The 57,671-nt window shown below is 57.8% G+C and carries 50 protein-coding genes (1 of these 50 running past the window's edge); 26 read left to right on the top strand and 24 right to left on the bottom strand.

What is annotated here, in order from left to right:
* Nucleotides 1-76: the start of a response regulator transcription factor gene (locus tag PQR63_RS05165; protein WP_408166773.1), read on the bottom strand. The gene continues 533 nt to the left of window position 1, outside the view; the window shows 76 of its 609 coding nt (coding positions 1-76); the start codon lies at nt 74-76; its stop codon lies off the left edge, out of view.
* Between the two features lie 76 nt (nt 77-152).
* Nucleotides 153-1,523: a cache domain-containing protein gene (locus tag PQR63_RS05160; RefSeq protein ID WP_408166224.1), complete on the bottom strand. Its 1,371-nt coding sequence runs from the start codon at nt 1,521-1,523 to the stop codon at nt 153-155.
* 377 nt (nt 1,524-1,900) lie between these two features.
* On the opposite strand from PQR63_RS05160, the gene PQR63_RS05155 reads away from it, so the two are divergent.
* On the top strand, nt 1,901-2,080 hold the full coding sequence (locus tag PQR63_RS05155) for a DUF3311 domain-containing protein (RefSeq protein WP_408166771.1): 180 nt from the start codon (nt 1,901-1,903) through the stop codon (nt 2,078-2,080).
* Nucleotides 2,080-3,582 (top strand): monocarboxylate uptake permease MctP, encoded by a 1,503-nt coding sequence (mctP, locus tag PQR63_RS05150; protein WP_408166222.1) that lies wholly within the window; start codon nt 2,080-2,082, stop codon nt 3,580-3,582. Before PQR63_RS05155 ends, mctP begins: the two co-directional genes overlap by 1 nt.
* Nucleotides 3,583-3,732: 150 nt before the next feature.
* On the opposite strand, the gene PQR63_RS05145 is transcribed toward mctP, so the two are convergent.
* Complete coding sequence (locus PQR63_RS05145; protein WP_408166220.1) at nt 3,733-4,407, bottom strand: TetR/AcrR family transcriptional regulator; 675 nt, start codon at nt 4,405-4,407, stop codon at nt 3,733-3,735.
* A gap of 84 nt (nt 4,408-4,491) precedes the next feature.
* Between PQR63_RS05145 and PQR63_RS05140 the strand changes: the two genes are divergently transcribed.
* The 4 genes from PQR63_RS05140 to PQR63_RS05125 all read left to right on the top strand — a co-directional run bounded on the left by PQR63_RS05140 (nt 4,492) and on the right by PQR63_RS05125 (nt 7,841).
* Entirely contained in the window at nt 4,492-5,622 is a 1,131-nt protein-coding gene (locus PQR63_RS05140) for an FAD-dependent oxidoreductase (RefSeq protein WP_408166218.1), read from the top strand.
* A 138-nt stretch (nt 5,623-5,760) separates the two neighbouring features.
* Nucleotides 5,761-5,928: a hypothetical protein gene (locus PQR63_RS05135; RefSeq protein ID WP_408166216.1), complete on the top strand. Its 168-nt coding sequence runs from the start codon at nt 5,761-5,763 to the stop codon at nt 5,926-5,928.
* A gap of 294 nt (nt 5,929-6,222) precedes the next feature.
* Nucleotides 6,223-7,113 (top strand): EamA family transporter RarD, encoded by an 891-nt coding sequence (gene rarD / locus PQR63_RS05130; RefSeq protein WP_408166214.1) that lies wholly within the window; start codon nt 6,223-6,225, stop codon nt 7,111-7,113.
* Nucleotides 7,114-7,283: 170 nt separating this feature from the next.
* Nucleotides 7,284-7,841 (top strand): type 1 glutamine amidotransferase domain-containing protein, encoded by a 558-nt coding sequence (locus tag PQR63_RS05125; protein WP_408166212.1) that lies wholly within the window; start codon nt 7,284-7,286, stop codon nt 7,839-7,841.
* Between the two features lie 86 nt (nt 7,842-7,927).
* Here PQR63_RS05125 and PQR63_RS05120 read toward each other — a convergent pair whose 3' ends face one another.
* The gene (locus tag PQR63_RS05120; protein ID WP_408166210.1) at nt 7,928-8,932 is read right to left on the bottom strand and encodes a class 1 fructose-bisphosphatase; all 1,005 of its coding nucleotides are present in this window, start codon (nt 8,930-8,932) and stop codon (nt 7,928-7,930) included.
* A 48-nt stretch (nt 8,933-8,980) separates the two neighbouring features.
* A complete protein-coding gene (pepN, locus tag PQR63_RS05115) occupies nt 8,981-11,677 on the bottom strand; it encodes an aminopeptidase N (protein WP_408166208.1) in 2,697 nt (898 codons plus the stop codon).
* A gap of 177 nt (nt 11,678-11,854) precedes the next feature.
* On the opposite strand from pepN, the gene PQR63_RS05110 reads away from it, so the two are divergent.
* The gene (locus PQR63_RS05110; protein WP_408166206.1) at nt 11,855-12,544 is read left to right on the top strand and encodes a DUF4136 domain-containing protein; all 690 of its coding nucleotides are present in this window, start codon (nt 11,855-11,857) and stop codon (nt 12,542-12,544) included.
* Nucleotides 12,545-12,650: 106 nt separating this feature from the next.
* Here the strand turns inward: PQR63_RS05110 and PQR63_RS05105 are convergent, their stop codons facing one another.
* The 5 genes from PQR63_RS05105 to PQR63_RS05085 are packed head-to-tail and all read right to left on the bottom strand — an operon-like array spanning nt 12,651 to nt 18,876.
* Nucleotides 12,651-12,812: a hypothetical protein gene (locus tag PQR63_RS05105; protein WP_408166792.1), complete on the bottom strand. Its 162-nt coding sequence runs from the start codon at nt 12,810-12,812 to the stop codon at nt 12,651-12,653.
* Between the two features lie 11 nt (nt 12,813-12,823).
* A complete protein-coding gene (locus tag PQR63_RS05100; protein ID WP_408166205.1) occupies nt 12,824-13,801 on the bottom strand; it encodes a quinone oxidoreductase family protein in 978 nt (325 codons plus the stop codon).
* A 35-nt stretch (nt 13,802-13,836) separates the two neighbouring features.
* Nucleotides 13,837-14,754 carry a DMT family transporter gene (locus PQR63_RS05095; RefSeq protein ID WP_408166203.1) on the bottom strand — a complete coding sequence of 306 codons (918 nt, stop codon included), beginning with the start codon at nt 14,752-14,754 and terminating at the stop codon, nt 13,837-13,839.
* Between the two features lie 55 nt (nt 14,755-14,809).
* Nucleotides 14,810-17,344, bottom strand: a complete 2,535-nt coding sequence (locus PQR63_RS05090; protein ID WP_408166202.1) for a DEAD/DEAH box helicase — start codon at nt 17,342-17,344, stop codon at nt 14,810-14,812.
* A gap of 11 nt (nt 17,345-17,355) precedes the next feature.
* Nucleotides 17,356-18,876: a helicase HerA-like C-terminal domain-containing protein gene (locus PQR63_RS05085; RefSeq protein WP_408166200.1), complete on the bottom strand. Its 1,521-nt coding sequence runs from the start codon at nt 18,874-18,876 to the stop codon at nt 17,356-17,358.
* Between the two features lie 191 nt (nt 18,877-19,067).
* Between PQR63_RS05085 and PQR63_RS05080 the strand changes: the two genes are divergently transcribed.
* The 10 genes from PQR63_RS05080 to mug all read left to right on the top strand — a co-directional run bounded on the left by PQR63_RS05080 (nt 19,068) and on the right by mug (nt 28,034).
* A complete protein-coding gene (locus tag PQR63_RS05080; RefSeq protein ID WP_094565080.1) occupies nt 19,068-19,793 on the top strand; it encodes a YebC/PmpR family DNA-binding transcriptional regulator in 726 nt (241 codons plus the stop codon).
* Between the two features lie 44 nt (nt 19,794-19,837).
* Nucleotides 19,838-21,106, top strand: a complete 1,269-nt coding sequence (purD, locus tag PQR63_RS05075) for a phosphoribosylamine--glycine ligase (protein ID WP_408166198.1) — start codon at nt 19,838-19,840, stop codon at nt 21,104-21,106.
* A 227-nt stretch (nt 21,107-21,333) separates the two neighbouring features.
* Nucleotides 21,334-22,203 carry a mechanosensitive ion channel family protein gene (locus PQR63_RS05070; protein WP_408166196.1) on the top strand — a complete coding sequence of 290 codons (870 nt, stop codon included), beginning with the start codon at nt 21,334-21,336 and terminating at the stop codon, nt 22,201-22,203.
* 202 nt (nt 22,204-22,405) lie between these two features.
* Entirely contained in the window at nt 22,406-23,317 is a 912-nt protein-coding gene (gene hemF, locus PQR63_RS05065) for an oxygen-dependent coproporphyrinogen oxidase (RefSeq protein WP_408166195.1), read from the top strand.
* Entirely contained in the window at nt 23,308-23,991 is a 684-nt protein-coding gene (locus PQR63_RS05060; RefSeq protein WP_408166194.1) for a nicotinate-nucleotide adenylyltransferase, read from the top strand. Before hemF ends, PQR63_RS05060 begins: the two co-directional genes overlap by 10 nt.
* Nucleotides 23,991-24,728 carry a ribosome silencing factor gene (rsfS, locus tag PQR63_RS05055; protein WP_408166192.1) on the top strand — a complete coding sequence of 246 codons (738 nt, stop codon included), beginning with the start codon at nt 23,991-23,993 and terminating at the stop codon, nt 24,726-24,728. Before PQR63_RS05060 ends, rsfS begins: the two co-directional genes overlap by 1 nt.
* A gap of 17 nt (nt 24,729-24,745) precedes the next feature.
* Nucleotides 24,746-25,216: a 23S rRNA (pseudouridine(1915)-N(3))-methyltransferase RlmH gene (rlmH, locus tag PQR63_RS05050; RefSeq protein WP_408166190.1), complete on the top strand. Its 471-nt coding sequence runs from the start codon at nt 24,746-24,748 to the stop codon at nt 25,214-25,216.
* A 107-nt stretch (nt 25,217-25,323) separates the two neighbouring features.
* Entirely contained in the window at nt 25,324-25,941 is a 618-nt protein-coding gene (locus PQR63_RS05045) for a Maf family protein (protein WP_408166189.1), read from the top strand.
* Nucleotides 25,942-25,996: 55 nt separating this feature from the next.
* Complete coding sequence (gene rng / locus PQR63_RS05040) at nt 25,997-27,478, top strand: ribonuclease G (protein ID WP_408166187.1); 1,482 nt, start codon at nt 25,997-25,999, stop codon at nt 27,476-27,478.
* A 19-nt stretch (nt 27,479-27,497) separates the two neighbouring features.
* Nucleotides 27,498-28,034, top strand: a complete 537-nt coding sequence (mug, locus tag PQR63_RS05035) for a G/U mismatch-specific DNA glycosylase (RefSeq protein ID WP_408166186.1) — start codon at nt 27,498-27,500, stop codon at nt 28,032-28,034.
* On the opposite strand, the gene PQR63_RS05030 is transcribed toward mug, so the two are convergent.
* The 8 genes from PQR63_RS05030 to PQR63_RS04995 all read right to left on the bottom strand — a co-directional run bounded on the left by PQR63_RS05030 (nt 28,027) and on the right by PQR63_RS04995 (nt 37,123).
* The gene (locus PQR63_RS05030; RefSeq protein ID WP_408166184.1) at nt 28,027-28,947 is read right to left on the bottom strand and encodes a bestrophin family protein; all 921 of its coding nucleotides are present in this window, start codon (nt 28,945-28,947) and stop codon (nt 28,027-28,029) included. The two genes, mug and PQR63_RS05030, sit on opposite strands and share 8 nt — an antisense overlap.
* Before the next feature lie 129 nt (nt 28,948-29,076).
* Nucleotides 29,077-30,285: a M20 aminoacylase family protein gene (locus PQR63_RS05025; protein ID WP_408166182.1), complete on the bottom strand. Its 1,209-nt coding sequence runs from the start codon at nt 30,283-30,285 to the stop codon at nt 29,077-29,079.
* A 94-nt stretch (nt 30,286-30,379) separates the two neighbouring features.
* Nucleotides 30,380-31,879 carry a sodium:solute symporter family protein gene (locus PQR63_RS05020; RefSeq protein WP_408166180.1) on the bottom strand — a complete coding sequence of 500 codons (1,500 nt, stop codon included), beginning with the start codon at nt 31,877-31,879 and terminating at the stop codon, nt 30,380-30,382.
* Nucleotide 31,880: 1 nt separating this feature from the next.
* On the bottom strand, nt 31,881-32,099 hold the full coding sequence (locus PQR63_RS05015; RefSeq protein ID WP_408166178.1) for a DUF3311 domain-containing protein: 219 nt from the start codon (nt 32,097-32,099) through the stop codon (nt 31,881-31,883).
* Nucleotides 32,100-32,365: 266 nt separating this feature from the next.
* Nucleotides 32,366-33,796 carry an NAD-dependent succinate-semialdehyde dehydrogenase gene (locus tag PQR63_RS05010; RefSeq protein ID WP_408166177.1) on the bottom strand — a complete coding sequence of 477 codons (1,431 nt, stop codon included), beginning with the start codon at nt 33,794-33,796 and terminating at the stop codon, nt 32,366-32,368.
* Nucleotides 33,797-33,832: 36 nt separating this feature from the next.
* Complete coding sequence (locus PQR63_RS05005) at nt 33,833-35,086, bottom strand: MFS transporter (protein WP_408166175.1); 1,254 nt, start codon at nt 35,084-35,086, stop codon at nt 33,833-33,835.
* Between the two features lie 23 nt (nt 35,087-35,109).
* On the bottom strand, nt 35,110-35,604 hold the full coding sequence (locus PQR63_RS05000; RefSeq protein WP_094565094.1) for a flavin reductase: 495 nt from the start codon (nt 35,602-35,604) through the stop codon (nt 35,110-35,112).
* A gap of 151 nt (nt 35,605-35,755) precedes the next feature.
* On the bottom strand, nt 35,756-37,123 hold the full coding sequence (locus PQR63_RS04995) for an LLM class flavin-dependent oxidoreductase (protein WP_408166173.1): 1,368 nt from the start codon (nt 37,121-37,123) through the stop codon (nt 35,756-35,758).
* A 299-nt stretch (nt 37,124-37,422) separates the two neighbouring features.
* Between PQR63_RS04995 and PQR63_RS04990 the strand changes: the two genes are divergently transcribed.
* From PQR63_RS04990 to PQR63_RS04970, 5 genes are all read left to right on the top strand, one after another.
* A complete protein-coding gene (locus tag PQR63_RS04990; RefSeq protein WP_408166171.1) occupies nt 37,423-38,001 on the top strand; it encodes a helix-turn-helix domain-containing protein in 579 nt (192 codons plus the stop codon).
* Between the two features lie 342 nt (nt 38,002-38,343).
* Nucleotides 38,344-40,062 (top strand): lipid A export permease/ATP-binding protein MsbA, encoded by a 1,719-nt coding sequence (gene msbA / locus PQR63_RS04985; protein ID WP_408166169.1) that lies wholly within the window; start codon nt 38,344-38,346, stop codon nt 40,060-40,062.
* A 32-nt stretch (nt 40,063-40,094) separates the two neighbouring features.
* The gene (locus tag PQR63_RS04980; RefSeq protein WP_408166167.1) at nt 40,095-41,207 is read left to right on the top strand and encodes a glycosyltransferase family 9 protein; all 1,113 of its coding nucleotides are present in this window, start codon (nt 40,095-40,097) and stop codon (nt 41,205-41,207) included.
* Nucleotides 41,208-41,242: 35 nt separating this feature from the next.
* The gene (locus PQR63_RS04975; protein ID WP_408166769.1) at nt 41,243-42,226 is read left to right on the top strand and encodes a glycosyltransferase family 8 protein; all 984 of its coding nucleotides are present in this window, start codon (nt 41,243-41,245) and stop codon (nt 42,224-42,226) included.
* A 45-nt stretch (nt 42,227-42,271) separates the two neighbouring features.
* Nucleotides 42,272-43,312, top strand: coding sequence for a glycosyltransferase family 9 protein (locus PQR63_RS04970; protein WP_408166166.1), 1,041 nt, complete (start codon nt 42,272-42,274; stop codon nt 43,310-43,312).
* A 23-nt stretch (nt 43,313-43,335) separates the two neighbouring features.
* Here PQR63_RS04970 and PQR63_RS04965 read toward each other — a convergent pair whose 3' ends face one another.
* Genes PQR63_RS04965 through dnaE form a run of 3 tightly spaced genes read right to left on the bottom strand, consistent with a single transcriptional unit; the run spans nt 43,336 to nt 49,236 of the window.
* On the bottom strand, nt 43,336-44,481 hold the full coding sequence (locus PQR63_RS04965) for a glycosyltransferase family 9 protein (RefSeq protein ID WP_408166164.1): 1,146 nt from the start codon (nt 44,479-44,481) through the stop codon (nt 43,336-43,338).
* A gap of 12 nt (nt 44,482-44,493) precedes the next feature.
* Complete coding sequence (locus tag PQR63_RS04960) at nt 44,494-45,759, bottom strand: O-antigen ligase family protein (RefSeq protein ID WP_408166162.1); 1,266 nt, start codon at nt 45,757-45,759, stop codon at nt 44,494-44,496.
* Between the two features lie 15 nt (nt 45,760-45,774).
* Nucleotides 45,775-49,236: a DNA polymerase III subunit alpha gene (gene dnaE / locus PQR63_RS04955; protein ID WP_408166160.1), complete on the bottom strand. Its 3,462-nt coding sequence runs from the start codon at nt 49,234-49,236 to the stop codon at nt 45,775-45,777.
* A gap of 206 nt (nt 49,237-49,442) precedes the next feature.
* Between dnaE and PQR63_RS04950 the strand changes: the two genes are divergently transcribed.
* Nucleotides 49,443-50,351 carry a sulfurtransferase gene (locus PQR63_RS04950; RefSeq protein WP_408166158.1) on the top strand — a complete coding sequence of 303 codons (909 nt, stop codon included), beginning with the start codon at nt 49,443-49,445 and terminating at the stop codon, nt 50,349-50,351.
* An 88-nt stretch (nt 50,352-50,439) separates the two neighbouring features.
* On the opposite strand, the gene PQR63_RS04945 is transcribed toward PQR63_RS04950, so the two are convergent.
* Entirely contained in the window at nt 50,440-51,015 is a 576-nt protein-coding gene (locus tag PQR63_RS04945; protein WP_094565102.1) for a flavodoxin family protein, read from the bottom strand.
* 235 nt (nt 51,016-51,250) lie between these two features.
* Here PQR63_RS04945 and PQR63_RS04940 point away from each other — a divergent pair, with 235 nt between their 5' ends.
* Nucleotides 51,251-52,177: a LysR family transcriptional regulator gene (locus PQR63_RS04940; protein ID WP_408166156.1), complete on the top strand. Its 927-nt coding sequence runs from the start codon at nt 51,251-51,253 to the stop codon at nt 52,175-52,177.
* Nucleotides 52,174-53,073, top strand: coding sequence for a tRNA glutamyl-Q(34) synthetase GluQRS (gene gluQRS, locus PQR63_RS04935; protein WP_408166154.1), 900 nt, complete (start codon nt 52,174-52,176; stop codon nt 53,071-53,073). The genes PQR63_RS04940 and gluQRS overlap by 4 nt, the downstream gene beginning before the upstream one ends.
* 8 nt (nt 53,074-53,081) lie before the next feature.
* Here the strand turns inward: gluQRS and PQR63_RS04930 are convergent, their stop codons facing one another.
* Entirely contained in the window at nt 53,082-54,596 is a 1,515-nt protein-coding gene (locus PQR63_RS04930) for a DEAD/DEAH box helicase (RefSeq protein WP_408166153.1), read from the bottom strand.
* A gap of 335 nt (nt 54,597-54,931) precedes the next feature.
* Nucleotides 54,932-55,615, bottom strand: a complete 684-nt coding sequence (locus PQR63_RS04925) for a fumarylacetoacetate hydrolase family protein (protein WP_408166152.1) — start codon at nt 55,613-55,615, stop codon at nt 54,932-54,934.
* Nucleotides 55,616-55,802: 187 nt separating this feature from the next.
* On the opposite strand from PQR63_RS04925, the gene PQR63_RS04920 reads away from it, so the two are divergent.
* Nucleotides 55,803-57,638 carry a tetratricopeptide repeat protein gene (locus tag PQR63_RS04920; protein WP_408166150.1) on the top strand — a complete coding sequence of 612 codons (1,836 nt, stop codon included), beginning with the start codon at nt 55,803-55,805 and terminating at the stop codon, nt 57,636-57,638.
* Nucleotides 57,639-57,671 lie beyond the last annotated feature (33 nt).

Below are 57,671 nucleotides of genomic sequence, written 5' to 3'. Positions count from 1 at the left end.
CCACCCGTACCCCCGGCATACTCTCCAGCCGGGCACGCACGCCATCCCTGATCATCGGATGATCGTCCACGATCATGACATTCGTTGTTACTGTTGTTGTTACAGCTGTTGTTGTTACAGCTGTTGTTGTTACAGCTGTTGTTACTGTTCCCTCAGGCATGAAATGCCTCCTTTTTCAGCAGAGGAACTTGCGCTACGACCACTGTCCCTTCCGAACTTGAAGATACGGAGAAGCTGCCGCCCACCGCTTCCAGGCGTTCTGCCATATTACGCAAGCCTATGCCCCGTTTGGGATGCTTGGCAATCTGGCCCGTATCGAAGCCGATGCCGTTATCGCGAATGGTCAGGAGAAACAAGCCTGCCTCTTCGGCCAGTTCCAGCGACACAGAGCTTGCCTTCGCATGGCGCCAGACATTGTTCAAGGCCTCTTGGGCAACCCGGAACATCACAGTATTGACGACATCAGGCGAGGCATTGCTCGTCCCGCTGAAGGAGAAGTCAATACGAAGCTCGCCATTTGCATTCCACTCGTCACACAAAAACTGCAATGCGCTGGTCAAGCCCATATCATCCAGAAGAGCAGGCCTCAAGCCGTGAGAGATATGCCTGATCTCGCCGAGCAAACGATTCATTTGCTCTACGGTGTGTTCAAAGGCGCCGCTGGCCGATGCGATTTGCTGGGGAGACTCCAGCTTGATGATCGCCGCTTCAGTCTGCAGCTTGATGGAAACCAGATGCTGACTGATGCCATCGTGCAGATCGCGGGCGACACGCGCCCGCTCTTCCTCTTGCGATAAAACGACTCTCTGAGCCAACTCTCTGAGTTTGGCATCGGCAACACGCTGTTCACTAAGGTTGAACATCAGGCCGAAACCGGCCACCGCCGCGACGCTGAGGAGTGCGATGACCGCGATCAATCGCATCGTGTCGAGATTGTGCCCGGATATCTGCCGGTCAATGTTGGCAAGCGCCGCGTCCACATCGTCGAGATAGATCCCTGTGCCGATGATCCATCCCCACTTGGGCAGTGCAATCACGTACGCAAGTTTCGGTGCGACCGTACTGCTGGACGGCTTGCGCCAAAGATAGCGCTCATAGCCACCGCCTCCACGAGCGCGAACAATGAGACGCTGGATGGTTTTGGTGCCATCGACGTTTTCCCAGTCCCATAAATTTTTGCCCAGCAGCTCAGGCTGACGCGGATGAACCAGCGTATTGCCGGAAAAATCGTAGGCAAAGAAATAGCCGTCGTCGCCGTAATCAAGTCTCGCCAGGATGTTGAGCGCTTCCTGTTTGGAATTTTCCACATCACCACGCTCGTAGAGATGCGCAATCGAATGAACGGCGAGATCGACGTAATGATGCAATTCCGCGTCCTTGCTGCTCCGATAGGCTTCCTGAATCGACTGGCGCTGCTGTTCGCCGAGCCTGATGGTCTGATGCCAAACGACAATCGCAATGACCCCAAAAGAGATCAGCAACGGTGTGACTGCAAAGAAAATGATCTTGTGTCTTAGTTTCATCCTGGCAATGTCTCCTCGAGCTGGAAAGGCCCCGCGCACTATCCGGCGTTGAGTTATCCCGCAATTCTATGTCGGATTGCGCGCAGCCATCTACGTGTTCCTACGTAGCTTCACTAAGTATTCTCCCGCTTGTTCCAAGCCGCATAGTTGCGAATACTACGGCACATAAAAATATTAAGAATTGATATAAAAGTTTCTTTATATCGGAGACATCCTCACCACGACGACTCCGGACGCAATGCCTATAGACGTCTCGCATGTGCGCCTGCAGTTGCCCTTCTTTTGTTGTGGATGCCTCCGAAACGGTCATTTTTCATAACAAAAGAGGAGATCTGATGTCTACCGACATGTCATCCAGAACAGCGGGGCCAAGCTATCTGCGCGCGTTGCTGTTACTACCTTTCATCGCCTTGCTGTGGGTTCCGTTTTACAACGACGAACTGCCCGCGCTGTTCGGCTTTCCGTTTTTCTACTGGTATCAGTTGGGCTGGGTTCCACTCACCGCACTGATTATCTGGATCGTCTATAAAGACGGTCTCAAGAAGGGAGTCGAATAATGAACTCTTCTTCCATCAACTGGACAGCCCTCGGCGTCTTCATCTTCTTCTTTGCGCTGGTCACCGTGATGGGCTTCTGGGCCTCGCGCTGGCAAAGCGGCGGTTCGTCCAACAAGGGCGCACATCTCGACGAATGGGGTCTGGGCGGCCGTAACTTCGGCACCTGGATTACCTGGTTCCTGGTCGGCGGCGATTTCTATACGGCCTATACCGTCATCGCCGTGCCGGCGCTGGTGTATGCAGTCGGTGCTTATGGCTTCTTCGCGCTGCCGTACACGATTCTGGTCTATCCGATCGTGTTCCTGATCATGCCCAAGCTGTGGCACGCTGCGCACAAGGCCGGTCACGTCACCGCTGCGGACGTGGTGTTCGGCCGCTACAAGTCGCGTAAGCTGGAACTGGCCATTGCCCTGACCGGCGTGGTGGCGACCATGCCTTATATCGCGCTGCAACTGATCGGGATGGAAGTCGTGATCAAGGCGCTTGGTGTGACCGGTGAATTGCCGCTCTTGGCAGCTTTCGTGATTCTGGCGCTGTACACCTATTCGGCCGGCCTGCGCGCGCCTGCGCTGATCGCCTTCGTCAAGGATCTGATGATTTACATCGTGGTGCTGGTGGCGGTGGTGCTGGTGCCGATGAAGCTGGGCGGCTATGGCATTGTGTTCAACTCGGCGCGCGAGGCGTTTGCAGCAAAGGGTGGCATGACCGGCCTGACGCTCAAGCCTGCTCAGTTCCTGCCGTTTGCGACACTGGCACTGGGTTCGGCGATGGCGGCCTTCATGTATCCGCACACCCTGACCGGTATCTTTGCGGCCAAGAGTGCGGACACGATCCGCAAGAACGCTGTGTTCCTGCCTGCGTACACGGTGCTGCTGGGTCTGATCGCGCTGCTGGGTTATATGGCTTATGCGGCGGGCGTCAAGGTTGAGGCTAACAATGACATCGTTCCTGCGCTGTTCAATGCGATGTTCCCGAGCTGGTTCAGTGGTTTTGCGTTCGCGGCGATTGCCATCGGCGCCCTGGTGCCGGCGGCGGTGATGTCGATTGGTGCTGCTAACCTGTTCACGCGCAACTTCTGGAAGCCGTACGTGAATCCGAACGTGTCGCCCGAGGGCGAAGCCAAGGTGGCCAAGATGGTGTCGCTGGTGGTCAAGTTCGGCGCGCTGGTGTTCATCCTGTTCTTGCCGACCAAGTTTGCGCTTGATCTGCAGTTGCTGGGCGGCGTGTGGATTCTGCAAACCTTCCCGGCGCTGGTGTTCGGTCTGTTTATCGGCTGGTTTGGCGCGAACGCACTGCTGACCGGTTGGGCAGTCGGTATCATCGGCGGCAGCTGGCTGGCGTATGCAGACGGCATCAAGCCGGTGCATACCTTCCATATCGGCGCTGATTCGTACTCCATGTACACCGGTCTGATTGCTCTGGCGATCAATATCGTTGTGGCAGTTGTGGTGCAGTTGGTGTTTGGCAAGGGCGGTGCGAAAGCGCCGGCATTGAAGCACTGAGTGACGCACTAAAGAAGCACTAAAGAAAGCAGGTCGGGTTCCATATCAATGAGATGGAACCCGATTGTTTGACAAAGCAAAAAGAAAAGTCGTGCTCGGAATGCATAACATCAAACCCGAGACGATGCGAAATTAAGCGTTTTGCTCAGATCACACGACCGATTCGATACCCGCCAAAATCAAATCAATGCCGGCCAGGAAGTCAGCACGATCGTCGTGAACACTCATTTGCGTCGCGATGCTTCGAGTGAATGGATAGCGATCCGGGTCGAGCTGCAACCAGGCGTCTGCCACCGTACTCAGAAATTCGGCTCTTTCTGCCTCTCGCGCCCGCGCCACTTGCGCATTGGCGGCGTTCTGCCCGCCGACTCCGAGAATGTAGTTCAACAGCACTGAAACGGTAACCCAATGCTTGTCAGGGTCTACGCCAAGAGCATGCACTTGTTGCCCGACACGTTCCAGCACGCTCACCATGGTCGACTTTCCCGCAGCCCAAGCCAACGCGGAGCCGATCCACGGGTGCGCATCCATCGCATCGAACATCGTCAGCGCTACAGCACGAATCGCCGCTTTCGGCGACATGTCCTTCGCTTGTAAATCCACACCAGGCCCAATGACCGCACTACAGGCGGCTTCAAGCAGATCGCTCTTGTTGGCAACGTGGCCGTAGATAGCTCCGGGGCCGGTAGCCAGGCGTTCGGAAAGATTGCGGAAGGTCAGACCTGATTCGCCGCCGCTGTCGAGTAATTCGATTGCGGCTGCGATGATCTGCTCTCGCGACAGGGATTCATCACGTCGTGGACGACGCTGCATTTTTTTTACCATGCGCTATCTTGACATAAATGGAATGGCATTCCAATATATTGGAACATCATTCCAAACTTACCGATTACTTCCCAAAAAGTCCATATGAATACGCCAATCGCCATCATCGGGGCCGGACTCGGAGGCCTCACATTAGCCCGTGTCCTGCATCTTCACGGCATTCCCTCAATCGTCTATGAAGCGGAGCAGTCAGCAGCATCGCGCGCTCAGGGCGGGATGCTCGACATCCATGATTACAACGGACAACTGGCGCTGCAAGACGCCGGCCTGCTCACCCAGTTCCAAGAACTCATTCTGGAGGGACGGCAAGCGATGCGGATTTTAAGTCCCGATGGCAGCCTTCTGTTCGAGAATCCGGATGACGGCAGTGGAGGCCGTCCCGAGGTACAACGCGGAGAGCTTCGGCAGATGTTGCTCGATTCCTTGCCCGCCGGGACAGTCCAGTGGGATCACAAAGTTGCCGGTGTACGGTCGCTGGGAGACGGCCGCCATGAAGTCAGCTTTACCAATGGCAGAACGGTCACCACGCATTTGTTGATCGGCGCCGATGGGGCATGGTCAAAGGTGCGTCCGCTGCTGTCCGCAGTTATGCCTCAATACACCGGGATGTCGTACGTGGAGACATATCTGTTCGATGCGGCCGTTCGCCACCCGGCCAGCGCCGTTGCAGTCGGCACGGGGCAAATGGGCGCCCCCGTTCAAGGTAAGGCGATCATGGCGCACCGTGAGCGTCATGAGACCTTGCACACTTATGCGATGCTTGCCAGGCCGCTGGATTGGTTTGCCGATATCGACTTCGCCGACCAAGCGAAAGCAAGCGCGCGTATTGCACAGGAGTTCAATGGCTGGGCGCCTGAACTGACTGCGCTGATCACCGACAGCGACACAATTCCGCTATTGCGTCCGCTTCACGCACTTCCCCATGAGCACCGCTGGCAACGGGTGCCGGGGGTAAGCCTGATCGGCGACGCCGCCCACCTCAGCATCCCTAACGGTGAGGGAGCCAATCTGGCGCTATACGACGGCGCCGAACTTGCCAAAGCCATCGCCTCACATGCCGATGATTTGGAAGCTGGACTTCATCAATTTGAGCAAGCCATGTTTGAGCGAAGCGCCAAGGTCGCGGCGGATGGTGAAAAATTCTATGAACTGCTTGCAGGCAAAGATCCTGCAAGTGGCATGATCAACATGTTCCAAGATGCAGAAACGTCATGATACTGCCCTGAAAGCCAGGGGCAGTCACAGGATGTAGCCATTGGCAAATGTGAGCTATGGGCTAGCTAGACGAGCAAGTATTCGTGCATACTCGCTCATGTGTGGTAAAAAGTCTAAACCCTTCAGCAGGAGTAGCCCATGCATCAGCGATACGAAGAAAGTACCGCCAATCTGAAAGAATTGATGACAATTGCCCCTATCAGTCAGCAGGCCTATACCGCCCATGTGCGAGCAAAGGTAGATGCCCGGCGGCAGATGGAAGATGCGAGAGAAGAAGCCAAACAACGGAGCGAAGAAGTGCTCTAGCAGCGTTGATCTCAACAAAGGCACTTCTATCGCTCAGATCAGCGTCCATTAACGGCCGGCTGCTGCCTTCAAATCCAAAGAATTAAATACATAGCCCGCTCAAGCGGGCGTTTGTCATACACAGACCAACCGAACTCTCTCCGTGCGAATACTATTTTCGCGAAATTTTCATTTCGCACAGATCATTTCCCCTGCTTTCTCAACATATCCCCCAGCGCCCGCACCTGACTAAGCTACAATCGCGCTCGCACCATGTTGGTGCCGTTACGTAACTCCCCTTACCTCACTTTCTGCATGAACCATCCTGAAACGGCGCGTGGCATCGCCCTGTCGGTCATCGCGTCGACGCTGTTCGCCCTGCTCTCTGCTTATACCAGTTGGCTGACGCCGCTCAATGGCCTCGACATCTTTGCCTGGCGCATCGTGTGGACGCTGCCGCTGGCGTTCGTGCTGATCAGCTGGCGCAAGCATGGAGCGCAGTTGCGTGCTGCCGTTCTTGCGTTGCTGCGCACACCGTTGCAGGCACTGTTGTTTGTGGCGATGACGGCGATGCTGGGTGTGCAGTTATGGCTGTTCTTATGGGCGCCGTTGAATGGGCGGGCGCTGGATGTATCGCTCGGCTATTTTTTGCTGCCGTTGGCGATGGTGCTGATCGGACGGTTTTATTACGGTGAGCGTCTGGATGGTTGGCAGCGCATTGCGGTGGCCTGTGCGATTGCAGGCGTGTTGCATGAGCTGTGGATGACGCGAGCTTTTTCGTGGCCGACGGTGCTGGTGGCGCTGGGGTATCCACCGTACTTCATGCTGCGACGCCGTCTGAAGCTGGATTCGATGGTGATCTTCACGATGGAGATCGCGCTGCTGACGCCGGTAGCTTTGTACACGCTGGCGATCAGCCCGAATCTGTCTGCGGTGTGGCAACGGCCTGATATGTATCTGCTGCTATTGCCTGGGCTGGGGCTTCTGAGTACCGCGGCACTGGATTGTTTCTTACGTGCGAGCCGCTTGCTGCCGATGGGCTTGTTCGGGATTCTCGGTTACGTGGAACCGGTGTTGCTGGTGGTGGTAGCGATCATCCTGCTGGATGAGACGCTGACATCGGCGCAGTTGTGGACATATATCCCGATCTGGATGTCGGTAGGCTTTACGGCGATTCATAGCGTGCGGCTGATGCAGCGGCGCTAAACGCAGTGCCCGTCGTCGATATTCTGACGCCGCCTTCAGCACTACGCTGATAGGCGGCGTTTTTGTTTGAGCGCAGGATGACTGTTCTGCCGGCGCGGCGGCATTCTTCCATGCGCGCGCCGACCACCGCTCACCGGAAGCTCGCGCTTCCATCCTATGGAGAAATCATCATGGCCAATTCATCATCTTCGTCCACGCATTCTGCACGCGTCGCTATCCTCGCCACCGACGGCTTTGAACAAGCCGAACTGCTGGAACCAAAAAAGGCGCTGGAAGCAGCCGGCCTGCAGGTCGACGTCATCTCTGCCAAAAGCGGCACGCTGCAAGGTTTCAAACACGTCGACAAGGGCGAGCAGGTAAAGGTCGACAAGACCTTTGCACAAGCGCATCAGGAAGATTACGCCGCAGTTGTGCTGCCGGGCGGCGTCGTCAATGGCGATGCCATGCGGCTGCTGCCAGAGGCCGTGAAGTTCGTCCAGCAAGCCAACGACGCGCACAAGCCGATCGCAGCAATCTGCCATGGCGGTTGGTTGCTGATTTCTGCCGGACTGGCGAAAAACCGTACGGTAACCAGTTGGCCGAGTTTGCAGGATGATTTTAAAAACGCCGGCGGCAAGTGGGTCGATCGCGAAGTGGTGCAGGACGACAACTTCATCACCTCGCGCAAGCCGGATGATATTCCAGCGTTCAACAAGACCTTGCTGGCGGCGTTGAAGAAAGCGGCGTAACGCTTTATCTGCCTCGGCATGAAAAAAGGGACTTGCATCGCAAGTCCCTTTGTCATTTCAACAGCCGGTTGACGGCCGCTTACTTCTTACTCTTTGTGATAACCGGTCACGCGCTCAACTTCATTCTTCGAGCCGAGGAAAACCGCAACGCGTTGATGCAGCTTCTCAGGCTGGATATCGAGGATACGTTGATCGCCATTGGTGGCAGCGCCGCCGGCTTGCTCGACGATAAAGGCCATCGGATTGGCTTCGTACATCAGGCGCAGCTTGCCTGGCTTGTCCGGTTCACGCGCGTCGGCCGGGTACATGAAGACACCGCCGCGGTTGAGGATGCGGTGCACGTCGGCGACCATCGAGGCGATCCAGCGCATGTTGAAGTCCTTGCCGCGCGGACCGGTGGAACCGGCCAGCATTTCGTCGACATAACGTTTGACCGGCGGATACCAGTGACGCTCGTTGGAGGCGTTGATCGCGAATTCCTTGGTGTCTGCCGGAATCTGCATGTCGCGCTGTGTCAGCACCCAGGCGCCCATTTCGCGGTCCAGCGTGAAGCAGTGGACGCCGTCGCCGGTGGTCAGCACCAGCACGGTTTGCGGGCCATACACCGCGTAACCGGCGGCGACTTGCTTGGTGCCGGGTTGCAGGAAGTCTTGTTCCGACGGCGTGGTCATGCCGTCCGGCGCCTTTAGCACGGAAAAGATGGTCCCGATGGAGACGTTGACGTCGATGTTGCTGGAGCCGTCCAGCGGGTCGAACATCAGCAGGTATTCGCCCTTGGGATAACGATTGGGAATCGGATGGATGGTTTCCATTTCTTCCGATGCCATGCCGGCCAGATGGCCGCCCCACTCGTTGGCTTCGAGCAGGATTTCATTGGAGATGACGTCCAGCTTCTTCTGCACTTCGCCCTGTACGTTTTCGCTGCCGGCGCTGCCCAGCACTTCGCCCAGCGCGCCCTTGCCGACGGCATGGCTGATGCTCTTGCAGGCGCGACCGACGACTTCGATCAGCAGGCGCAGTTCGGATGGGATCTTGTTGTGCAGGCGTTGCTGCTCAATCAAATGTTGGGTCAGGCTGATGCGTTTGGTCATGATGCTCTCTCTTAAAAATCAAATCTGTGGTGCGTCCGCTGCGCGGCGTTAATTAGACAGCGACTTGGTGATGACTTCGGCGACGTCGCGCGACAGGTTTGGCGTATCTGCCACCTGACGCAACGCGGCGCGCATTTTTTCCTGCAAAGTCGTCGAATACTTGCGCCAGCGGTCCATGCTGCGCGCCAGACGGGCGGCAACTTGCGGGTTACTGCCATTGAGCGCGATGACTTGCTCGGCCCAGAAGGTGTAACCGCTGCCGTCGAGCGCATGGAACGCCGATGGATTGCCGTTGCAGAAACTGAAAATCAGGCTGCGTGCACGGTTAGGATTCTTCAGCGTGAAAGCCGGATGCTGCGCCAGCGCACGGACGGTTTCGACATCGGCGGTGCGCGCAGTGGCTTGCAGCGTGAACCACTTGTCGATGACCAGCGCTTCTTGCTCGAACTCGGTGTAGAAGGCTTCCAGGGCCTTGCCCTTGCCTTCCGCGCGACTGTTGGTCAGCGCAGCCAGGGCGGCCAGCCGGTCGGTCATGTTGTTGGCGTTGTCGCATTGCTGTTGCGCCAGCGTGTGCGCTTGCTCGTCGTCGAGTTCGGCCAGATAGGACAACACCACATTCTTCAGTGCGCGCTTGCCGGAAGCTGTTGCGTCGGGACTGTAGGCACCCTTGTTTTGGTTGGCCTCGTATGCCGCCAACAGATCAGCGCTCAAATCTTTTGCCAGCGTGCGGCGCAGGAACTGGCGCGCAGCGTGGATGGCTTGCGGATCGATGACTTCCATCTGTTCGGCGATCATGGTTTCCGACGGCAGGGTCAGCACCAATTCACGGAAGGCGGGGTCAAGAGACGTGTCGTTGAGCGTCGTGCGCAGCGCGTTGGTCAAGGCATCGTCCTGCTGCAAGTTGCCGAGTACGGATTCGACCGAGACCACATGACCGGACTGGCGCGCAGCCTGCACGGCGATAGTCAGGTTGAGCAGGCGGCGTGTGGCGAGGCGCTGACCGGCTTCCCAGCGATTGAATGCGTCGCTGTCATGCGCCATCAGGAAGGCCAGCTCGGCGTCGCTATATTCATACTCCAGCACTACCGGCGCGGAGAAGCCGCGCAGGATGGACGGCACCGGTTTTTCGGCAACGTCGGTGAACTTGAACGTCTGTTTAGCTTGCGTCAGTTCCAGCACGCGCGTGGTCTGCGGGGACTTCGCTGTCTTTTCACCAGACAGGCTCAGTGCCATGTCCTTGCCTTTGCTGTCGAGCAGGCCGACGGCAACGGGAATGTGGAATGGCAGCTTTTTCTTTTGTCCCGGTGTGGACGGGCAGGATTGCTCCAGCGTGAGTTCAAGCGTCTTGGCCTTGGCGTCGTAACGTACGGAGGCGGCAACACGCGGCGTACCGGATTGGCTATACCAGCGTTCGAATTGCTTGAGGTCGCGCTTGTTGGCGTCGGCCATCGCTGCACGAAAATCATCGCAGGTTACCGCCTGACCGTCATGGCGCTTGAAGTACAGGTCCATGCCCTTGCGGAAGCCATCGCGACCGAGCAAGGTCTGGTACATGCGGACGACTTCGGCGCCTTTTTCATAGACGGTGACGGTGTAGAAATTATTGATCTCGACAAAGGAGTCCGGACGCACCGGATGCGCCATCGGGCCTGCATCCTCCGGGAATTGCGCCTGACGCAGCACGCGCACGTCATCGATGCGTTTGACCGCGCGACCGCTGTCGCTGCCGATCATGTCGGCGGAAAATTCCTGGTCACGGAAAACGGTCAGGCCTTCCTTCAGGGACAGCTGGAACCAGTCGCGGCAGGTGACGCGATTACCGGTCCAGTTGTGGAAATATTCATGACCGACCACGGCTTCGATGTTGGCGTAGTCGACATCGGTGGCGATGCGTGGATTGGCCAGCACGAACTTGGTATTGAAGATGTTGAGGCCCTTATTTTCCATCGCGCCCATGTTGAAGTCGCCGACGGCGACGATCATGAAGCGGTCAAGATCTAGTTCCAGGCCAAAGCGCTCTTCATCCCAGCGGATGCTGTTCTTGAGCGAATCCATGGCGTGCTGGGTCTTGTCGAGGTTGCCGTCTTCCACCCACACTTGCAGCAGCACTTCGCGGCCGGATTGCAGCTTGTATTTTTCTTCCTGGCAGACCAGCTTGCCGGCCACCAGTGCGAACAGGTAGGACGGCTTCTTGAACGGGTCTTCCCATTTGGCGTAATGACGGCCGTCGGGCAGATTGCCTTCTTCAATCAGGTTGCCGTTGGACAGCAGCACCGGGTACTTCTTCTTGTCGGCGCGCAGCATAACGGTGTACTTGCCCATGACGTCAGGACGATCAGGGAAGTAGGTGATCTTGCGAAAACCTTCGGCTTCGCACTGCGTGAAAAAATTGCCGTTGGACACGTACAAACCCATCAGCGAGGTATTGCGCTGTGGATTGGTAGTAGTTTCGATGTCCAGCGTCACTTTCGCCGGTGCGCCGGGAATGCGCAGGATGCCGCCTTGCACGCGGTAGTCGCGCGCAGTCAGAGTCTTGCCGTTGAGGCGAAGCTGAACCAGGTCCAGTTCTTCGCCGTAGAGTTCGATATCCTTGCCGGCTGCGGCAGGGTTGCGCTGCATGGTGATGCGGGTCGCAACGCGGGTCAGTTCAGGCTCAAGGTCAAAACCCATTTCGACAGTGTCGACAAAATAGGTCGGAGCAGCGTAATCTTTGCGGTAAATCGTCGGAGGCGTTTCTGTGCGCATGGAGGATATCCCGTGAAATGGATGCAATAGTGCAATAGGAACAAAACACGATTTTACCAATCAACCGTATGGATAGGCAGAAAAGGGACGAGAATAGTGAGTAGCAGCTCGTAACCGAATCATTCACCGACGCCGCTTCGATCACTTACCATCTGCCAGAACCACCGGAGACTCACCATGAAACGCTTGCTTGGCGTCCTTTTCCTCGCCGGCAGCGCCCTGCTTACAGGATGCGCCACCACCATCACCAGCGACGTCACCGCTTTCCACGCCTGGCCTGCGGATTTGAAGGACAAATCCTTCGTCTTTGCGCCGGCCAAGGAACAGGAAGGCAGTCTTGAATACCGCAATTATGAACAATTGATCCGCGCCGAATTGCTGCGTCTGGGCTTTACCGATGCATCGGCACCCAACACTGCGACGCTGAAGGTGTCTTTTGCCTATGGCATGCAGTCCGGCACGGTCGTCGTGACGCAACCGATGTATGACCCGTTCTGGTACGGTCCAGGCTATCCGGGCTGGCGGGGACGCGGGTTCGGCCCCTGGGGACCGGGACCGTTCTACGATCCGTTCTGGGGACCGCCAATGCAGACCACGGCTTTCCCGGTATTCCAGCGGCGCTTGCATGTGACCATTGCCCGCGCAGCGGGCGATCAGAAGTTGTATGAGGTGACGGTCGACAGCGAGGGACGCGAGGCGACCTTGCCGATGGCGATGCCGTATATGGTGCGCAGCGCGTTTTCGGAATTCCCCGGCCCAAGCGGCGTGTCGCGCCATGTCAGACTGAAGCTGGATAAAATTGTGCCGGCTGCTGCTGTCCCTGCAAATCCAGCCACCCCAGCCAGACCTGCTACTCCTGCGCAGTGACAGCCACCTGAGATTTACCGAACGAAATTGACGTCGCAAACAAAAATCCCGGTCTTGCCACTTGAGCAAGACCGGGATTTTTTACGTCCGACGCCTGATAAAGCGATCAGGAATACATCGCTTCGCTGCCGAAAGTGATCGCCACAATCACCAGTACCGCCAGGATCAGCACGATCAGCAAACGCCCAAACTTGGGCGAACCGTCGGTTCCTGACGGTTGCTCGTCGGGATGATTCATCGGACTCTTGCCGGGATCGGAGATAGTCAAGATCGATCTCCTCAAGGAATCAGGATAGTGGAGCCGGTCGTCTTGCGGCCTTCCAGATCGGCATGCGCCTGAGCGACGTCTTTCAGGGCATAACGTTGATTGATGTCGATGCTGAGCTTCTTGCTTTGCACCATGGCGAACAGGTCACCGGCAGTGGCATCCAGCGCGTCGCGCGTGGCGGTGTAGGCGCCCAGCGAAGGACGAGTCAGATACAAGGAACCGCGCGAAGCCAGTTCGCTCATGCCGAACGGCGGCACCGGACCGGACGCATTGCCGAAACTGACCATCATGCCGCGCGGCGACAAGCAATCGAGCGAGCCGGTAAAAGTGTCCTTGCCGATCGAGTCATAGACCACCGGCACACCTTTGCCGCCGGTGATTTCCTTGACGCGTTCGACAAAATTCTCGGTCTTGTAATTGATCACGTGTGCGCAACCAGCCGCTTTGGCCAGTGCCGCTTTTTCTTCGGTGCTGACGGTACCGATCATGTTCACGCCCAGCGCCTTGGCCCATTGACTGGCGATCAAGCCGATCCCGCCGGCAGCGGCGTGGAACAGGATAGTGTCGCCACTCTTGAGCGGAGTGGTCTGGCGCAGCAGGTATTGCACCGTCATGCCTTGCAACATCATCGCAGCAGCAGTGTCGAAGCTGATCGAATCGGGCAGCTTGACCAGCACGTCCGCCGAGATCAGGCGCTCTTCAGCATAAGCGCCGTTACCGCCGCGACCGGCATACGCCACGCGATCGCCGACCGCAAAGCCAGTCACGCCCGCGCCGACGGCTTCGATGGTGCCTGCGCCTTCCTGACCGAGACCACCTGGCAGCGGCTGCGGATACAGGCCGGTACGGAAATAGACGTCGATGAAATTCAGGCCGACGGCGGCGTGACGGAGTCGCACTTCGCCGGGACCGGGATCACCGACTTCCACGTCAACGTATTCCATGACTTCCGGCCCGCCGGTCTTGAATATTCTGATTGCTTTTGTCATTTCGGTCTCCTGAATTGCGATTGAAGAAAACTTGCTTAAGTCTTTTTGCGGGACAACAAATAAATTCCAGACAATACCAGCGCGGTACCCACCAGTTGGATCGCCGTGATCGGTTCATCCAGCAGCATGGCGCCAAGGAACAATGTCGACACCGGCCCGACCAGCCCGGCCTGCGCAGCGCTCGGGGCACCGATACGCGCCACCGCGATCATGGTCAAAAATACCGGCAACACGGTGCAAAACACGGCGTTGAATGCTGATAATTGATACACCTCGACCGGCTGCACCAGAGCGGATGCCGGACGCAAGATGAAGAACTGCGCGATACACGCCACCGACGACACGCACATGGCATAGGCCACCAGACGCATCGCACCGACACGGCGCACCAGCTCGCCGGAGAAGATCAGATAGAGCGCATACGAAATCGCCGCACCCAGCACCAGCAGGCTGCCCAGCACCACATTGCTACCGCCGGTATTGATGTCATGTTGCAGCACCAGCGCCGTACCGAGGTAGGACACCAGCAACGCGGCCCACTCCACCAGACCGACCTTGCGCTTGTAAAACGTAAAAGAGATCAGCAGCACGAACGATGGCGTAAGGAACAGGATCAGCCGCTCAAGACCGGCCGAAATGTATTGCAGCCCGAGAAAATCGAGGAAGCTCGACAAGTAGTAGCCGATCAGGCCGAGGAAGACGATCTTGGCGTAATCGCGCCCGGCCAGCGGCGGCGAATGACGCGCCTGCCAGACCGCCACGACGGCAAACATCGGGAAAGAAAACATCATGCGCAAGCTGATCACCATGACCGCATCGACGTGATAGCGGTACATCAGCTTGGCGACAATGGCCTTGGCGGAAAAGAAAATGGCGCCGACGACGGCGAGCAGCAAACCGCCCAGATAAGCCTGGCGTTTGGAAATAGCGGGGGAAAGTGTGGCGGAAGACATCGCATGATTGTAAACGCTCCCGGCCCGGAGCGCCGAAGTGCCGTCGCCTCCGGGTTCAGTTGGCCCGGATGATTGCGCTCAGCGGCGCCATCAGTGCGTTGAGTTCAGCGGCGTCGAATTTGGGGGCAAGCTCCGCATCACTGCCGAGCACGCCTTCAGCCAGTAGCGACTTGCGCTCTTGCAGCTCCATGATGCGTTCCTCGATACTGCCTTCGATGATCAGCTTGTAGACCAGCACGGTCTGATCCTGGCCGATGCGGTGGGCGCGGGCAATGGCTTGTTCTTCCACGGCGGGATTCCACCACGGATCGACTAGGATGACCGTATCGGCGGCGGTCAGATTCAGGCCGATGCCGCCGGCCTTGAGGCTGATCAGAAGGATGGGCACGCTCTTGCTCTGGAACCGCGCCACCACCTCGCCGCGCTGCGCCGGCGGTGTTTTGCCGGTCAGCGACAGCCAGTCGAGCTGCAAGGCATTGAGTTCGGTTTCGATCAGCTCCAGCATCTCAGTGAACTGCGAAAACACCAGCACGCGCCGGCCTTCCGCCACCAGCGACGGCAACATGTCGCGCAGCATTTCTATCTTGGCGCGTTCGATATTCTTGGGAGCGTTCTTTCTGGCTGCTTCGCCTTTGAGCAACAGCGGATCACAACATACCTGACGCAACTTGAGCAAGGCATCCATGATCGTCACATGCGAGCCGGTGAAGCCTTTGCGTTCCAACGCGCGGCGTACCTGCTTGTCCGCGGCCACGCGCACGCTTTCATAGAGATCGCGTTGCCCGCCTTCCAGCCGCAGCAGTTTGACCGCAACGGTTTTGGCGGGTAATTCGGCAGCCACGTTTTCCTTGCGGCGACGCAGGATGAAGGGGCGCACGCGTTGCGCCAGCAATTGTGCGCGCAGGGTTTCACCGTTTTCTTCGATGGGCTTGCGCCACAATCGCGCGAACGTGGTGGCGTCGCCGAGAAATCCCGGCATGAGGAAATTGAATTGCGTCCACAACTCGCCAAGATGGTTTTCCATCGGCGTGCCGGTCATGCAGATGCGATGCCGCGCTTGCAGGCGACGCACCGCGCTGGCGGCGCGGGCAGAAGCATTTTTGACGGTCTGGGCTTCGTCGAGGATCAGCAGATGAAATGGCTGCCGCGCCAGCATGTCGAGATCGCGCCACACCAGCGGATAGGTGGTCAGCACGATGTCGTAGTCGGCCATGCGCACGAAATCGTCCTCGCGCTCCGGCCCCTGCAAAGCCAGCACGCGCAAGGCCGGTGCCATGCGCTTGGCTTCGGCCTGCCAGTTGAATACCAGCGAGGTCGGCAACACCACCAGCGCAGGACAGTCGAGCCGGCCGGCATGATGTTCGATGAGGATGTGCGCCAGCATCTGCGCCGTCTTGCCCAGCCCCATGTCGTCCGCCAGGATGCCGGCCAGATTGTGCTCGCGCAGATATTGCAGCCACGCGACGCCATGCAACTGATACGGACGCAGCGTGACGCCAAGTCCTTCCGGCGCAATGACCGGAGGCGGTTCACCGGCGGCACGCAGACGCTGCGCCAGCGCGCGCAGGCCGATGTCGTTTTCCATGGTCAGCACACCGCTGCGTGCGGCGGCGCTGTCGCCCAGACGCAGGCACATGTCTTCGAGACGGCCGGCGTCCCATGCAGAAATACGCAGCGCGCCTTCCTTGCGGCGCGGATCGGTCAGCAGATCGAGCATGGCCGAGACGATCACCTTGAGCGGCGCTGCAAGCGCATCGACGCGCTTGCCACCCGGCGCGCGCAGCGAGATGACGGAGATATCGTCGATGGCGGCGATCTTTTGCACGTCGGTCCAACGCGCGTCGCGGCGCAACAGGTCGGCCAGCATCGGCGCGAGGTCAAAGGACTGGCCTTCGATTTCGATACCCATCGTCAGCAGCCACCAAGCAGCGCGGCCGGGACCAACCTCACCGAAATCGCCGATGACTTTTTGAAGTCCTTGCTGCAGCCGGCTGGCGACTTCCTTGCCAAGCACGGCGCCGGACTCGGGACTGACGATCAGCCGCCAGGCATCAACCGGCACGCTTTCATGCGCGAAGCCGGGACGCACGACGATGGTCCAACCCTGCTCCTGCAATTGCGGCACCTGATCGGCCCAGAAATCGCCGAAGTTGTTTTCCAACAGCAGCGACCACAAGGGATCCTGCAGAGTCACAATGTCCTCCGAGCGCCACTGCAAGGCGTCGGGCGGCAGCGGCAGCATGCCGGCAGCCTGAATCGCTTCGAGCGCATCGGCTTCGGCATGCAGGTTGCGCCGCATGACGACCTGCCGCCCTTTCGCATCGAACAAGCTTTGCGTGGCGGCGGCGCTCTGATCCATGAGACTGGTCTGCGCGGGAGTCTCCCAGCGCAGACTGTCGCCCGCAGAGTATGTCCAGTCGATTTGCGCAACCGTGACATTGCCGCCGCGCGGCCCGAACAGTCCCCCCGGACGCAGGCCGAACACGCCGTCGCCGCGCGTGAGCGTATGCAGCGTCAGGCGCGGGCGAAAGCGCCCCAATACTTCAGAGGCGTTCAGCGAAGGTGAGGAATGCTCCTCGGGAACTGCCATGGACTGACTGATCAACGCTTCTTGAGCAGGGATCCGAGCACACCGCGAATGATTTCACGGCCGACCTGCGAGCCGATGCTGCGCGCTGCGGATTTGACCATGGCTTCCACCGGCGATTCGCGACGATTTTTGCCACCAGCGCTGTTGCCGAAGAATCCACCGGCAGCGTCTTTCAGCAAATCACCCAACCCACCGCCGGACGATTCCGGTTCAGCCGGCACGGTCGTGTTGGCGGGCGCATTGCCCGCTTGCAGCGCGGCGCGGCCTTTGAGTTTTTCGTAGGCGGATTCGCGATCGACGACTTTTTCGTAGACGCCGGCCACCACGGAAGAGGCGATGAAGGCCTTGCGTTCGTCATCGGTGATCGGGCCGATCTGCGAGCCCGGCATCATGACGTAGGCGCGTTCGACGATATTCGGGCGGCCTTTCTCATCAAGGAAAGACACCAGCGCCTCGCCGACGCCGAGTTCGGTGATGGCCGTCGCGGTATTGAGTTGCGGATTGACGCGAAAGGTTTCCGCCGCCGCTTGCACGGCCTTCTGGTCGCGCGGCGTGTAGGCGCGCAAGGCATGCTGCACGCGATTGCCCAACTGGCCCAGCACGGTGTCGGGAATATCCAGCGGATTTTGCGTGACGAAGAACACGCCGACGCCCTTGGAGCGGATCAGGCGCACCACCTGTTCGATCTTTTGCAGCAGCGGCTTGGGCGCTTCGTCGAACAGCAGGTGCGCCTCATCGAAGAAGAACACCAGCTTGGGCTTGTCGAGGTCGCCGACTTCCGGCAGATGCTCGAACAGCTCGGACAGCATCCACAGCAGGAAGGTTGAATACAGGCGCGGCGCGTTGAGCAGCTTGTCGGCGGCGAGAATGTTGATCACGCCCTTGCCGTTGGTATCGGTCTGCATCCAGTCTTCGATGTTGAGCATGGGCTCGCCGAAGAATTTGTCGCCGCCCTGCTCCTCGATGCCGATCAGGCCGCGCTGGATGGCGCCGATGCTGGCGGCGGAGATGTTGCCGTATTCCGTCTTGAAGGTGGCGGCATTGTCGCCGACGTGTTGCAGCATGGCGCGCAGGTCTTTGGTGTCGAGCAGCAACAAACCGTTGTCGTCGGCGATCTTGAACACGAGTTGCAGCACGCCTTCCTGCGTATCGTTCAGATTCAGCATGCGCGACAACATCAGCGGCCCCATGTCGGACACCGTGGCGCGCACCGGATGGCCCTTTTCACCGAACACATCCCAGAACGTCACCGGCAGCGCTTCCCAGGCCGGTTCGCTCATGCCGAGCGAGCTCAGGCGCTCCTTGCCTTTGGCTGTCAGCACGCCGGCTTTGGACAAACCCGACAGATCGCCTTTGACGTCGGCCATGAACACCGGCACGCCGATGTCGGACAGGGCCTGCGCCACCACTTGCAGGGTCACGGTCTTGCCGGTGCCGGTGGCGCCGGTGATGCAGCCGTGGCGATTGACCAGATTCGGCAGCAATGCCAGTTCCTGGGTCTGATTACGGGCGACGAGAAGTGGATTGATCATGATAGGAATGTAATAAGAACGCCAATAAAGAGGATGGCCGGAGGTCGGCTTTGGGGTCGGACGATATGGTAAAATTCCCGGTCGATTATAACTAGAACGCCTTTCGTCAATCTCCGATATCTACTGAAAATTCAGCGGACTTCGCGACGATCCGGTTGGAGTGCGTTTCATCAAGGCAGGAAAGATTCATCATGGCTGGACACAGCAAATGGGCCAATATTCAGCATCGCAAGGGCCGTCAGGACGAAAAGCGCGGCAAGATCTGGACGCGCCTGATCAAGGAAATCACCGTTGCAGCCCGCATGGGCGGCGGCGAACCGGACGCTAACCCGCGTCTGCGCCTGGCGGTCGACAAGGCTGCCGACGCCAACATGCCTAAGGACAACGTCACCCGCGCCATCCAGCGCGGCACCGGCACCCTGGACGGCGTCAACTACGAAGAAGTCCGCTACGAAGGCTACGGCATCAACGGCGCGGCCATCATCGTCGACTGTATGACCGATAACCGTATCCGCACCGTGGCGGAAGTCCGCCACGCATTTTCCAAGTTCGGCGGCAACATGGGCACCGAAGGTTCGGTGTCGTTCATGTTCAAGCACTGCGGCCAGTTGATGTATGCACCGGGCGTGAGCGAAGACGCCGTCATGGAAGCCGCGCTCGAAGCTGGCGCCGATGACGTCATCACCGACGAAGAAGGCGGCATCGAAGTGTTGACGCCACCGCACGACTTCGCCGTCGTCAAGGCTGCGATGGAAAAGGCCGGCTTCAAAGCCGAGATGGCCGAAATCATCATGAAGCCCGCGACCGAAACCGTCTTCACCGGCGACGACGCCGTCAAGATGCAAAAACTGCTGGATGCTTTGGAAAACCTCGACGACGTGCAAGAGATTTACAGCAACGCCGTTATTGAAGACTAAGCCGAAGATCAACCCCGCCCAACCATTCTTACCTAGTCCCTATCATGAAAATTCTCGTTGTTGGCTCCGGTGGTCGTGAACACGCACTGGCATGGAAAATTGCTCAATCGCCGCGTATCCAAACCGTCTACGTCGCGCCGGGCAATGGCGGCACGGCACTCGATGAGCGTCTGCAAAACGTTGCGATCACCGATCTCAACGAACTCGCCGATTTCGTCGAAAAAGAACACGTCGCGCTGACAGTCGTCGGCCCGGAAGTCCCCTTGGCTGCCGGTATCGTCAACCTGTTCCGCGCCCGTGGCCTGAAGATTTTCGGCCCCACCAAGGAAGCTGCACAACTGGAAAGCTCGAAGGATTTCTCCAAGTCCTTCATGAAGCGCCACGCGATTCCGACGGCGGAATATCAGACCTTCTCCGACGTCAAGGCAGCACATGACTACGTCGACCAAAAGGGTGCGCCTATCGTCATCAAGGCTGACGGCCTGGCCGCCGGCAAGGGCGTGGTGGTTGCACTGACGCTGGAAGAAGCGCACGGCGCGGTCGACATGATGCTGTCGGACAACAAACTCGGCGATGCTGGTGCACGCGTGGTGATCGAAGAATTTTTGGCCGGCGAAGAAGCCAGCTTCATCGTCATGGTCGACGGCAAGAACATCCTGCCGCTGGCCACCAGCCAGGATCACAAGCGCCTGCAGGACAATGATCAGGGTCCGAACACCGGCGGCATGGGCGCTTATTCCCCTGCTCCGATCGTGACACCGGCGTTGCACGCCCGTGTGATGCGCGAAATTATCGTGCCGACCGTACAAGGCATGGCCAAGGACGGCATCCCGTTCTCCGGTTTCCTGTACGCCGGCCTGATGATCGACGACAAGGGCAATCCGAAGACACTGGAATTCAACTGCCGTATGGGTGATCCGGAAACGCAGCCGATCATGGCGCGTCTGAAGACCGATCTGCTGGCCGTGATGGAACACGCCGTGGCCGGCTCGCTGGACACCATCGAGCTGGAATGGGATCGCCGCACTGCGCTGGGCGTGGTGATGGCCGCTGCCGGTTATCCGGATGCGCCACGCAAGGGCGACCTGATCACCGATATTCCGGCGGAAATCGACGATTGCGTCACTTTCCACGCTGGCACCACGCTGACCGGCGACAAACTGACCACATCGGGCGGCCGTGTGCTGTGCGTCGTGGGTCTGGGCGACAGTGTCAAAGTCGCACAGAAACAGGCTTATGCAGCGGCGGATCTGATCCACTTCGAAGGTGCGCAACTGCGCCGCGATATCGGCTGGCGCGCGATCAAACGCTGATCAGCACGACATGTAAAAATAGCCCATATCGACAAAAAACCTCGCAAAACCGAATGTTTTGCGAGGTTTTTTCTTTATATCTGCCCTCTTTGCATAAAATCGCAGGAAATCTGCAACAAAAATCGCCCGCAATGAACTAACTGCGTTGAATGCGATGTCGTGCCTGGAAAATCACAAGGAATAACGACGTCTGCGCCCAAAAACAAGATAGTAAGAAAGGAACATGCATGCAACAACACCTGCTCAATCTCGATACCCTCATCAATCTCTACCTGGTACCGTTCGGCCTCAAAGTTCTCGCCGCGCTGGCGATCTGGATCATCGGCGGCATGCTGATCGCCACCTTCGCCAAGGTCGTGCGTCGCGTACTGACGGCGCGCCAGTTTGAAGCGACACTGATCAATTACGCCGTTTCAGCCATCCATGTGATCTTGCGCGTGCTGCTGGTGATGGGCATTCTGGAAGTCTGCGGCATCCCGACCACCTCGTTTGCCGCCATGATCGGCGCGGTCGGCGTGGCGCTGGGCGTGGCCTGGTCCGGCCTGCTGTCAAACTTTGCGGCCGGCATCTTTCTGGTGGTGCTGCGCCCGTTCAAGGTCGGCGACTACATCACCGCTGCGGCGCAAACCGGCACCGTGACGGATATCGGCCTGGTGACAACCACCATGCTGACCGACAACAACCTGCGCGTGATCATCGGCAATAACAAACTGTTCTCGGACATCATCACCAACTACAACGTCCAGCCGACCCGCCGCGTCGATCTGCGTTGCCAGATTGCCTACGGCGTTGACCCCGCTGATGCCATTGCGCGCCTGACCGAAAAGGTCTCGCGCATCCCCAATGTGCTGACCACGCCGGCCATCGCGGTCGTGATTCAGGAATTCAACGCCTTGGGAACCTTGCTGGCAGTACGCCTGTTTGCAGCAACACCAAACTTTGGCCAGGTCTACAACGACACTAACCAGGCCATCGCCCAGACCTGCGCCGAGGCAGGCTGGCCGGCGCCTGCCACCTATCAGGTGAGCGTCGCCAATACCTCGAGTGCCGCCAGTTCCGATAATGCTGCCGCAGACAAGGCTGCGCCTCAGGCCTGATCCGGCCGGCGTGCACCTGATGTGCGCGCTTTTCGCGACAATCCGCTCATAATTCCCTTCCAAAGCCTGCTCCGGAGCCGTCAAAACGGCTCCGGGCTATCCGCTGAAGCCCCTGTCAGGGTACAATCGCGGGGGTAATTTTTATTGCGTGCACCAAAGAGCGCCCTTGCGGCTGCCCCACGCCCCCTACCGACGACACCTCGTGACATCATCATCCGCTAACGCTTCTACCGTTAAAGCCTATCTGCAAGACCTCCAGCACCGCATCGTTGCGGCGTTGGAAAGTGTTGACGGCAAGCCTTTCCTGACCGACTCCTGGCAACGCCCTGAAGGCGGCGGCGGGACATCGCGCATCGTCGAAGAAGGCAATGTCCTGGAGCGCGGCGGCGTGGGTTTTTCGCACGTGATGGGCAAGAACCTGCCCCCCTCGGCTGCCGCCAACCGTCCGGAAATCGCGGGCCGCGAATGGGAAGCCATGGGCGTATCGCTGGTGCTGCATCCCCGCAATCCTTATGCGCCGACAGTGCACATGAATGTGCGCTTTTTTACGACGAAGGCGGAAGGCCAGGAGCCGGTCTGGTGGTTTGGCGGCGGTATGGACCTGACGCCTTACTATGGCTTCGCCGAAGACGCGACCCATTTCCATCGCAGCTGCCGCGATGCACTGGCGCCGTTCGGCGACGACCTGCATCCGCGCTTCAAGAAATGGTGTGACGAATATTTTTATCTGAAGCATCGCAAGGAAGCACGCGGCGTCGGCGGGATTTTCTTCGACGATTTCAATGCGCTGCCGTTTGACCAGAGTTTTGCGCTGATCCGCAGCGTCGGTGATCGCTTCCTCGATGCTTACCTGCCGATACTGCAACAGCGCAAGGACACGCCTTACGGCGAGCGCGAACGCGACTTCCAGGCTTATCGCCGTGGACGTTATGTCGAGTTCAACCTGGTGTTCGACCGCGGCACGCTGTTCGGCCTGCAATCGGGCGGACGCACCGAGTCGATCCTGATGTCGATGCCGCCGATTGTGAAATGGCGCTACAACTGGCAGCCCGAAGACGGCAGCCCGGAAGCGCAGCTTTATACCGACTTCCTGCCGCATAAGGAATGGATCTAGTGGCGGCCGATACTCCGATGCAAGCTTCGCGCTGCATCGCCATCCTGGGTGGCAGCTTCGATCCCGTCCATAACGGCCACGTCGCGCTGGGCGATCATTTTGTCGAGCTGCTGCAGCCGGATGAACTGCGCGTCATTCCTGCGGGCAACCCATGGCAAAAGCATGGCCTGCAAGCCACGCCGGCGCAACGCGTGGAGATGGTCGAGCTGGCGTTCGGCCATGAACACGTCCCTGTGGTGATTGACCAACAGGAAATCCGCCGCACGACGGCAACTTACACCATCGATACCTTGCAGGCCTTGCGGGCCGAGCTTGGTCCCGAGGTCTCCATCGTCTTTTTGATGGGTGCAGACCAATTGCAGCATCTGGACACCTGGCAAGGCTGGCAACAGCTGTTCGACTATGCCCACCTGTGCGCCGCTTCGCGCCCGGGCTTTGGCATCGACGCCGCGCAAGTGCCGGATGTTGTCATGCAGGAATTCACACGCCGTGCCGGCACTGAAAAGGAAATACGCACCACCTCGCACGGCAAAGCCTATCTGGCATCCAGTCTCGACGTCGATATTTCGTCGACCGAGATCCGTTCCTTGCTGCAACGCGGCGAAAGACCGGAGTCGCTGATCCCGGCGAGGGTGCTAGACTATATCGAACAACATCATCTCTATCAAAACTAATGGACATCAAAAAACTGCAAACCGCCGTCGTCGACGCGCTGGAAGACGTCAAAGCTCAAGACATCAAGATCTATGACACCACTCACCTGACCAGCCTGTTCGACCGCGTGGCGATTGCCTCCGGTACATCGAACCGTCAGACCAAGGCATTGGCCGCATCCGTGCGCGACAAGGTCAAGGCCAAAGGCGGCCATGTCGTCAGCGTCGAAGGCGAAGACACCGGCGAATGGGTACTGGTTGACTTGGGCGACATGATCGTCCACATCATGCAACCAGCCATCCGCGCCTACTATCGTCTGGAAGAAATCTGGGGCGACAAGGAAGTGAAGATGGGCGCAGCCAAGCGCGTGGCGTCCACCGCCGCCGCCAAGAAAGCTGCCGAAGACGAAAAACCGACCAAGATCCGCCGCACCCGCGAACAAGCCGAGGCGGTTGAAGCCAGCCAGGCAATCGACGACGACGAAACACCGAAGAAGCCGGCACGCAAGCCGCGCGCCACTGCGGCAACGACTGAAGCCAAGCCGGCGCCGAAGACGACGCGTGCTCCACGCGCATCGACCACGCTCAGCGCAGCCAAGACCAAGGCTGCTGCCGGCACTGGTACAGCTACCAAGCGTAAAGCACCAGCGTCAAAAGCAGTCGGCAAAACCGTCAAGGTCGCCACGCCAAAGAGCGCCGTTGCATCGAAAAAAGCAGCTGCAGCCAAGCGCCCGGCACGTCCAAAAGCCAAGGCCTGATGCCGGTCGTGTGAGCCATGCAGCTCATCATTACCGCCGTCGGCCACAAAATGCCGGGATGGATCGAATCGGGATTTAACGAATACACCAAGAGAATGCCGGCCGAGTGCCGGGTTCTGTTGAAAGAAATTAAACCGATCGAACGCTCCGGCAGCAGGACCGCAGAAACCGTGATGTCGCAGGAACGCAGCAAGATCGAAGCGGCCCTGCCGAAAGGTGCGCGCATCATCGCACTGGACGAGCACGGCAAGGACATCACTTCAGTAAAGTTATCGCAGTTGCTGACGCAATGGCAACAGGACGGCCGCGACGTCGCCTTCGTGATCGGCGGCGCCGACGGACTCGATCCCGGCATCAAAGCCAATGCCGACATGCTGGTACGCATTTCCAGCCTGACGCTGCCGCACGGCATGGTGCGCGTGCTGCTGGCAGAACAGTTATACCGCGCCTGGTCGATTACGCAGAATCATCCTTATCACCGCGTATAAGGATCGAAGGTGTAACAGACCAGGAACGGAAAGAAAACAAGCAAGCACATCGTCGCAGAGGAAGACACCGCAGCGATGTACGGATAAATACTGAGAAGTGTTGCTTCATGAAACTTGCTGACAAAAAAATCTACCTCGCCTCCAAAAGTCCGCGCCGGCGCGAACTGCTGCGCCAGATCGGCATCGACTTCGAACTGCTGCTCAACGACAAAGAAGTCGACGAGCAAGTTCTTCCCGACGAAAAACCGGCGGCCTATGTTGCCCGCGTCACGCGCGACAAACTCATGAGCGCGCGCCAGACCATGCTGTACCGGCAATTGCCGATGCGCCCCATCCTCGCGGCCGACACCACGGTCGTCATCGACGACCTGATCCTCGGCAAACCGGCAGACATGAAAGAAGCCGTCGAGATGATCACACGTCTGTCCGGCCGCACGCATCAGGTGCTCACCAGCATCGCCGTCGCGTTCCAGGAACAGATGTGGCAGATCACGCAATATTCCGACGTCGCCTTTGAGACCCTGACCGACGACATGATCCGCGCCTACTGTTCCACGCAAGAGCCTTACGACAAGGCCGGCGGCTACGGCATTCAGGGGTTGGCATCGATTTTTATCAAGGACATCGCCGGCAGCCATTCCGGCATCATGGGCCTGCCTCTGTTCGAAACGGCACAACTGCTGCAAAACGCCGGCCTGCGCATCCTGCCGCCGGCCACGCTGTGATCACGTTGATCGCGGCCCGCACTTCCAAGAATTCACATTTTAGGGTCACCAGACCATGAACGAAGACATCCTGATCAACATCACGCCGCAGGAGACGCGCGTCGCGCTGATCCTGCAAGGCGCGGTGCAAGAACTGCACATCGAACGCACACTCTCGCGCGGCCTCGCCGGCAATATCTATCTCGGCAAGGTCGTACGCGTCCTGCCGGGCATGCAATCGGCCTTCATCGATATCGGTCTCGAACGCGCGGCCTTCCTGCACGTCGCCGATATCTGGGAAGCCAAACCGCATGATGGACAGCACGGCCAGCACGGTCAGAGTGTGCCGCAAATCCCGATTGAAAAACTGCTCTTCGACGGCCAGACCATCACCGTACAAGTCATCAAAGACCCGATCGGCACCAAGGGCGCCCGCCTGTCGACACAGATTTCCATTGCCGGCCGCATGCTGGTCTATCTGCCGCAGGACAAACACATCGGCATCTCGCAGCGTATCGAAAACGAAGCCGAGCGTGAACTGCTGCGCAGCAAAGTCCAGAGCCTGCTGCCGCCGGAAGAAAAAGGCGGTTTCATCATCCGCACCATGGCCGAAGATGCCTCCGATACCGACCTGCAGATGGACGTCGAATATTTGCGCAAGACCTGGGCCAGTATCGTTACGCAAACCAAGACCAAACCCGCAGCCACGCTGATGTATCAGGATCTGAGCCTGGCACAGCGCGTATTGCGCGACTTCGTCAGCGATGACACCTCCAACATCCAGGTCGACTCGCGCGAGAACTTCCAGATGCTGCAGGAGTTCGGCACGCTCTATACCCCATCGGTACTGCCCAAGCTGATGCACTATCGCGGCGAGCGTCCGCTGTTTGATCTGTACGGCGTGGAGGAAGAAATCGAACGCGCGCTCGGCCGCCGCGTCGATCTGAAGTCCGGTGGTTATCTGATCGTCGACCAGACCGAAGCGATGACCACCATCGACGTCAACACCGGCAGTTTCGTCAACGGCCGCAACTTCGACGACACCATCTTCAAGACCAATCTGGAAGCGGCACACGCCATCGCACGCCAACTACGCCTGCGCAATCTGGGCGGCATCATCATCCTCGATTTCATCGACATGGAAAACCTTGAGCACCGCGCCGCCGTGCTCTCTGAATTGAATAAAGCGCTACAGCGTGATCGCACCAAGATCTCGGTTTCCCATTTCTCGACGCTAGGTCTGGTGGAAATGACGCGCAAGCGCACGCGCGAATCGCTGGCACATATCCTGTGCGAAACCTGCCCGGCTTGCAAAGGCAAAGGCCAGGTCAAAACTTCGCGCACGGTCTGCTACGAAATCCTGCGTGAAGTCCTGCGCGAAGCAAAACAATTCAACCCGCGCGAATTCCGCATCCTGGCGTCACAAGTGGTGGTGGACATGTTCCTGGAAGAAGAATCCCAGCATCTGGCGATGCTCGGCGACTTCATCAAGAAACCGATTTCATTGCAGGTGCAGACGGATTATCAGCAAGAGCAATACGACATTATTTTGATGTGACCCGCCCGCTGCGCCGTACATGACGTCACTTGTTGAGCCTACTCTTCCCGATATCCTTGCCCCCGGGCTTGACGTCATCTTCTGCGGCATCAATCCGGGAATGCGTGCCGCAGAAACCGGCCACCATTTCATGGGAAGAAGCAATCGCTTCTGGAAAACCATGCATCTGTCGGGCTTCACGCCGTCACTCATCGATCCGCTCGACGACCGCAAGATACTTGAGCATCGCTGTGGCCTGACGACGGTGGTTGAACGCCCGACCGCACGCGCTGATGAGTTGCTACGGGACGAGTTTATTTCTTCTTCGGCAACGTTACGCGAAAAAATTGAGCGGCTGAAACCCAGATGTGTAGCGTTTTTAGGCAAGCCTGCCTATCAGGTTATTTCAGGAAACCCAAAGGTCGCCTGGGGAAAACAGGCAGAACTTTTTGGAGGTGCGATGGTGTGGCTTTTGCCGAATCCAAGCGGATTGAACCGTGGATTCAGCCTGGACGATCTGGTGCAGGCTTATGAGGAACTACGTCGCGCCATATCGACATATCGGCCGATCAACTGAGCTGAAATTTCTTGTCTACCGCAGCAGCAGGAGGCATTTCCCGGCCGCCCAGTTCCAGCACCGTGCGTTCGATCTCGGTCGCGATGGCGTCCAGCGCAAGACAATTGGGTGCAATACCAAAGGGCTCCGAGATCTCACTGACGATCGCTTCCAGCGCCAGGAAAGTGTACGACACAAAAACCGAAATGACCGGGGTTGCAATACCGATCGTGTCAACCAGCCCGAACGGGAGTAGCAGGCAGTACACGTACACGGTTCGGTGCAGCAGCACGCTATATGGATAGGGAATCGGCGTCGACGCGATGCGCTCGCAGGCGCCGAGGATGACGCTGAGTTCGTTGAGCTGATTGTCCAGCATCCACAACTGTTCGCTGCACAGGTGGCCAGTGCGATGCGCCACCGCGATCATGTCGCGCAATCTGTCCAGCAGCATCACGGGGCGGTATTGCACCTGCCCGCACTTTGCCAGATCCTCGCCGGACAGCAGACGACCGAGGTCGTCATTCCAGGCACTGTGGCGCAACTGATGTTTCAATGCGTACACGAAGGCGATCAGACGATTTTCAAACAGCATCTGATCAAACTCACCGACGCCTGGATTGCCGTAGCGCTGCGCCTGCGATGTCAACGTGCGCGCAGAAATCAACGACTGCCCCCACATCTTGCGCGCCTCCCAAAAGCGCTCGTAGCTGGCGTTGTTTCTGAACGCGAGGAAGATCGCCAGCGCCAGCCCTAACAGGGTGAAAGAAGCGATATTGAGCGGCAACTTTTCGCCGAGCACACTCCCCTTCGTGACCACTGCAAGCGTCGACACAATTGTCATCAGCGCCATCTGCGGCAGGATGGACGGCAACACAGAGCCATCCCAGACCAGAAGCATCCGAAACCAGTTTTGCTGCGGGCGGACAATCATTTTGGGTTCTCTCGACGATATGAAGACGCTATACGAACATGCTATACGTCAAAGAATACGCCCAAACGATGTGCTCTCAAGAGTACAGATTTTCTATCAGAGTCGATGTACAGCAGGCAAGTGGCGCTGTCACTCACCCCGCGGCAAGTAACTTTGCGCCAAGCGTATCCAGTACTCGACACCATAGGCGATGACGTCGTCATTGAAGTCGTAATGGGCGTTGTGCAGCCGGTGGTTGTTTCCCTGCGCGGCGTTGCCGATGAGGATGTACGCGCCAGGGCGCTCTTCCAGCATGAAGCCGAAATCCTCCGAGGTCATATTGGCCTGTACATCGCCATCTACTTGCTCCGCACCGAAACAGGACTCCAGCACGTGCTTGCAAAAAGCGGCCTCGACTGCGGTATTGACCGTTGCCGGGTAGTACTGAAAGAAATCCAGAACTGCCTTGGCGCCGTGCATGGAAGCAATGCTTTCGGCGATACGCGCCATTTCGCCTTGCAATTTCTTCAACAGGGACGATGACAAGGTACGCACCGTACCGCGCAGTTCGGCGCTGTCCGGGATGACGTTGTCGGTTTCGCCGGCATTGAACATGCACACCGAGATCACAGCGGGATCGACCGCACTCTTGTGTCGCGCAATCAGTGTCTGAAACTGTTGCACGATGGCGCAGGCGATTGGAATCGGATCGATGCCCAGTTGCGGTTGCGCGGCATGTGCGCCGCGTCCGTTGACGGTAATCCGGAAGCGCTGGCCGGCGGCCATGATCGGGCCCACACGCAACCCAAACTGACCGACCGGCAAGTCCGGCCAGTTGTGCATGCCGAATACCGCCGCCGTCGGAAATTCATCGAACAAACCGTCGTCCATCATCTTGCGTGCACCGGCACCGCCTTCTTCGCCAGGCTGAAATACGAAATGCACGTCGCACTCGGGCGCCGGCAGCGTCTTCATCAGCAAGGCCGCGCCCAGCAGCATCGTGGTGTGACCATCATGACCGCAGGCGTGCATGCGGCCTTCACAGGTGGAGCTATGCGCGAAGACATTCTTTTCACGGATCGGCAAGGCGTCCATGTCTGCCCGCAGGAGGATTCCCGGGCCGTCTCGCCGCCCCTTGAGCGTGGCAGCCACGCCGGTACCACCCATACCTTGGCGCACGGTATAGCCGGCGTTCTGCAATTCTGCGACCACTGCGGCGGCAGTCCGATGCTCTTCAAAACGCAGCTCAGGATGGCGATGCAGATCACGCCGGAAGCTGCTCAAAAAAGGCAGATTGGCGGCAATCATGGCACGCAGCATCTGACTGTCGAAAAAAGCCGGAGCGTCAATAGAGGTCATGGTAATGAAATTGAAATCATGAAAAAACGGCGCGGTAAAAAAGAAGATATCTCACGATCATCTTCCCTCTCCCTTTTGCCGCGCCGCTACAACTTTATGCCACCGAATCAGCCTGCAATGACCCGCTTCCTTGCTTGGCGCTGGAACGCGTCACGGCAGAGACCAGCACCATCGCAATCACATTCAACGCCAGCGCCACGACGCCGACGTTGGTGTCCTTCAGCGCATCGGGAATGAAAGGAAGCAGATCAGCGATCGTCATCTTGGTGATCGACAGAACCGCGACGGTTGCCTCACCCACCAGAATGCCGACGATGGCGCCCGCCTTGCTCACCGGCTTGGATGGCAACAGACTTGCCAGCAAGGCCGGGAACAATTGCGTGACCAGGCTGTACGCCATCAGCAGCAGCGACACGATGGTTTGTCCACCTTGCAGGGTGAACCACAGACCGGCCAGCATCACCAGCGGTGCGGCCATTTTGGCGACGCGTCCGATATGCTGATTGTCGGCCGCCGCATTGCCTGTCGATTTGCGCCAGGCGCGATAGACGTTGTTGGCCAGCAGTGTCGATACCGCCATCAGGATCATTGAGCCGGGAACAATCGCCGTCAGCACGCCGGCAGCGCCGATGATGCCGACCACCCATGGATCAAAGGTCGCGAGCGAAATCTTGAACAGCGCCAGATCGATATCAGGGCCAGTCAGGCTGGGAATCTGCAAGACCGCCGCAAAACCGACGAAGAACACGAACAACAGCATCATCTGATAGATCGGCAGCGTATAAGCATTACGGCGCAGGTTCTGTGCGCTCTTGGCGGTGAAGGATGCCATGAACATATGTGGCCACATGTAGAAGCCCAACGTTGTCAGCAGCACGGTGGAGGTCATCCACACGGCGCTCTTGCCGGTCGCAGGCAAGGCCAGGAAACCAGGCTTGGCATGTTCGATCGCTTCAAACATCGGCGTGATACCGCCGTAGTAATGCCACGGCAGATACAAACCGAGGAAGATCGCTACCGCCAACACCAGGAAGTCTTTCAATACCGACGTCCATGCCGAACCGTGCACGCCGGAAACCATCACGTAGATCACGGTCACGATCGCACCGATCCAGACGCCCTGTGTCGAGCTCAAGCCGGAGTACGACGCCACGCTCACGATGATCCCCAGGCCCTTGAGTTGCAGGACGAGGTAAGGCATCAGCGCGACCACACCCACCAGCGCTACCAGAATGCCGAGAGCGGGGCTGTTGAATTTCTTGGCGAAGAAGTCTGGCTGCGACAGCAGGTTGTGTGTCTTGGCGAAACGCCAGATTGGCGGCAGCAACCAGTAGGACAGCACGAAACTCAGACTGCCGAATCCCAGCATGTAATACGCCGGACCACCAACGCCGTAGGCAAAACCGCTACCGCCGAGAAACACGAAGGTCGTGTAGATTTCGCCTGCCATCAGCAGAAACACCAGCCCGGCGCCGAAACCGCGTCCAGCCACCGTCCACTGCTCCAGGCTCATGTCCTTGCCGCGCTGTGCGCGCACGCCGAGCCACAAGGCCAGCAGCATCGTGCCGAAAATAAGGATGAGGGAAATATTCATGTCACTCTCCTTGTTCGCCAAGCTCGACATAGCCCGGTGCATTGCGCGGGTCGAAGCGATACACGATATACATCACCACCGAGGTCATCGCCAGCGACAGCGCCATCCACGAGAGCAAAAACGGCAGGCCGAATAAAAACGGCGTGACACGATTGGCGAAAAAAGGCCCGAGCATGACGGATGCCACGGGCACTAACGCAAGATACCTAACTGCACTCATTGAATCCCCCCTTGAATTGACAATTGACAAATGCAAACGACAACAAGCGTGGTCTGCCGCCGATATAACGACGTGCAAGCAGCAGAAACAGGCGACGATGGACTGCAAGGTTCCCAGCGCAGATGACTGGCGAACCGGACTGACGAACTAAACTCAACAACTAAAAATGCAAAACGGAACAGAACAAAACAGAAGGACACAGACGGATTACATCGCGTCTCCTCCACAGCAAGAACAGCGCCAAGAAGGGAGCCTAAAAACAGGGCCTAGCCCAACAACTTGTGCGAGACCGATTTGACGTGGGTGTAATGCTCCAGTCCTTCGGTGCCGCCTTCGCGTCCGTAACCACTGTCCTTGACGCCGCCAAAGGGCGTCTCCGACACGGCGGACACCATGTGATTGATGGCCAGATTGCCGACTTCCAGTTCGGTCGACAGCTTGTACGCATAGTTAGCCGATTCGGTGAAGGCATAGCCGGCCAGGCCGAAGGGCAAAGCGTTGGCTTTGTCGATGGCCTCGTCGATGTTGTCTACCGGGCTAATCAGGCAGAGCGGGCCGAAGGGTTCTTCGCGCATTGCCAGCGCCGTCACCGGCACATCGGCCAGCACGGTGAACGGAAAGTGATAGCCGGCGCCGGGCAAGCGCTTGCCGCCGCACACGACGCGCGCGCCATACAGCAGCGCATCGTCGACCATCGCATCCAGGGCCTGCACCCGGCGCACGTTGGTGACCGGACCGATCTGCACGTCCTCGCGCATGCCGTCGCCGACATGGATCTTTTCACCGAAAGCTGCACACGCGGCCACGAAACGGTCGTAGATGGCGCGGTGGACAAAGAAGCGTGTCGGCGCCACGCACACCTGGCCGCCGTTGTTGAGCTTGCCTTGCATCGAGACCGTTGCCGCGAGCTCGGGATTGGCGTCTTCGCAGACAATTACCGGCGCGTGTCCACCCAGTTCCATGATCACCGGTTTCATGTGACGTGCTGCCATTGATGCCAGCTGTTTGCCGACCGCAGTCGAGCCGGTGAAAGTCACCAGCCGCACCAGCGGATGGCAGATCAGCGTCTCTGAAATCTGCGCTGGATCGCCGAACACCAGATTGAGCACGCCCGGCGGCAAACCCGCATCGGTAAATGCACGCGCCAGCATGACAGCACCTGCAGGTGTCTCTTCCGCCGCCTTGAGGATGATCGAACAACCTGCGGCCAGTGCACCGCCGACCTTGCGTGCCGGTGAACTCAAGGGGAAATTCCACGGTGTGAACGCGGCAACGACGCCGACCGGTTCGCGGAATACGGTATGCCGCATCCCTGGTTCGGCAGGAATCAGGCGGCCATACAGACGGCGTCCTTCGTTGGCGTCCCACGCGATCAGATCGCAGCCGCGCAACACTTCGGCACGCGCCTGCGCCAGTGTCTTGCCCTGCTCCAGCGTGATCGCGGCGGCGATGGTGTCGACGCGTTCGCGCATCAGGTCGCAGGCGCGCAGCATGATTTCTGCACGCTTGGCGGGCGCCATGTTCTTCCAGATATGAAAGCCTGCATCGGCCGCCTGCAGCGCCAGTTCCAGATGCAGCGGTGTCGCCATCGGCACGCTGCCGATCACGCTTTCATCGGCCGGATTGAGTATGGGCTTGCCGGCGCAGTGTATCCAGTTGCCGTTGATCAGAAATTGAATTTCAGGATAGTTGTTCATGGCTCGACCTTATGTTGTTGGGGCTATGTTTCTTTACTATCTTTTTCCGCTTGCCAGGCGTATTGCCTCTGGCCGCAAACGCAGGCGATACATGGCAATGCAGCCAAGTGCGGGACCGATCGCCAGCATGCAGAAGCCGGCGCGCCAGCCTGCCCATGCCACCACTTCCGGCACCAGATGAATACTCGCCAGCGTCAACAGAAATCCGGCGCAGGTTTGTACCGTCAGCAGCGTGCCTGTCATGGACGCCTCCCCCAACTCAGCCACACTCGCGGAGAACTGCGCAGAATCGGCGATCACTGAAATCCCCCATGCCAGCGCGACAGGCACGACCAGCCAGGGCGTCAGGCCGAACAGGAAAGCAATGAGTACCGCGCAGCAGGCGCTGGTCGCCATCGCGGCGATGGTCAGCGTGGTGCGTCCGAATCGATCCGCCAGCCAACCGCCGCCGCCGGCACCAACAGCACCAATGGCAATCGCGGCAAATGTCCACAGACTGGCAAAGTGATCCGCACGCGCCATACCTGCTGCCGCAAAACTCGCCGCAAGAAAAGCAGCCAGCCAGGCCCACATGGCATACAGCTCCCACATGTGGCCGAGGTAACCCAGATTGGCCAGGCGAATCGCCGGATTGCGCCAAGCCTGCGCCATGTAGTTAAAATCGATGCGGCTGCTACGCGCCATGTTAGGACCGAGTCCACAGAACAGAATGCAGATCCCGGACAAAGCCGCGCAGGCCGCCGCCGCTGCATAAATAGCGCGCCAGTCGATGCCGCCCAGGGCCGCCAGCAGATGCGGGCTGGCCGAACCGAACGTCAGTCCCGCCACCAGCAAACCGATCAGCAAACCCATGTCACGCTGCGCCCACGTCACGGCAAGCCGCATCCCTACCGGATACACGCCAGCCATGCACATGCCGGTGATGAAGCGCAGCAGAAATACAGCCGGCCCGACCGGCGGCAGCAGCGCCAGCAAACCGGTGGCCGCTGCCGCAACCAATGCAGAGACCATGAACAGGCGGCGCGGATCGTAGCGATCCGCCAGCGACAGCAAGGCGCTGATCACCGTGCCGGCGACAAAACCAAACTGCACGGAACTGGTCAGGAGTGCCTGATCCAACGCCGGGATAGTTTGCGTACGCTTGATCGTGGCGACCACCGAGACGGAAGAAAACCACACCGCCATCGCACCGATTTCACACAGCAGCAGGATGAACAGAGAACGCATCTTGCCGGGTAACACAGTGGTCTGGTGAGACGGCATGGTGGATGCACCGGTGTTTAATTTCACGTTCAATCTCTTACTCAGTTCTGTCAGGCCGCGAGTGCAGTCGGCAAACGATGGAAATTGCGACCCAGATAAATCAGTGCCTCCATGCCCTTGTTGCTGCGCGCTGCCTGCACCGAGCAAAAGAACACGCTGTGGGTGCCGACTTCCGATACCGAATCGATCTTGCAATCGAGTGCGACCAGCGCATCGACCAGCACCGGGGCGCCGGTGTCGAGGCGCTCCCATTCAGCGGACAGGAAGCGTTCCTTGACGTCAACGCCCTTGCTCGAAAATAACACTGCCAGTTGCTGCTGGCTGGCCGACAGCACGTTGATGCACAAGGCGCCGTTCTCTTTGAAGATGGTGTTGTTGCGACTGTCGCGGTTGATGCAGAGCATCAGCGTCGGCGGCTCGTCGGTGACGCTGCAGACAGCGGATACCGTGCATCCGGCCAGGCCTGCAGGACCATCGCTGGTGATGACGTTGACGGCGGCGCCGAAGCTGGACATGGCTTCGCGAAAAATGGCTTTATCGATCATGACGGGCCTTCTCTAGGGTGGAACCGGTGGAACGGACTACGCGATTGAAATCTGATGCTTGGTTCTTTGGACGCAGGCTCTCCCGCGGCGCATCGTGGCTAGGCGATGCGCCGGCAGAATCATTGATCGGGAGAACGGGCCTTGCCCGGTGTTACGGCTTCGGGTGAATCCGGTACTGATTGGCGCTGTGGCTACCCGGCAGACGCGGCGCACCGAACAGCTTCTCGCGCAACGGCCCCTGCTTGTAAGCGGTCTTGTAGACACCGCGTTCCTGCAGTATCGGCACCACCAGTTCGATGATGTCGTCGAAGCACTCCGGCACGACGGTGCGCGACAGGTTGAACCCGTCAACACCGGCCTGCTCCGACCAGCCCATCAGGGCATCGGCCACCTGCTCTGCCGATCCCACCAGTGGTTGCTGGCGGCTGCCGAGCGTCATCTGCTCCAGCAGCTTGCGCTTGGTCCATTGCGGACCGGCGCTGCGGGTCATGGCTTCGACGTTGGAGATGATCGCCTGGCTCTTGCCGGTTTCGATCGGTTCGTCCATGTCGTACTTGGCGAAGTCGATGCCCATGGAGGCGGCGGCATGCACCAACGCGGCTTCCGAACTGACGTAGCGTTGGTATTCGGCGAATTTTTCCTTGGCCTGGCTTTCCGTCTTGGCTGTGATGATGGTAGCGCCGAGGAAGACCTTGATGTCGGCGGCAGCGCGTCCCAATGCCACGGCCTGTGCGCGGATATCGTCCACGATGTTCTTGACGCCGTCCTTGCTCTGACCGTTGACGAAGATGCACTCGGCATGCGTGGCGGCGAACTGACGGCCGCGTGTGGAGGAGCCGGCCTGATACAGCACAGGCGTGCGCTGTGGCGACGGCTCCGACAGATGCATGGCGTCGACTTGATACTGACGTCCACGATGATGGATGACGTGCACCTTGGACGGATCGGCGTAGAAACCGTCGGCGCGATTGACCTGCACGGCGCCGTCTTCCCAACTGCCTTCCCAGAGCTTGTAGACCAGCTCCATGTATTCATCCGCCAGATCATAGCGGTCGTCGTGCGCCATCTGGCCGGAAAGGCCGATCGCACGTGCCGCGCTGTCCAGATAGCCAGTCACGATATTCCAACCGACGCGGCCGCCGGTCAGGTGATCGAGCGTGGACATGCGCCGTGCAAACAGGAACGGCGATTCGTAGACCAGGTTGCTGGTGACACCGAAACCGAGATGGGTAGTGACACCCGCCATGGCCGGAATCAGCATGGTCGGATCGTTGACCGGTACTTGCACGGCGCCGCGGATGGCAGCGTCCGGGTTGCCTGCATACACATCATAGACACCAACCACGTCGGCGAAGAAGATACCGTCGAACAAACCCTTCTCGAGCTTTTTTGCGTAGTCCATCCAATAGTGGATGTCGCGATAGTCGGCGGAACGATCGCGCGGATGGCGCCACAGGCCTTGCTGAATATGCCCAACACAATTCATGTCGAATGCGTTGAAATGGATTTCCTTGGACATCCTGTCTCCTCGATAGTGAATGCTGTTTAAAGCTTCGTTATGCTTTTTTGTCGCTGCAAACCGACGCAACCCCAATCCATCAGGTGGGTCTGCATCGTATTTTTTCTGCTTATCTGTCGTTTACTATATTGGACAAAAATACACTATGCAAGAATATTCTGCATATTTTTTAGACTAAATCGAGATGCCCCACATTGATCCGGATCAAGCCCGGTCGTGGTGCGCAAGCCGATCCAGGTTTCCCCAGTCAGGTGCAGCGGTTATAATCCCGACCTTACCGACCTCGATCGTCCACTCGCTTGAATACCTCCCACGCCCTCATTGCAGAAGACCCCACCCAGGCCATTTCCACCCGTATCAAGATCGAGCGTGGAAGCAGAGGATGGTCCCTGGCAGAATTGTCCGAACGCTCCGGCGTATCGAAGGCAATGATCAGCAAGATTGAGCGCGGCGAAGCCAGCCCTACCGCCACTGTATTGGGCCGCCTGTCAGGCGCATTCGGCCTGGCGCTGTCGATGCTGCTGTCGCTGGCGGAACAGAATGGCAACCGCCTGAACCAGCACGCGCATCAGAACGTCTGGACCGATCCCGAAACCGGCTATACCCGCCGCACTCTGTCGCCACCCGCCGGCGGCATGTTGGAGCTGCTGGAAATCATCCTGCCGCCCAAGGTCAGCGTTCCCTATCCAGCCAGCGCCTTTACCTTTCAGCATGAACAGATACTGATGGTGGAAGGCCGCCTGCTGTTCCGCGAAGGCGAGCAAGAACACCAGCTCAACCCGGGCGACTGCCTCCAGCTTGGGCCACCGATGGACTGCGTGTTTACCAATCCCGGCAATAAAGCCTGCAAATACCTGATTGCACTCGTACGTCGCTAATCGCAACGCATACCAAGAGTGCACCGGCCATCGTGCGGCAGACTTGTGAGCTGCCGGATGATGTGGCACAGTCAAAAAGTTGCAACAAAGACAAACATATTCCCCTCCGCTTTACATGCGACGCAGGTCAACTAGCCCTGCCCTTGCATTACAATGTGCGGTTTCCCCGTTTTGTAGCCGGGCCGCGCTTTTGCAGGCGCATTCAGGAGGCAATTCAGAGGAATCAGGGATGATCTGGGCGCACCGATTTACGCACCCACGAGCCGATAGCCGTGGCATGATCGCCCATCGCATTTTTAATTGCAGTAATCAGTAAGGAACAACATGCTTTTGTCGTCCAATATGAAAAGGCTCGTCGCCTTGCACTGGCCCTACCGGAAACGCCTGGCGATCGCGTTCATGGCCATGATCGTTACCGCGGCGACCGAGCCGGTGGTGCCGTATATCTTCCAAGTGCTGCTGGACAAGGGTTTCGTTGGAAAACCGACGTTTTCATTGTGGCTGGTGCCGCTTGCCGTCATCGGCATCTTTCTGATCCGCGGCGTCGCGACGTTCACCAGTTCCTACATGATGACCTGGGTGTCAACGCGCATCCTCAATGAACTGCGACGCCAGATGTTTGCGCGCATGCTCGACCTGCCGATCAACTTCTATGCCACCAACACGGTCGGCAAGGTGATCAATTCGATGATGTTCGAAGTGCAGCAGATCATCGACATGGTGACCAAGGTGTTCACCTCCGTCCTTCGTTCGTCGCTCACCGTGCTGGGCCTGCTGGCCTGGCTGCTGTATCTGAACTGGGTGCTGACCATCGTCACGCTGGTGCTGCTGCCGCTGGTGAGCATCGTCGTGCGCACCACCGGCAAGCGCCTCAAGAAACTCAATCGCGACTCGCTCGCGGTCAACGCCGAACTGACTCAGGTGATCGAAGAAACCACCCGCGCCCAGCAGGTCATCAAGGTGTTCGGCGGCCATGACTATGAAAAAGGCCGCTTCCACGAGCGCGCCGAAAACCTGCGCAGCTACACCATGCGCATGACCACTGCGTTTTCGGCCACTGTACCGATTACACAATTGATGACCGCCTGCGCAGTAGCGATCGTGATCGTCATGGCGCTGATCCAGTCCGGCAACGGCCAGATCACCGTCGGCGGCTTTGTCTCCTTCCTGACCGCGATGCTGATGCTGCTGGCGCCGCTCAAGCAACTGGCGGAAATCAACGGCCCCTTGCAACGCGGCATGGCTGCGGCAGAAGAGGTCTACATCCTGATCGACAAGCCGATTGAGCGCACCGGCGGCGAAACGCTGTCTGCCCGCAGCACCGGCAAACTGGATCTGGTCAATGTCAACTTCTCCTATCCCGGCCACACGCAGCTGGCATTGCAGAACATCAATCTGAACGTACAGCCGGGTGAGACCATCGCTTTTGTCGGTATGTCCGGCGGCGGTAAGTCGACACTGGTGAGCCTGATCCCCGGCTTCTACTCCGCAACAAGCGGTGAGATCCTGCTTGACGGCAAGTCGATCGAATCGATTTCGCTGACCAGCCTGCGCCAGCAAATCGCCATGGTCAGCCAGAACACCGTGCTGTTCGACGACACGTTGGCGGCCAACATCTCCTATGGCGACGCGCAACCCGATCCGGAACGCGTACGCGCAGCAGTCATTGCAGCACATCTGACCGATGTGGTCGAAGGCATGCCGGAAGGTCTGAAAACCCGCATCGGCGACAACGGTTCGCGCCTGTCCGGCGGCCAGCGCCAGCGCGTGGCGATTGCGCGCGCCATCTACAAGGATGCGCCTATCCTGATCCTCGACGAAGCTACGTCGGCGCTTGATACCGAATCTGAGCGCGCCGTACAGGCTGCGCTGGATCGGCTGATGGAAGGCCGCACCACCTTCGTGATCGCACACCGCCTGTCAACGATTGAACGTGCCGACCGCATCGTCGTTCTGTCGCACGGCCAGATCGTTGAAGTCGGCAACCATCAGAAATTGCTGGCTAACGAAAGTGTGTACGCCAACCTCTACCGTTTACAATTCTCGCAACAAGCGACTTGACGATAGCGAAGTATCAGGAAGAATACTCAACCATGCCCCAGACACTCATTCCTACAGAGTTACTGAAAAAGTCGGACAAGATCCTGTTCATCGCCCATCTGGCGCTGGGCGATTTCACCTACCTGCAGAATTTCTTCCAGGCCTTCAAAAACGCCAATCCGCATGTGCAGGTCGACTTGTGGGTGGATGAAGTGCGCCGCACCAGCGACGAATCGCAATGGAAGCATCTGCAAAAATATTCGCTGTACGACTGGGTCGCCGCCTGCCCGTTCTTCAACAAGATCTATACCCGTACCTACAGCCCTGCGCTGTATCAGGAATCGATTAAGGAAGCGCAGCAGGAGCATTACCCCATCGTCGTCTCGCTCGCGACTTTGCGCCCGCATCTGTATGCAGCTCTGGCGCGCAGCATCAGCCCTGACGGATTGGTCATCGGCATGAAGAAGCGCGTGAAGTTTTACCAGCCGCATCATCAGCTGGCGTATCGCAAGCTGAACGCATCGATTCCACCTTATACCGTCGACCGCAGCAATCCACAGCACATCAGCGATGTCTACGCGCACTGGTTCCATCAGCTCAGCGGACTGGAAGTTGATGCGGCCGAACGTTTTCCCTTTGTCGACATCCCGCCGCAATGGCAACAGTATGCGCAAGAGAAACTGGCAGCGTGGGGTTTCAGGAATACCGAAGGCAATCAGGGAAAGCTGATATTCATCAATCCTTATGCCAAAACCAAGAAACGCTGCTGGCCGCTGGAGCATGTCGCCGAGCTGATCATCGCCATGAAGAAGCAGGACAAATGGCGCGACAGCTGTTTCATCGTCAATGCCGTGCCGCAGGAACTGGCGCATGCACGACAAGTCATCAGCAGCTATAAGCTGGAACGCACGGAATTGTTCAGCGCGGAAGAAAACTTCTTCCAGCTGCCGGCGATCCTGGAACGATGTGACCTCATCATCTCGGTGGAAACCGCCGTGATGCATCTGGCTAACGCCGTGCACGTACCTGTGATTGCGCTGATGCGTCAGAAGAATCCGGAGTGGGTCCCGATCGACCGCGCCAACAGCACCGTCATTACAGCCCCAAGCCGCGGCGATTGGGTCAAGGCCGTCAGCGTCGAACAAGTCATGAAAGCCATGCAATGAATGAACCAGTGAATCAACCCGTGGATCTGCAAGCAATGCAAACAACGCAAGCCGTCGCACCTGCCATCGGCAGCAACGGCAAACCATCCTTCCACATCGCCTTTTGCGTGGACAATAACTACTTCCGCGCGATGGGCGGCACGATTGCCTCCATTATCGACAACAATCCCGGCCAGCATTTCACGTTTCACGTGCTGGCGTTTGAGGTAACGGAAGACCATCAGCGTCGCCTGAAAAAGCTGGAAGACATGTATGCGGTCAGCACGCAATTACATCTGCTCGATCTGGCGTCGTTCACGCAGTTTTCGCACTTCCTCGGCCATTCGCACTACTCGCTGTCCATCTTCACACGCTTGGTGATCCCGACTGTGCTCAAGGGACAAACTGACCGTGTCTTGTATCTGGACGCGGACATCCTGTGTGTCAACAAGCTCGACGAACTGGTCGACATGGACATCAGCCTGGACATCGCGGTGGTGGTGCCGGATGCGCCGGTCACGTTGCAACGTCGCGTTGCCGCACTGGGCCTGAAGCACAATCAATACTTCAACGGCGGCGTGATTTTCATCAATATCGCAAAATGGATCAGTGAAGACATCACGCAGCAGACGCTGGACGCGCTGCTCGACAGCAAGACCGACATGCGCTTCAACGATCAGGATGCACTCAATATCGTGCTCAATGGCCGCGCCCGCTATATCTCGCCGCGCTGGAATTACCTCTACGACCTGATTCATGATCTGAACGTGAATAAATTCGCCATGCGGCCGGTCGGCAAGGCGGTCTTCATTCACTTCGCCGGCGCCGTCAAGCCATGGACCGACTGGAGCGGACACGATGCGCGCCACATGTTCCGCAAGTATTTGTCTCTATCACCGTGGTCGGATATGCCGCTTGATCCCGAGCCAAAGAACACCAAGGAAATGCGCATGCACTCGCGCTTCATGTATCGCCAGGGACGACCGCTGGAAAGCCTGAAGTGGTACATCCGTTATCTGCGCAAGCGCGCCGCGAAATAAGCGCAGCGCACGTGTCAATAGCAATCGATTTTTCTACCAATAGTTATGCCTATCACTAGCAAGCACGTCCTCATCAGCCGCCAGGACAACATCGGCGACATTATCCTGACGCTGCCCATGGCCGCACGGCTCAAGCAACTCAACCCAGGCGTAAAAATAACGCTGCTTTGCCGCGCTTATGCTGCTGAGGTTGTCCGCTACTGCGACGACATCGACGATGTCGTCGAAATCGAGAGTATTAAAGACGATCTATTCAGCTATCTGAAGCAATCTGATATCGACACGGTGATTCTGGCGCAACCGGACCATCCGCTGGTCAATGCGGCTTTCCGGGCTCGTATCCCTCATCGCATCGCCAATGCCAGACAGAAAATATATCAACTCCTTTACTGCAACCGCCGGGTGTATTTCAGCAAGGGACAGACCGACAACCACGAAGCGCAAATCAACTTCGAATTTCTGCGCCCGTATGGTCTGACAGAAATACCGGATCGCTCGCAGATACCAGCCTTATATCATTTCAGTGTTCCACAAGATGGTGCCAGCAGCGCACTGCTGGCACCGCACGCTTTCAACCTGATTCTGCATACAAAATCCAACGGCCATGGCAGAGAATGGCCAATCACCTCATTTCTCGCAGTGGCGCAAGAGCTACGCCAGCAAACTGATGTACACATCTGGTTAACCGGCAGCGCCAAAGAGGGAGAATGGTTGCAGCAACATGCCCGTGAATTGCTAGCCTTACCCAACGTGAGCAACATCTGCGGCACACAAACGCTCACACAGCTGACCAGCTTCATCAATCAAGCCGATGGCCTCATCGCCAGCGGCACCGGCCCGTTACATCTGGCGGCAGCACTGGGGACGCGCACACTGGGCTTGTTTCCACCTGCACGTCCGATGCATCTGGGCCGTTGGGCCGCACTTGGCCCCCGTACCAGCAATCTCAGCATAGGCGGGGAAGGATGCCCTGCTTGCCGCAACCGAGGTCACATAACTTGCGCCTGCATGCTGGCGATAACGCCAGCAGCAGTGATGGAGATCGTGCAGGCTTGGATTGAGGAAAAGCGCCGAATCACCGCCTGACCAAGAGGAACATCAGGTACCGACTACCATGTCATATTGGCGGCATTGGGCAAGATTTCGATGACGCGCGACAGGCTAATATCCTGAACACAGTCATCGTATTCAAGAGTCATGACGACCCGACTGTTTTTCTTGTCGATCGGCATCCATTCGGGCGTATGCTGTCGCATCAAGGCGATCACGGGAACTCCGACCGCATTGGCAAGATGCATTACCGCCGTCTCGACCGAGATAATTAAATCACACTGACTGAGTATTGCCGGCAACTGGAAAAAATTATCGGTGGCACTGAACAAGCGTACTTTCGAGCGCAAGGGATGGGATTCCAAGATGGCCTTGGTTTCATCCCATTGCTCGGGAACCGTATTGAGGATGAAGTCACTTTCACTCCACTGCTCCAGCTTACGCATTTCGTCTATCAGTTCCAACGCTTTTTGCACCGTCCAGCATCGTACATCCTGCTTGGAAACCGGATTGACAAATACTAAGCGCGTCTGACGCTGGTCTTTTCCTGATATGCCCCACTGTTGCAAACGACGCGTTGCATCATCACTCCAGACGGTCGGAATGGCCAGACTAGGAAAACGGTCAATATGGCTGATATCCAATCCAAACAGCTGTCGAAACCAGCCAGCATAGACTTCACTGACATGCTCCGCGTTTTTCGGACGCTCTGGCAAACGCGCATTCAGTCGCGCAAACACCCAATGCTTAAAAATATTCGGTGGGCGATAACGCCGGGGAGGCTTGTAACGATTTTCAATAGCGGCGAGAAATCCATTGCCGCTGATCCACCTGATCAGACGCGCATAAAACGTCCGGTGCGACAGGCCAAACGACACAACCAGCGCATATTGCTGCGATCTGGCTCGCAACAATGAGCGCAGCATAACGAACGGGCTATAGGTTTCTTTGTATATCGTCCCGAAATAGGGCACCGCGTCCAGCCAGTCGAACAGCGAGTACTTTTTCAGACCTTGCCATTGCCTGAAATCGTAAGTCCGCCTTACTTCGTCGACCCAGATATCGATCTGAATATGGGGATAAGCTTGATGAAAAGCCTTGAAACAGGCTTCCATGTAGGTGAAATCACCAATCGCCAGATGCGCGACGAACAAGACTTTATCCGTTTTCTGTAATAGCTCCGGAGGTACAAATTGAGTGCTCATAGGAAAACCGGATCAGTGCGCAGCCGCGAGCTGTCGCAACTCATATTTCTTTTTAATGATGAATGACAGACAAAATGCAATGCTCATTGCATAAAACGTATCGCATATGCGCCACATGAACATGACGTCAACCAGACCAAAAACAAAATAACCAAGACACACGGCTGTCCCCATGGCAGCCGTGGCGACAACCTCTCGATCTGTGTGCCGCATATCTCTCATAAAATAATACAAAGGAACAAAATAAGTGGCGAGAATGCCTATCAGGCCGAATATCCCATAGGTAGCCATGCTGAACAATACTTCATTGTGCGAATGAGGGTACATGGTTGCCTTGTCAGTGATGACACCGCGCGCTGCGTTCGCCATCAGGGTATCGACAAACTTATCACCGCCGACACCGAAAACCGGATTCTCTGCAAACATGAGCCAAGACACTTTCCACAATTGAAAGCGCGTCCCCACTGAAGTATCTTTGTTCTGCCCTGTGACATATTGATGAATATCGTCGGCGGCCTCATGCACGCGCTTGTGCACGATAGACGTAGTGCTAAACGCCGCTACCAGCAAGATGATCAGGATGGATGCCCGAAATATCGCCTTGACCGAATAGGTATTCTTGGAGAAGACGATACATAACAGAACGACGAAGACAGGAGCGGCGATCCAGGCCCCGCGTGTCTGCGAAATATAAATGCTGTAAAGCCCGACCAAGCCCGTCAATCCATGAAGAATCGTTGTCAGCACGTTCTTTTTATCGATCCAAACGATAGAGAATACGGCAAAAATCGATAGCAACAGAGTGAGCTGGGAAAATGCAATGATAGAAATAAAGTCGACTGGCTGTAGACGCTCTGCGCCGCCGTTCGTTGCTGAGGCCAACATCAGCGTTGCGATCACCGGCCCGATCAAGAATGCCCAGCGCAAGTGCTTGATTTGCCTGGTTGACATGGAAAGGCCGCCCAACGTCAACAAGCCAAGCAATGCGACATGCGATGGAACATCATAAGAACGGGCTCGAATATTATTTTCTGCGATCTCGTGCACAAGGATTGCCAATACCATGCCCAATGCAGAAATATGAACCCAGCGGTATTCCAGCCAAACGCGCAGGATACCCACTTCTTTTTTCCGGACAGCACCAATGGCATACGCGATCCCCACGACAGCCAAGAGGTAATAGGACGGATTTGCTATCTTTCCAATGACTAAAGACAATAGGAAAAAAAGAAAAAAAGAAGTCCAGGCCAACAGAGTGCACATCGAAACACGTTTCATATTTTTATTTCTTTACTAATACTCGACAACCACAGACTCTTGCCCGAACGATTCTTTCAGCGAGCTCTGCAATCCATCACTCGGCACCACGCGCCAAGCATCCCCCAGCATGACTTCGCAACCAACACCTGACTGCACATATTTCATGACGAAGGGTAATCCCTGCTCCTGACGGTATGTTGACAAGGTATCGCGCAGATACGCCGGATCAATACTCTTGTTCAGAGACACCACGACGCGCTGTCCGTATTGAATCCGTGCAGCGCCGATGTCCATGACCTTCTCGGCGGAGATGCGCAAGCCACCGTTGAAGCGGTCTTCCGATACCTTGCCCTGTACGATCAGCAGTTCGTCTTCCTTGAAGAAAGCCTTGTTCGGTTCGGCCAGTTCGCCATAGACGGTGACATCAACGGTACCGCTGCCATCGTCGAGTGAAACGATCAGCAGCTTGCCACGCTGGGTCATCTGTACGCGGATGCCTGTGATGATGCCGGCCAGCGAACGCGGGTCGCGTGATGGCTCAAGGCTGGAAATCTTGGTGCGCACGAACTGGCGTACTTCTTTCTCGTACGCGTCGAACAGATGGCCGGATAGATAGAAACCAAGGGCGGTCTTCTCTTCGGTGAGGCGCTGCTTGTCGGTCCAGGGACGCACTTCAACATACTCGAGCGGTGTTTCGAGATCACTGTCGTCGCCGCCGAACAGGCTGACCTGATTGGCGGATGCCTCCAATTGCTCGGCGTTTTCCCATGCCAGGCCAACGGATGCCTGAAGAATCGCACGATCGACACCGAAGCAATCAAAGGCGCCGGCGCGGATCAGCGAGTCGACGGTACGGCGGTTGATCTGGCGCTTGTCGACGCGTTTGGCAAAATCGAACAAGTCCTTGAACGCACCGCCTTCCTGGCGTGCGGCGATGATGGCTTCGATCGCGCTCTGGCCGGAACCCTTGACCGCGCCGAGACCGTAGCGGATCTGCATGGCCTTCTTGCCCGGCTCGCCGACCGGCGTAAAACGGTAGTCCGACAGGTTGATATCGGGTGGCAGCAAACCCAGGCCGCAGACATCGAGCGCATCTTCGACCAGGATCTTGATCTTTTCGGTGTCGTCCATGGCGAGCGACAAGTTGGCTGCCATGAACGCTGCGGGGTGATGGGCCTTGAGGTAGGCGGTGTGATACGACAGCAGCGCGTAGGCGGCGGCGTGTGACTTGTTGAAGCCGTAGCCCGCGAACTTTTCCATCAAGTCGAAAATTTCGTCGGCTTTTTCTTGCGACAAACCATCCTTCGCAGCACCTTCGCGGAAGATATTGCGGTGTTCCGCCATCTCTTCGGCCTTCTTCTTACCCATCGCGCGGCGCAGCAAGTCAGCGCCGCCGAGCGAGTAGCCGCCGACGACCTGCGCCATCTGCATCACCTGCTCCTGATACACCATGATGCCGTAGGTTTCGGACAGAATGCCTTCGGTACGCGGATCGGGATAGTCGAACTTTTCACCGTGCTTACGTTTGCAGAAGTCCGGGATCAGGTCCATAGGACCCGGGCGATACAGCGCCACCAGCGCAATGATGTCTTCGAAGCGGTCGGGACGCGCATCTTTCAGCATGCCTTGCATGCCGCGGCTTTCAAGCTGGAATACGGCGACCGTTTTGGCCTTGGTCAGCAAGTCGTATGAGGCGCGGTCGGTCAGCGGCAGCTTGGCCAGATCGAAATCAGCCATGTTCGGATCGAGCTGCTTGATGTAACGCACGGCACGATCAAGGATGGTCAACGTGGTCAGACCCAAAAAGTCGAACTTCACCAGGCCGACGGCTTCGACGTCGTCTTTATCGTACTGCGATACCACGCCGGCGTCGCCGCCCTGCGTGTACAGCGGACAAAAATCGGTCAGCTTGCCCGGGGCAATCAACACGCCCCCGGCGTGCATGCCGATGTTACGGGCGATGCCTTCGACCTGCTGGGCCAGGCCCATCAGCTGTTTCACTTCGTCTTCGTTTTCCAGCCGCTCTTTGAGCAGCGGCTCTTCTTCGATGGCGTCGGCCAGGGTCACCAGTTTGCCCGGCTTGAACGGGATCAGTTTGGAAATGCCGTCGCAGAAGTTGTAGCCCAGATCAAGCACGCGGCCGACGTCGCGCACCGCGCCCTTGGCCGCCATGGTACCGAAGGTGGCGATCTGTGAGACCGCCTCCTTGCCGTAGCGGTCCTTCACGTACTGAATAACGCGGTCGCGGCCTTCCTGGCAAAAGTCAATATCGAAGTCGGGCATGGAAACCCGCTCAGGATTGAGGAAGCGCTCAAACAGCAGGTTGTATTGCAGCGGATCCAAGTCGGTAATCGACAGCGAATACGCCACCAGTGAACCCGCGCCAGAACCCCGGCCCGGCCCGACCGGTACGCCATTATTCTTGGCCCACTGGATAAAGTCCGCCACGATCAGGAAGTAGCCCGGGAATTTCATCTTGATGATGGTGTCGTTCTCGAACTTCAGGCGCGCCTCGTAACGAGGACGCTCCTTCTCGCGCCGCGCTTCGTCCGGGAACAAATGCTTGAGACGTGCTTCCAGGCCGACCTTGGTTTCGGCGACAAGAAAATCGTCGATGGTCATGCCGTCCGGTGTCGGGAAGTTCGGCAACTGCGGCTTACCGAGCGTCAGCGTCAGGTTGCAGCGTTTGGCAATTTCGATCGTGTTTTGTACGGCTCCCGGCAAATCGGCGAACAGCTCTGCCATCTCAGCCTGGGATTTGAAATTCTGCTGGTCGTTGAAACGGCGTACACGGCGCGCGTTAGCCAGAATTTCGCCTTCGGCGATACAAGTACGCGCTTCATGCGCGACGAATTCTTCCTGCGACAGAAACTGGATCGGATGCGTCGCCACCACCGGCAAGCCAAGACGCGCCGCCAAGGCGACCGACTGGCGCACCTGGATGTCCATGTTGGGCTGATTGGCGCGTTGGATCTCCACGTAAAACGCACCGGGAAAATAATCGCTCCAGCGTTGCGCGCAGCGTTCGGCCGCTGCCACATTGCCGTTTTCGATGGCGATGCCGACATCCCCAAAATGGGCGCCGGACAAGGCGATCAGGCCGTTACCGCCTTCTTCGTGGCGCAGTTGTTCCAGCCATTCGGGACGGATCTCGGCGCGGCCGCGATGCAGGTTGGTGAGCCAGGCTTTGCTGAGCAGGTCGCACAGCTGCAAATAGCCGTGATGGCTTTTGACCAGCAACAGCAAGCGCGACGGCTTATCCCGATCATCGTCATTGCTGATCCAAACATCACAGCCGGCGATAGGCTTGACGCCCTTGCCGCGTGCGCCCTTGTAGAACTTGACCATGCCGAACAAGTTCGCCAGGTCGGTGATCGCGAGGGCCGCCTGGCCGTCTTTTGCTGCTGCTTTGACAACATCGTCGATGCGGACCAAGCCGTCAACGATGGAATACTCGGAATGGAGTCGAAGATGAACGAATTGCGGTGTAGTCATAGGACGATATTTTACCGTGCCATGACATACCGCTCAGATGGAATTTACGATTGAAAATCACGATACGACACCATACCGGCAAGTAGGTACCAAGCCAGATCATTTGATTTGCATCATGGATGCCGCAAATTGCTGCATGCCGCCGGCGCAGAATAGGCCTGACACGTTTATAATGCTGTTAATTCAAAGACTTAGGCAATATCACCATGCAACAAATGCAACAACAGCCGCACGAAACCGCAACTTCGTTCGTCAACATTGCGGCCTATAAATTCATCACCTTCAACGACACAGCCGAAAAACGCCCTGTGTTTCTGGAATTTTGCCAGCAGCACAATCTGCGCGGCACCATCATCCTGAGCCCGGAAGGCATCAACCTGTTTCTGGCCGGCAAACGTTCCGATATCGACGCCTTTTTGACGTGGCTGCGTGCCGATGCGCGTTTTACGGATATTCAGGTCAAGGAAAGCTTTTCCGAGCACCAGCCGTTCAATCGCATGCTGGTCAAGCTCAAGGCCGAGATCATCACCATGAAGCACCCGCTGATCAAGCCGGAAGAAGGCCGCGCACCTTTCGTCGAAGCCAAGACGCTCAAGCGCTGGCTCGATCAGGGCCACGACGACAACGGCAAGCCGGTAGTGATGGTCGATACGCGCAATGCCTTTGAAGTCGATGTCGGTACCTTTGAAAATACAATCGACTACCGTATCGAGAAATTCACCGAGTTTCCGCAAGTCATCGCCGACCACAAGGACGAGCTGAACGACAAGACCGTGGTGACTTTCTGCACCGGCGGCATCCGCTGTGAAAAAGCCGCCATCCACATGCAAAACATCGGCTACGACAGTGTGTATCAACTGGAAGGCGGCATTCTCAAGTACTTTGAAGAAGTCGGCGGCGCGCACTATCAGGGCGACTGCTTTGTCTTCGACTACCGCACCGCGCTCAATCCACAATTGCAGGAAACGCAAACTGAACAATGCTTCGCCTGCCGGGCCGTGGTGACGCCACGCGAGCAGCTGTCGCCCGCTTATGTGCCCGGCAAATCCTGCCCGCACTGCGCGCCCGAACTGGCAGCGCCAGCTTCGGAATCTAACGCCAGCGCAGCAGCCTGAGTACCTTTCGCTTTAGTCTGTACCTGGCTTCCACATAAGCAAAAAGCCCACCGAAAAAGGTGGGCTTTTTGCATGGAAAACGTCAGACTTATTTCTTGAATTGCGCCGCAGTTTCAGCAACGCGCTTGCCGAACAGCTTGGCGGTTTCCAGATCGCCCGGCAACGGACCTTCTTCCGGCGACGAGTCCGACGGGCTTTGCGCCATCAGACCAGAGAAAGAACCGACGAAGTTGATGTCATTGCGTTGTGCCGCCTTGGAATTGGCTGGCATCAGGCCGGTTCCGACCCAGACCATGCTGTGCTGCATGCCCAGTGTGAACAGGTAATGCAAGGTCGACAGCTTGTCGCCGTTCATCGTGGCCGAATTGGTGAAGGCAGCGCCGATCTTGTCTTTCCACTTTTGCGAGAACCATGGCTTGGAGCTGGCGTCGGCGAATTTTTTGAATTGCCAGGACACCGAACCCATGTAAGTCGGCGAACCGAAGATGATAGCGTCGGCGGCATCCAGCGTGGCCCAGTCGGCGTCGGTGATGTTGCCTTCGGCACTGATGGCGATCAGGTCGACAGTAGCGCCCGCAGCCGATGCTGCGCCTGCCTGCACGGCTTCTGCTTGCTTCTTGGTGTGGCCATAGCCGGAGTGATAAACGATAGCGACTTTGCTCATGTTGGTTTCCTTGTTGGGGTGAGAGGAAAAACGGACGCCTGTACTAGCAAAAACTGCGAAAGAAGCCGGGAAAGAATAACGTCTTTTCACAGCTCAACGCGATATTTTCAGGCGCTTATACAAATTTTCTGTTCTTGCACTACACTATATCCACTTGCTTTCACGGAGATAAGCCTGTTAATTCAGACATATCGTTCAAAAATTTTAAACAAGCCTCTCCTCCCCCCATCATCGCATGAACCTCACGCTGGAAGCTCTGCAAATCCTCGACATGATCGATCGCAAGGGCAGCTTCGCCGCCGCCGCGCTGGCGCTCGACCGCGTGCCGTCGGCGCTGACCTACAGCGTACGCAAACTGGAAGACGATCTTGACGTGCTGCTCTTCGACCGCCGCGGCCATCGTGCCAAATTGACGGCGGCGGGCCTGGAATTGCTGACCGAAGGCCGCCATCTGCTGCATGCGGCAGACGATCTGGAGCAGCGCGTCAAGCGCACCGCCACCGGCCGAGAAACCGAATTACGCATTGTCCTCAACAGCATCATCCCGTTCGCAAAAATGCTGCCGCTGATCGCCGCCTTTGACCGTGAAGCCGGCGACACCAAACTACGCTTCGTCCCCGGCGTATTGTCCGGCACCTGGGAAGAACTCATGGCCGGGCGCGCCGATCTGGTCATCGGCGCCACGCTGGACGGCCCGGAAATCGTACGCACCAGCGGCCGTTTTCAGACACGTCCGCTGGGCGTGGTCGACTGGGCCTTTGCGGTTGCCCCGGATCATCCACTGGCCGATGCGCCGGAACCGCTCTCGCCCGAACTGGTGCGCCAGCATCGCGCAGTGGCCGTCGGCGACAGCAGCCGCAGCAATCCCGGCATCACCATGGGCTTGCTGGCCGGACAGGAAACACTTACCGTGCCGGGCGTGGATGACAAACTCCGGGCGCAACTGGCCGGATTGGGCTGCGGCCACTTGCCGCGCTTCTGGGCTCAGCATTATCTCGACAACGGCGCATTGATCGAAAAACAAACCATCATGAGCAAGCCGCATGAAAACTTCCTGATAGCGTGGCCTAAAGCCGATCAGGGAAAATCACTAAAATGGTTTCTCCATCAACTGTCGCAACCTGAAATCCAACATTCGCTGCTCGGCCCCGTCATACCATGAAGTCTGAATCAGCAAGCTCTTACATTGGCCGCTTCGCGCCCTCGCCATCCGGCCCACTGCATGCCGGCTCGCTGGTGGCAGCCATGGCCAGCTATCTCGACACGCGCGCGCATCAGGGGCAATGGCTGCTGCGTATTGAGGACATTGATGAAGCACGTACCGTCAGCGGTGCGGCGCATGATATTGAAGCAGCACTGCACACGTTTGGCATGCGTTGGGATGGGCCGGTGCTGGTACAAAGCCAACGCAAGCAACACTATCGCGATGCCTGCGACCGTCTGGGTGCACGCGTCTATGCCTGCGGCTGCAGTCGGAAAGAGATCGCCGATTCGCGGCTGGGCGTCGCTGCAGACGGCGCGGCCATTTATCCCGGCACCTGCCGCAACGGATTAGCGCCCGGAAAAATTGCACGTGCACTGCGCGTACGCGTACCGGATCGGGGGCAGGACGGTGAGGAAATAGGGTTCGAAGATCGCTGGCTGGGATGGCAAAGCCAGCATCTGGCCACCGAAGCCGGTGACTTTGTCCTGAAGCGTGCAGATGGCTTCTGGGCCTATCAACTGGCGGTGGTGGTGGACGATGCCGAGCAAGGGGTGACGCATATCGTACGCGGCGTGGATCTGCTGGAGTCGACGGAGCGACAGATCTATCTACAGCGCTTGCTCGGTTATCCGATGCCGTCCTATCTGCACGTGCCCTTGGTCAAACATACGGACGGAGAAAAACTCTCCAAGCAAAACGGCGCACAGGCATTGGATCTCAGTCGCCCGCTTGACGAATTGCACAGAGCTGCGAAATTTCTCGGACTGGAAATGACAACGGCGACCGAAGTCGCCGCATTCTGGGAGCTTGCTACATCAGCATGGCAACGCCGACTGGCGCAGCTGCCAACTTAAACCATGACTTAAGCCTGACGCTTGGGCATCCCGCCCAGCAAGGCTGCAACTTTGTGCTTCGGCGGCTTGCTGCTTGCCACCGGCTTGGCAGCACTGGCTTCCACCGGTGCTGGTGCAGAAGTCGGTTCATACGGTTTGAGAAACCACGGATCAACCTTTTCCTTGCGACCGCCACCGTTGCTGCGGCCATAGGATTGCGTGTCGCGCGGTGCACTGACGCTGGCACTGCGGTCGCCGCGATCCGCACGGTCGCCGCCGTTACTACGACTGCTACTGCGGTCACCACGATCACTTCTGTCGCCACGTTCTGAACGATCACCGCGCTCACCACGTTGACGCGGTACGAAACCCGTCAGCTCCGAACGCACAAACTTGATCTTGATCAGTTTTTCGATGTCGACCAACAGGCGTTCATCCTTGTCGGAGAACAGCGAAATCGCATCGCCCGAGGCGCCTGCACGACCGGTACGACCGATACGGTGAACATAATCTTCGGCGTTGTACGGCAGATCGATATTGATTACACAAGGCAGATCGGTGATATCCAGACCGCGCGCAGCGACGTCAGTCGCCACCAGTACTTCGACCTGACCTTGCTTGAAGGCTTCCAGTGCGGCCATACGCTCGCCCTGGGATTTGTCGCCATGGATCGCAGAGGCTTTGACGCCATCGTTTTCCAGCTGGCGCGCCAGTTTGGAAGCGCCGATCTTGGTGTTCGAGAACACGATCACCTGCTTGAGCTGACGCTCGCGGATGATGTGCGCGACGGCATCGCTCTTGGCGTCTTCGTCAACTTTGTAAATGGTCTGGGTCACGCGCTCGGCGGTGGCATTGCTGCGAGCCACTTCGATGGTGACCGGATTGTTCTGGAAGCTGGCGGCCAGCTTCTTGATTTCCGGCGAGAAGGTCGCGGAAAACATCAGGTTCTGGCGTTGCTTCGGCAGCAGGTTGATGATGCGCTGCAAATCCGGCAGGAAGCCCATGTCGAGCATGCGATCCGCTTCATCCATGACCAGAATCTGAGTCTGTGAGAGGTTCACAGTCTTTTGCTGAACGTGATCCAGCAGGCGGCCTGGTGTCGCGATAACGATTTCAACACCGCCGCGCAACGTCGCTGTCTGCGGCGCCATATCGACACCGCCGAACACGACCGTGGAACGCAATGGGGTGAAGCGCGAATACGCTTTGACGTTTTCTGCAACCTGATCGGCCAGTTCACGCGTGGGTGTCAGAATCAATGCGCGCACCGGGTGACGCGCCGGGGACATGCTGGTGCTGGCGTGAGCCAGCAACAATTGAATGATCGGCAACGAGAACCCGGCCGTCTTGCCGGTGCCGGTCTGCGCGGCCCCCATGACATCGCGCCCTTGCAACACGACAGGAATCGCCTGCGCCTGGATCGGTGTCGGATGGGTGTACCCCTGTTCCGACAGCGCTTTCAGGATGTCGGGCGACAGGCCAAAGTCTTCAAAACGGACTTCAGGCATTTCAGGTACTGCTGTTTCAGGCAATTGCTCGGGCATGTTTGGGTGGAGTCCTCAGGCGAACCCAGCGTGAATCAATGCAATGCGACACAATGTTCTGCACAGCAGATTGCGACGGGCACATTCGCGAAGAGGCTCTGTTGCTTTCAGTAATAACGGATGTTTGACATATCACGCGGCGCCGACCATGCATGAAAACAGGGTGCCCACGTCAAGAGGTTGCCGAACGGAAACCGACCGGCAAACCGCTATTATACGCCCCTCGGCAATTTGGCTTCATGACAGTTTAATGTCACGTCAACGCAGCGATATAAAAATGATAACGAGACCATCCCGCCCACGGTAGCGGAAAGGATGGTCTTCATAGGAGAAAATCAGACAATCGTGACGTTCAGGTCAACCAGTCCGTCGACGTGTCCCTGCAACTTGTCGCCCCTGACCACGGCGCCGACGCCTTCAGGCGTACCGGTATAAATCAGATCGCCGGGGAACAACTCAACCAAGCCGGACAGATAGGAGATGGTTTCGGCCACGTTCCAGATCAGGTCCGACAGGTCGCCTTGCTGGCGCACTTCTCCGTTGACCTTGAGCCAGATCGCGCCCTTGTCGGGGTGGCCGGCCTTTGAGACCGGCAACAACGGCGCGCACGGCGCCGAATGGTCGAAACCCTTGCCCATATCCCACGGGCGCGCCAGCTTCTTGGCTTCGCCTTGCAGGTCGCGGCGAGTCATGTCCAGGCCGACGGCATAGCCGAACACCAGCTCAAGCGCCTTTTCCACCGGAATATCGCGACCACCCTTGCCCAGCGCGACGACCAGTTCGATCTCGTGCTGATAGTCGTTGGTCTTGACCGGGTACGGCACCTCACTGTCGGTCGGCACGATGGTGTCAGTCGGCTTCATGAAGAAAAAAGGCGGTTCGCGGTTCGGATCGTGGCCCATTTCGCGCGCATGTGCGGCGTAGTTGCGACCGACACAATAAATGCGGCGCACCGGGAAAGGATCTCCGCCGACGACCGGTACGGTCGTGATGGCGGGAACGGGTATGGCGTAAGTCATGGCTGAAACTCCGGCTGTAAAAGTATTCTTGAATGCTGCACGAGCCCCGCATGAGGCTCAGCGAGTGTAAAAGAAAACGCAACATCATGCTGATGCCGAACGGCAAATTCCGACATGAGGGATGTTTTTTTGTGTAGCATCTAAAAACTTAACGCTTTATCACTAAACGTCAACCTGACCTCCAGCTATGCGGCCCACACCTCAGAATCCAGCTATCGCAGCACAAATCCAGCAAGCCGTCGTCCTGCATCAGCGCGGCGATCACGATAAGGCAGAAGCCTTGTACAAGAAGGTGCTGGCCAAGGCCCCAAAGCATTTTCAGGCACTTTACCTGATGGGTATGTTGGAGCTGCATCGTGAAAATCCTGCCGGCGCCATCGAATGGATCGACCAGGCGCTGAAGATCAATCCTACTCATGTCGATGCACAATTCGACCGCGCCACCGCGCTGGAGGATCTGGAGCGCTACACGGAAGCACTGCGCAGCTACGATCTGGTGCTCGCGCTCAAATCCGATTTCACCGACGCGCTGTATCGTCGCGGCAACGTGCTGCGCGCGATGAAGCGCCACATGGAAGCATTGGATTGCTACAAACGCGTGCTGGCCGCTCAACCCGATCATGCACAGGCTTTGCTCAAGCAAGGCAATTCGCTCAACGATCTGGGCCGTCTGCGCGAAGCCCTCACCTGCTACGAAAAAGCGGTGGAAGTCGCGCCGGAATATCCGGAAGCACTGTTCAACCTTGCCAACACGCTCAAGGAATTCGGTCGTATCGATGAAGCGATGGCAACCTATGACAAGGTACTGGAAATCGAACCGGACTTCGTCGAAGCGATCGCCAACCGTGCTTATCTGCTGGCCGGCAAGAATCGTCCGGAAGAGGCGCTTGCCGGCTATGACCGCGCCCTCGAACTGCGGCCCGATTACGTTGATCTGGCCTACAACCGCGCCGTCACGCTGGAGGAGCTGCAGCGATACGACGAAGCCGTCGCCGCTTACGCGCAGGTTCCCGCCAACGACCCGAACTACCAGTCGGCACGCTGGAACACAGCGCTGTGCAATCTGAAACTGGGCAACCTCGAAGCCGGCTGGCGCCAGTACGAACAACGCTGGCAGACCGAACAAATGCGCAAGACCCAGCGCTATTTCACACAGCCGCTGTGGCTGGGCGAAGGCCCCCTGACCGGCAAAACCATCCTGCTGCATTCCGAGCAAGGATTCGGCGACACGCTGCAATTTGCGCGTTACATCCCACTGCTGGCAGAACGCGGTGCACAGGTCATCTTGCAAGTGCAACCGGCGCTCAAATCCTTGATGGCAAATATCAAAGGGGTCAGCGCAGTGCTGGCGACCGGCGCACAATTGCCGCCATTTGATCTTCAATGCCCGTTGATGAGCCTTCCGCTGGCCTGTGAGACGTTTTCTCTCAATGACATCCCAGCGGCAAATTACCTGCAACAGGACGCTGGCAAATCGGAAAGCTGGAAGGTACGCCTGGGTGAAAAGCGTAAGCTGCGGGTCGGTGTGGTCTGGTCCGGCAGCAATCCGCGGGTCGACAGCCCTGCGACCAAGCGGCTCGATGCCGCGCGTTCGATCCCATTCGGATTATTGTCGCCGCTGTTGCAAAACGATCAGTTTGAATTCTTTTCTTTGCAACTGCAAAACAACGCCATTCCATCGCTGAGCCTCAGCCTTGGAGGACAGTCATCGGGTCTCAACATCGGCGGTCAGCGTCTCATCGATTACACGCGCGACCTTCGTGACTTCTCTGACACCGCAGCACTGATAGACAACCTCGATCTGGTGATTTCCGTCGACACCGCCGTCGCACACCTGGCAGGCTCGCTGGGCAAGCCGGTCTGGCTGCTCAATCGCTACAATACCGACTGGCGCTGGCTGCTGGAACGCAACGATTCGCCCTGGTATCCAAGCATGCGCATCTTCCGCCAGGACAAACCAGGTGATTGGAGCAAGGTCATCGACGATGTTCGCGCAGAGCTTCTGCTACAGAAACAACACTGATCTCTTCGATCCAAAGAAAAAGCCCGGGGAATC

The sequence above is a fragment of the Herbaspirillum rhizosphaerae genome (assembly GCF_046025915.1).
GTDB classification, from domain to species: Bacteria; Pseudomonadota; Gammaproteobacteria; order Burkholderiales; family Burkholderiaceae_D; genus Herbaspirillum; species Herbaspirillum rhizosphaerae_A.
This window is presented reverse-complemented; position numbering and strand designations above follow the sequence as displayed.

What these genes read in the sequence shown, in the direction of transcription:
- PQR63_RS05160 (WP_408166224.1), bottom strand. Translation starts at nt 1,523, where the DNA reads ATGAAACTAAGACACAAGATCATTTTCTTTGCAGTCACACCGTTGCTG.
- mctP (WP_408166222.1), top strand. Translation starts at nt 2,080, where the DNA reads ATGAACTCTTCTTCCATCAACTGGACAGCCCTCGGCGTCTTCATCTTC.
- PQR63_RS05145 (WP_408166220.1), bottom strand. Translation starts at nt 4,407, where the DNA reads ATGGTAAAAAAAATGCAGCGTCGTCCACGACGTGATGAATCCCTGTCG.
- PQR63_RS05140 (WP_408166218.1), top strand. Translation starts at nt 4,492, where the DNA reads ATGAATACGCCAATCGCCATCATCGGGGCCGGACTCGGAGGCCTCACA.
- PQR63_RS05135 (WP_408166216.1), top strand. Translation starts at nt 5,761, where the DNA reads ATGCATCAGCGATACGAAGAAAGTACCGCCAATCTGAAAGAATTGATG.
- rarD (WP_408166214.1), top strand. Translation starts at nt 6,223, where the DNA reads ATGAACCATCCTGAAACGGCGCGTGGCATCGCCCTGTCGGTCATCGCG.
- PQR63_RS05125 (WP_408166212.1), top strand. Translation starts at nt 7,284, where the DNA reads ATGGCCAATTCATCATCTTCGTCCACGCATTCTGCACGCGTCGCTATC.
- PQR63_RS05120 (WP_408166210.1), bottom strand. Translation starts at nt 8,932, where the DNA reads ATGACCAAACGCATCAGCCTGACCCAACATTTGATTGAGCAGCAACGC.
- pepN (WP_408166208.1), bottom strand. Translation starts at nt 11,677, where the DNA reads ATGCGCACAGAAACGCCTCCGACGATTTACCGCAAAGATTACGCTGCT.
- PQR63_RS05110 (WP_408166206.1), top strand. Translation starts at nt 11,855, where the DNA reads ATGAAACGCTTGCTTGGCGTCCTTTTCCTCGCCGGCAGCGCCCTGCTT.
- PQR63_RS05100 (WP_408166205.1), bottom strand. Translation starts at nt 13,801, where the DNA reads ATGACAAAAGCAATCAGAATATTCAAGACCGGCGGGCCGGAAGTCATG.
- PQR63_RS05095 (WP_408166203.1), bottom strand. Translation starts at nt 14,754, where the DNA reads ATGTCTTCCGCCACACTTTCCCCCGCTATTTCCAAACGCCAGGCTTAT.
- PQR63_RS05090 (WP_408166202.1), bottom strand. Translation starts at nt 17,344, where the DNA reads ATGGCAGTTCCCGAGGAGCATTCCTCACCTTCGCTGAACGCCTCTGAA.
- PQR63_RS05085 (WP_408166200.1), bottom strand. Translation starts at nt 18,876, where the DNA reads ATGATCAATCCACTTCTCGTCGCCCGTAATCAGACCCAGGAACTGGCA.
- PQR63_RS05080 (WP_094565080.1), top strand. Translation starts at nt 19,068, where the DNA reads ATGGCTGGACACAGCAAATGGGCCAATATTCAGCATCGCAAGGGCCGT.
- purD (WP_408166198.1), top strand. Translation starts at nt 19,838, where the DNA reads ATGAAAATTCTCGTTGTTGGCTCCGGTGGTCGTGAACACGCACTGGCA.
- PQR63_RS05070 (WP_408166196.1), top strand. Translation starts at nt 21,334, where the DNA reads ATGCAACAACACCTGCTCAATCTCGATACCCTCATCAATCTCTACCTG.
- PQR63_RS05060 (WP_408166194.1), top strand. Translation starts at nt 23,308, where the DNA reads ATGGATCTAGTGGCGGCCGATACTCCGATGCAAGCTTCGCGCTGCATC.
- rsfS (WP_408166192.1), top strand. Translation starts at nt 23,991, where the DNA reads ATGGACATCAAAAAACTGCAAACCGCCGTCGTCGACGCGCTGGAAGAC.
- rlmH (WP_408166190.1), top strand. Translation starts at nt 24,746, where the DNA reads ATGCAGCTCATCATTACCGCCGTCGGCCACAAAATGCCGGGATGGATC.
- PQR63_RS05045 (WP_408166189.1), top strand. Translation starts at nt 25,324, where the DNA reads ATGAAACTTGCTGACAAAAAAATCTACCTCGCCTCCAAAAGTCCGCGC.
- rng (WP_408166187.1), top strand. Translation starts at nt 25,997, where the DNA reads ATGAACGAAGACATCCTGATCAACATCACGCCGCAGGAGACGCGCGTC.
- mug (WP_408166186.1), top strand. Translation starts at nt 27,498, where the DNA reads ATGACGTCACTTGTTGAGCCTACTCTTCCCGATATCCTTGCCCCCGGG.
- PQR63_RS05030 (WP_408166184.1), bottom strand. Translation starts at nt 28,947, where the DNA reads ATGATTGTCCGCCCGCAGCAAAACTGGTTTCGGATGCTTCTGGTCTGG.
- PQR63_RS05025 (WP_408166182.1), bottom strand. Translation starts at nt 30,285, where the DNA reads ATGACCTCTATTGACGCTCCGGCTTTTTTCGACAGTCAGATGCTGCGT.
- PQR63_RS05020 (WP_408166180.1), bottom strand. Translation starts at nt 31,879, where the DNA reads ATGAATATTTCCCTCATCCTTATTTTCGGCACGATGCTGCTGGCCTTG.
- PQR63_RS05015 (WP_408166178.1), bottom strand. Translation starts at nt 32,099, where the DNA reads ATGAGTGCAGTTAGGTATCTTGCGTTAGTGCCCGTGGCATCCGTCATG.
- PQR63_RS05010 (WP_408166177.1), bottom strand. Translation starts at nt 33,796, where the DNA reads ATGAACAACTATCCTGAAATTCAATTTCTGATCAACGGCAACTGGATA.
- PQR63_RS05000 (WP_094565094.1), bottom strand. Translation starts at nt 35,604, where the DNA reads ATGATCGATAAAGCCATTTTTCGCGAAGCCATGTCCAGCTTCGGCGCC.
- PQR63_RS04995 (WP_408166173.1), bottom strand. Translation starts at nt 37,123, where the DNA reads ATGTCCAAGGAAATCCATTTCAACGCATTCGACATGAATTGTGTTGGG.
- msbA (WP_408166169.1), top strand. Translation starts at nt 38,344, where the DNA reads ATGAAAAGGCTCGTCGCCTTGCACTGGCCCTACCGGAAACGCCTGGCG.
- PQR63_RS04980 (WP_408166167.1), top strand. Translation starts at nt 40,095, where the DNA reads ATGCCCCAGACACTCATTCCTACAGAGTTACTGAAAAAGTCGGACAAG.
- PQR63_RS04975 (WP_408166769.1), top strand. Translation starts at nt 41,243, where the DNA reads ATGCAAACAACGCAAGCCGTCGCACCTGCCATCGGCAGCAACGGCAAA.
- PQR63_RS04970 (WP_408166166.1), top strand. Translation starts at nt 42,272, where the DNA reads ATGCCTATCACTAGCAAGCACGTCCTCATCAGCCGCCAGGACAACATC.
- PQR63_RS04965 (WP_408166164.1), bottom strand. Translation starts at nt 44,481, where the DNA reads ATGAGCACTCAATTTGTACCTCCGGAGCTATTACAGAAAACGGATAAA.
- PQR63_RS04960 (WP_408166162.1), bottom strand. Translation starts at nt 45,759, where the DNA reads ATGAAACGTGTTTCGATGTGCACTCTGTTGGCCTGGACTTCTTTTTTT.
- dnaE (WP_408166160.1), bottom strand. Translation starts at nt 49,236, where the DNA reads ATGACTACACCGCAATTCGTTCATCTTCGACTCCATTCCGAGTATTCC.
- PQR63_RS04950 (WP_408166158.1), top strand. Translation starts at nt 49,443, where the DNA reads ATGCAACAAATGCAACAACAGCCGCACGAAACCGCAACTTCGTTCGTC.
- PQR63_RS04945 (WP_094565102.1), bottom strand. Translation starts at nt 51,015, where the DNA reads ATGAGCAAAGTCGCTATCGTTTATCACTCCGGCTATGGCCACACCAAG.
- PQR63_RS04940 (WP_408166156.1), top strand. Translation starts at nt 51,251, where the DNA reads ATGAACCTCACGCTGGAAGCTCTGCAAATCCTCGACATGATCGATCGC.
- gluQRS (WP_408166154.1), top strand. Translation starts at nt 52,174, where the DNA reads ATGAAGTCTGAATCAGCAAGCTCTTACATTGGCCGCTTCGCGCCCTCG.
- PQR63_RS04930 (WP_408166153.1), bottom strand. Translation starts at nt 54,596, where the DNA reads ATGCCCGAGCAATTGCCTGAAACAGCAGTACCTGAAATGCCTGAAGTC.
- PQR63_RS04925 (WP_408166152.1), bottom strand. Translation starts at nt 55,615, where the DNA reads ATGACTTACGCCATACCCGTTCCCGCCATCACGACCGTACCGGTCGTC.
- PQR63_RS04920 (WP_408166150.1), top strand. Translation starts at nt 55,803, where the DNA reads ATGCGGCCCACACCTCAGAATCCAGCTATCGCAGCACAAATCCAGCAA.